General features: G+C 66.6%; 53 protein-coding genes (1 of these 53 cut by a window edge). 26 read left to right on the plus strand and 27 right to left on the minus strand.

The window, feature by feature from the left end:
• From LFT45_RS21510 to LFT45_RS21520, 3 genes are all read left to right on the plus strand, one after another.
• Window positions 1–842 carry the 3' portion of an ATP-binding protein gene (locus tag LFT45_RS21510; RefSeq protein WP_236805754.1) on the plus strand. It extends 475 nt beyond the left edge of the window, so 842 of the gene's 1,317 nt are visible here — the last part of the coding sequence; its start codon lies beyond the left edge, outside the window; it ends in the stop codon at window positions 840–842.
• Between the two features lie 109 nt (window positions 843–951).
• Window positions 952–1,569: a transmembrane-type terpene cyclase gene (locus tag LFT45_RS21515; protein ID WP_236805755.1), complete on the plus strand. Its 618-nt coding sequence runs from the start codon at window positions 952–954 to the stop codon at window positions 1,567–1,569.
• A gap of 3 nt (window positions 1,570–1,572) precedes the next feature.
• Entirely contained in the window at window positions 1,573–2,823 is a 1,251-nt protein-coding gene (locus LFT45_RS21520; protein WP_236805758.1) for a low temperature requirement protein A, read from the plus strand.
• A gap of 9 nt (window positions 2,824–2,832) precedes the next feature.
• Here the strand turns inward: LFT45_RS21520 and gluQRS are convergent, their stop codons facing one another.
• The gene (gene gluQRS, locus LFT45_RS21525) at window positions 2,833–3,714 is read right to left on the minus strand and encodes a tRNA glutamyl-Q(34) synthetase GluQRS (RefSeq protein WP_236805760.1); all 882 of its coding nucleotides are present in this window, start codon (window positions 3,712–3,714) and stop codon (window positions 2,833–2,835) included.
• A gap of 370 nt (window positions 3,715–4,084) precedes the next feature.
• On the opposite strand from gluQRS, the gene LFT45_RS21530 reads away from it, so the two are divergent.
• Together LFT45_RS21530 and LFT45_RS21535 are read left to right on the plus strand one after the other, a co-directional pair.
• Complete coding sequence (locus tag LFT45_RS21530) at window positions 4,085–4,543, plus strand: Lrp/AsnC family transcriptional regulator (protein WP_190243046.1); 459 nt, start codon at window positions 4,085–4,087, stop codon at window positions 4,541–4,543.
• 185 nt (window positions 4,544–4,728) lie between these two features.
• Complete coding sequence (locus tag LFT45_RS21535) at window positions 4,729–7,452, plus strand: FG-GAP-like repeat-containing protein (protein WP_236805761.1); 2,724 nt, start codon at window positions 4,729–4,731, stop codon at window positions 7,450–7,452.
• 109 nt (window positions 7,453–7,561) lie between these two features.
• Here the strand turns inward: LFT45_RS21535 and LFT45_RS21540 are convergent, their stop codons facing one another.
• A complete protein-coding gene (locus tag LFT45_RS21540) occupies window positions 7,562–8,017 on the minus strand; it encodes an Lrp/AsnC family transcriptional regulator (RefSeq protein ID WP_236805762.1) in 456 nt (151 codons plus the stop codon).
• Window positions 8,018–8,122: 105 nt separating this feature from the next.
• Here LFT45_RS21540 and LFT45_RS21545 point away from each other — a divergent pair, with 105 nt between their 5' ends.
• Window positions 8,123–8,770, plus strand: coding sequence for a LysE family translocator (locus LFT45_RS21545; RefSeq protein WP_236805763.1), 648 nt, complete (start codon window positions 8,123–8,125; stop codon window positions 8,768–8,770).
• 36 nt (window positions 8,771–8,806) lie between these two features.
• Here the strand turns inward: LFT45_RS21545 and LFT45_RS21550 are convergent, their stop codons facing one another.
• The 6 genes from LFT45_RS21550 to LFT45_RS21575 form a co-directional block, all read right to left on the minus strand.
• On the minus strand, window positions 8,807–9,166 hold the full coding sequence (locus tag LFT45_RS21550) for a YybH family protein (RefSeq protein ID WP_236805766.1): 360 nt from the start codon (window positions 9,164–9,166) through the stop codon (window positions 8,807–8,809).
• A gap of 61 nt (window positions 9,167–9,227) precedes the next feature.
• On the minus strand, window positions 9,228–10,190 hold the full coding sequence (locus LFT45_RS21555) for a hypothetical protein (RefSeq protein WP_236805767.1): 963 nt from the start codon (window positions 10,188–10,190) through the stop codon (window positions 9,228–9,230).
• Window positions 10,191–10,216: 26 nt separating this feature from the next.
• Window positions 10,217–10,720, minus strand: a complete 504-nt coding sequence (locus tag LFT45_RS21560) for a DUF456 domain-containing protein (RefSeq protein WP_190603043.1) — start codon at window positions 10,718–10,720, stop codon at window positions 10,217–10,219.
• A 150-nt stretch (window positions 10,721–10,870) separates the two neighbouring features.
• Complete coding sequence (locus LFT45_RS21565) at window positions 10,871–12,076, minus strand: NAD(P)-dependent malic enzyme (RefSeq protein WP_236805769.1); 1,206 nt, start codon at window positions 12,074–12,076, stop codon at window positions 10,871–10,873.
• A 291-nt stretch (window positions 12,077–12,367) separates the two neighbouring features.
• A complete protein-coding gene (locus tag LFT45_RS21570) occupies window positions 12,368–12,949 on the minus strand; it encodes a TetR/AcrR family transcriptional regulator (protein ID WP_236805773.1) in 582 nt (193 codons plus the stop codon).
• Window positions 12,950–13,087: 138 nt separating this feature from the next.
• Window positions 13,088–14,389, minus strand: coding sequence for an MFS transporter (locus LFT45_RS21575; protein WP_236805775.1), 1,302 nt, complete (start codon window positions 14,387–14,389; stop codon window positions 13,088–13,090).
• Between the two features lie 215 nt (window positions 14,390–14,604).
• Between LFT45_RS21575 and rraA the strand changes: the two genes are divergently transcribed.
• From rraA to LFT45_RS21590, 3 genes are all read left to right on the plus strand, one after another.
• Entirely contained in the window at window positions 14,605–15,093 is a 489-nt protein-coding gene (gene rraA / locus LFT45_RS21580) for a ribonuclease E activity regulator RraA (RefSeq protein ID WP_111903039.1), read from the plus strand.
• 211 nt (window positions 15,094–15,304) lie between these two features.
• Window positions 15,305–16,957, plus strand: a complete 1,653-nt coding sequence (locus LFT45_RS21585; RefSeq protein WP_236805776.1) for an MDR family MFS transporter — start codon at window positions 15,305–15,307, stop codon at window positions 16,955–16,957.
• A 269-nt stretch (window positions 16,958–17,226) separates the two neighbouring features.
• Window positions 17,227–18,663 (plus strand): sugar porter family MFS transporter, encoded by a 1,437-nt coding sequence (locus tag LFT45_RS21590; RefSeq protein WP_111903041.1) that lies wholly within the window; start codon window positions 17,227–17,229, stop codon window positions 18,661–18,663.
• A gap of 128 nt (window positions 18,664–18,791) precedes the next feature.
• Here LFT45_RS21590 and LFT45_RS21595 read toward each other — a convergent pair whose 3' ends face one another.
• The 3 genes from LFT45_RS21595 to LFT45_RS21605 are packed head-to-tail and all read right to left on the minus strand — an operon-like array spanning window position 18,792 to window position 21,568.
• Entirely contained in the window at window positions 18,792–20,018 is a 1,227-nt protein-coding gene (locus LFT45_RS21595) for an MFS transporter (protein WP_236805778.1), read from the minus strand.
• Window positions 20,019–20,062: 44 nt separating this feature from the next.
• Window positions 20,063–20,506, minus strand: coding sequence for a MarR family winged helix-turn-helix transcriptional regulator (locus LFT45_RS21600; RefSeq protein ID WP_236805781.1), 444 nt, complete (start codon window positions 20,504–20,506; stop codon window positions 20,063–20,065).
• A gap of 33 nt (window positions 20,507–20,539) precedes the next feature.
• The gene (locus tag LFT45_RS21605; RefSeq protein WP_236805782.1) at window positions 20,540–21,568 is read right to left on the minus strand and encodes a LacI family DNA-binding transcriptional regulator; all 1,029 of its coding nucleotides are present in this window, start codon (window positions 21,566–21,568) and stop codon (window positions 20,540–20,542) included.
• Between the two features lie 208 nt (window positions 21,569–21,776).
• Here LFT45_RS21605 and LFT45_RS21610 point away from each other — a divergent pair, with 208 nt between their 5' ends.
• The 4 genes from LFT45_RS21610 (at window position 21,777) to LFT45_RS21625 (ending at window position 27,573) form a co-directional block, all read left to right on the plus strand.
• Window positions 21,777–23,093, plus strand: coding sequence for an ABC transporter substrate-binding protein (locus LFT45_RS21610; protein WP_236805785.1), 1,317 nt, complete (start codon window positions 21,777–21,779; stop codon window positions 23,091–23,093).
• 59 nt (window positions 23,094–23,152) lie between these two features.
• On the plus strand, window positions 23,153–24,082 hold the full coding sequence (locus LFT45_RS21615; protein WP_236805787.1) for a carbohydrate ABC transporter permease: 930 nt from the start codon (window positions 23,153–23,155) through the stop codon (window positions 24,080–24,082).
• A complete protein-coding gene (locus LFT45_RS21620; protein WP_236805788.1) occupies window positions 24,079–24,909 on the plus strand; it encodes a carbohydrate ABC transporter permease in 831 nt (276 codons plus the stop codon). Before LFT45_RS21615 ends, LFT45_RS21620 begins: the two co-directional genes overlap by 4 nt.
• 81 nt (window positions 24,910–24,990) lie before the next feature.
• The gene (locus tag LFT45_RS21625) at window positions 24,991–27,573 is read left to right on the plus strand and encodes a glycoside hydrolase family 78 protein (RefSeq protein WP_236805789.1); all 2,583 of its coding nucleotides are present in this window, start codon (window positions 24,991–24,993) and stop codon (window positions 27,571–27,573) included.
• 25 nt (window positions 27,574–27,598) lie between these two features.
• Here LFT45_RS21625 and LFT45_RS21630 read toward each other — a convergent pair whose 3' ends face one another.
• Window positions 27,599–27,982: a winged helix-turn-helix transcriptional regulator gene (locus LFT45_RS21630; RefSeq protein ID WP_236805790.1), complete on the minus strand. Its 384-nt coding sequence runs from the start codon at window positions 27,980–27,982 to the stop codon at window positions 27,599–27,601.
• A 96-nt stretch (window positions 27,983–28,078) separates the two neighbouring features.
• Here LFT45_RS21630 and LFT45_RS21635 point away from each other — a divergent pair, with 96 nt between their 5' ends.
• Entirely contained in the window at window positions 28,079–28,954 is an 876-nt protein-coding gene (locus tag LFT45_RS21635; protein ID WP_236805791.1) for an SDR family oxidoreductase, read from the plus strand.
• Between the two features lie 346 nt (window positions 28,955–29,300).
• On the opposite strand, the gene LFT45_RS21640 is transcribed toward LFT45_RS21635, so the two are convergent.
• The 3 genes from LFT45_RS21640 to LFT45_RS21650 are packed head-to-tail and all read right to left on the minus strand — an operon-like array spanning window position 29,301 to window position 33,285.
• Window positions 29,301–30,464: a mannitol-1-phosphate 5-dehydrogenase gene (locus tag LFT45_RS21640; RefSeq protein WP_236805792.1), complete on the minus strand. Its 1,164-nt coding sequence runs from the start codon at window positions 30,462–30,464 to the stop codon at window positions 29,301–29,303.
• Window positions 30,464–32,503: a PTS mannitol transporter subunit IICBA gene (locus LFT45_RS21645; protein WP_236805793.1), complete on the minus strand. Its 2,040-nt coding sequence runs from the start codon at window positions 32,501–32,503 to the stop codon at window positions 30,464–30,466. Before LFT45_RS21645 ends, LFT45_RS21640 begins: the two co-directional genes overlap by 1 nt.
• Window positions 32,504–32,556: 53 nt before the next feature.
• The gene (locus LFT45_RS21650; RefSeq protein WP_236805794.1) at window positions 32,557–33,285 is read right to left on the minus strand and encodes a TetR/AcrR family transcriptional regulator; all 729 of its coding nucleotides are present in this window, start codon (window positions 33,283–33,285) and stop codon (window positions 32,557–32,559) included.
• Window positions 33,286–33,448: 163 nt separating this feature from the next.
• On the opposite strand from LFT45_RS21650, the gene ptsP reads away from it, so the two are divergent.
• Window positions 33,449–35,134, plus strand: a complete 1,686-nt coding sequence (gene ptsP / locus LFT45_RS21655) for a phosphoenolpyruvate--protein phosphotransferase (protein WP_236805796.1) — start codon at window positions 33,449–33,451, stop codon at window positions 35,132–35,134.
• A gap of 78 nt (window positions 35,135–35,212) precedes the next feature.
• Here ptsP and LFT45_RS21660 read toward each other — a convergent pair whose 3' ends face one another.
• The gene (locus LFT45_RS21660; RefSeq protein WP_236805797.1) at window positions 35,213–36,049 is read right to left on the minus strand and encodes an alpha/beta fold hydrolase; all 837 of its coding nucleotides are present in this window, start codon (window positions 36,047–36,049) and stop codon (window positions 35,213–35,215) included.
• Window positions 36,050–36,097: 48 nt separating this feature from the next.
• Between LFT45_RS21660 and LFT45_RS21665 the strand changes: the two genes are divergently transcribed.
• The 4 genes from LFT45_RS21665 to LFT45_RS21680 all read left to right on the plus strand — a co-directional run bounded on the left by LFT45_RS21665 (window position 36,098) and on the right by LFT45_RS21680 (window position 38,577).
• Window positions 36,098–36,538 (plus strand): helix-turn-helix domain-containing protein, encoded by a 441-nt coding sequence (locus LFT45_RS21665; RefSeq protein ID WP_236805798.1) that lies wholly within the window; start codon window positions 36,098–36,100, stop codon window positions 36,536–36,538.
• Between the two features lie 135 nt (window positions 36,539–36,673).
• On the plus strand, window positions 36,674–37,450 hold the full coding sequence (locus LFT45_RS21670; RefSeq protein ID WP_236805800.1) for a FadR/GntR family transcriptional regulator: 777 nt from the start codon (window positions 36,674–36,676) through the stop codon (window positions 37,448–37,450).
• A 1-nt stretch (window position 37,451) separates the two neighbouring features.
• On the plus strand, window positions 37,452–38,171 hold the full coding sequence (locus tag LFT45_RS21675; protein ID WP_236805801.1) for a PDC sensor domain-containing protein: 720 nt from the start codon (window positions 37,452–37,454) through the stop codon (window positions 38,169–38,171).
• Window positions 38,172–38,289: 118 nt separating this feature from the next.
• The gene (locus tag LFT45_RS21680) at window positions 38,290–38,577 is read left to right on the plus strand and encodes a hypothetical protein (RefSeq protein ID WP_236805802.1); all 288 of its coding nucleotides are present in this window, start codon (window positions 38,290–38,292) and stop codon (window positions 38,575–38,577) included.
• Here the strand turns inward: LFT45_RS21680 and LFT45_RS21685 are convergent.
• Window positions 38,574–39,791 carry a PucR family transcriptional regulator gene (locus LFT45_RS21685; protein ID WP_236805803.1) on the minus strand — a complete coding sequence of 406 codons (1,218 nt, stop codon included), beginning with the start codon at window positions 39,789–39,791 and terminating at the stop codon, window positions 38,574–38,576. The two genes, LFT45_RS21680 and LFT45_RS21685, sit on opposite strands and share 4 nt — an antisense overlap.
• A 234-nt stretch (window positions 39,792–40,025) precedes the next feature.
• Between LFT45_RS21685 and ald the strand changes: the two genes are divergently transcribed.
• Window positions 40,026–41,144 carry an alanine dehydrogenase gene (ald, locus tag LFT45_RS21690; protein ID WP_102972464.1) on the plus strand — a complete coding sequence of 373 codons (1,119 nt, stop codon included), beginning with the start codon at window positions 40,026–40,028 and terminating at the stop codon, window positions 41,142–41,144.
• Window positions 41,145–41,249: 105 nt separating this feature from the next.
• Here ald and LFT45_RS21695 read toward each other — a convergent pair whose 3' ends face one another.
• Together LFT45_RS21695 and LFT45_RS21700 are read right to left on the minus strand one after the other, a co-directional pair.
• Window positions 41,250–42,326, minus strand: coding sequence for a Gfo/Idh/MocA family protein (locus tag LFT45_RS21695; RefSeq protein WP_236805804.1), 1,077 nt, complete (start codon window positions 42,324–42,326; stop codon window positions 41,250–41,252).
• Window positions 42,327–42,358: 32 nt separating this feature from the next.
• A complete protein-coding gene (locus LFT45_RS21700; RefSeq protein ID WP_236805805.1) occupies window positions 42,359–43,003 on the minus strand; it encodes a TetR/AcrR family transcriptional regulator in 645 nt (214 codons plus the stop codon).
• A 123-nt stretch (window positions 43,004–43,126) separates the two neighbouring features.
• Between LFT45_RS21700 and LFT45_RS21705 the strand changes: the two genes are divergently transcribed.
• Complete coding sequence (locus LFT45_RS21705) at window positions 43,127–43,693, plus strand: NAD(P)H-dependent oxidoreductase (protein WP_236805806.1); 567 nt, start codon at window positions 43,127–43,129, stop codon at window positions 43,691–43,693.
• Window positions 43,694–43,905: 212 nt separating this feature from the next.
• Entirely contained in the window at window positions 43,906–44,856 is a 951-nt protein-coding gene (locus tag LFT45_RS21710) for a GerMN domain-containing protein (protein WP_236805808.1), read from the plus strand.
• Here LFT45_RS21710 and LFT45_RS21715 read toward each other — a convergent pair.
• Complete coding sequence (locus tag LFT45_RS21715; protein WP_236805810.1) at window positions 44,853–45,755, minus strand: isocitrate lyase/PEP mutase family protein; 903 nt, start codon at window positions 45,753–45,755, stop codon at window positions 44,853–44,855. The two genes, LFT45_RS21710 and LFT45_RS21715, sit on opposite strands and share 4 nt — an antisense overlap.
• Before the next feature lie 123 nt (window positions 45,756–45,878).
• Here LFT45_RS21715 and LFT45_RS21720 point away from each other — a divergent pair, with 123 nt between their 5' ends.
• From LFT45_RS21720 to LFT45_RS21730, 3 genes are all read left to right on the plus strand, one after another.
• Entirely contained in the window at window positions 45,879–47,174 is a 1,296-nt protein-coding gene (locus LFT45_RS21720; protein ID WP_236805814.1) for an aminotransferase-like domain-containing protein, read from the plus strand.
• A gap of 54 nt (window positions 47,175–47,228) precedes the next feature.
• The gene (locus LFT45_RS21725; protein WP_236805815.1) at window positions 47,229–47,660 is read left to right on the plus strand and encodes a universal stress protein; all 432 of its coding nucleotides are present in this window, start codon (window positions 47,229–47,231) and stop codon (window positions 47,658–47,660) included.
• 193 nt (window positions 47,661–47,853) lie between these two features.
• Window positions 47,854–48,195 carry a hypothetical protein gene (locus LFT45_RS21730; protein ID WP_236805816.1) on the plus strand — a complete coding sequence of 114 codons (342 nt, stop codon included), beginning with the start codon at window positions 47,854–47,856 and terminating at the stop codon, window positions 48,193–48,195.
• 14 nt (window positions 48,196–48,209) lie between these two features.
• Here the strand turns inward: LFT45_RS21730 and LFT45_RS21735 are convergent, their stop codons facing one another.
• The 5 genes from LFT45_RS21735 to LFT45_RS21755 form a co-directional block, all read right to left on the minus strand.
• Window positions 48,210–48,818 carry a phosphatase PAP2 family protein gene (locus LFT45_RS21735; RefSeq protein ID WP_236805818.1) on the minus strand — a complete coding sequence of 203 codons (609 nt, stop codon included), beginning with the start codon at window positions 48,816–48,818 and terminating at the stop codon, window positions 48,210–48,212.
• A 99-nt stretch (window positions 48,819–48,917) separates the two neighbouring features.
• A complete protein-coding gene (locus LFT45_RS21740; protein WP_236805819.1) occupies window positions 48,918–50,438 on the minus strand; it encodes a dihydrolipoamide acetyltransferase family protein in 1,521 nt (506 codons plus the stop codon).
• Between the two features lie 86 nt (window positions 50,439–50,524).
• Window positions 50,525–51,505 carry an alpha-ketoacid dehydrogenase subunit beta gene (locus LFT45_RS21745; protein WP_236805820.1) on the minus strand — a complete coding sequence of 327 codons (981 nt, stop codon included), beginning with the start codon at window positions 51,503–51,505 and terminating at the stop codon, window positions 50,525–50,527.
• Window positions 51,505–52,749 (minus strand): pyruvate dehydrogenase (acetyl-transferring) E1 component subunit alpha, encoded by a 1,245-nt coding sequence (gene pdhA, locus LFT45_RS21750; RefSeq protein ID WP_236805822.1) that lies wholly within the window; start codon window positions 52,747–52,749, stop codon window positions 51,505–51,507. Before pdhA ends, LFT45_RS21745 begins: the two co-directional genes overlap by 1 nt.
• Before the next feature lie 148 nt (window positions 52,750–52,897).
• Window positions 52,898–54,016, minus strand: a complete 1,119-nt coding sequence (locus LFT45_RS21755) for a histidinol-phosphate transaminase (protein ID WP_236805823.1) — start codon at window positions 54,014–54,016, stop codon at window positions 52,898–52,900.
• 59 nt (window positions 54,017–54,075) lie between these two features.
• On the opposite strand from LFT45_RS21755, the gene LFT45_RS21760 reads away from it, so the two are divergent.
• Complete coding sequence (locus tag LFT45_RS21760; protein ID WP_236805825.1) at window positions 54,076–54,504, plus strand: phage holin family protein; 429 nt, start codon at window positions 54,076–54,078, stop codon at window positions 54,502–54,504.
• Here LFT45_RS21760 and LFT45_RS21765 read toward each other — a convergent pair.
• The gene (locus LFT45_RS21765; RefSeq protein ID WP_236805827.1) at window positions 54,458–56,002 is read right to left on the minus strand and encodes a PE-PPE domain-containing protein; all 1,545 of its coding nucleotides are present in this window, start codon (window positions 56,000–56,002) and stop codon (window positions 54,458–54,460) included. The two genes, LFT45_RS21760 and LFT45_RS21765, sit on opposite strands and share 47 nt — an antisense overlap.
• The gene (locus LFT45_RS21770; protein ID WP_236805829.1) at window positions 56,002–56,325 is read right to left on the minus strand and encodes a hypothetical protein; all 324 of its coding nucleotides are present in this window, start codon (window positions 56,323–56,325) and stop codon (window positions 56,002–56,004) included. Before LFT45_RS21770 ends, LFT45_RS21765 begins: the two co-directional genes overlap by 1 nt.
• Window positions 56,326–56,512 lie beyond the last annotated feature (187 nt).

Below are 56,512 nucleotides of genomic sequence, written 5' to 3' on the forward strand. Positions count from 1 at the left end.
TGTGGGAGAACGTGGCCGGCATGCGCCGGGAAAAGGAACTCCTGGAGCGCCGCCTGGTCCTGCCGCTGGCGGAGGCGGACCTCGCCGACGAATTCGGTGTGGTGCCGCCGCGGGCAGTGGTGCTGTTCGGGCCCCCCGGTACCGGCAAGACCACCTTCGCCAAGGCGATCGCCTCCCGGCTGGAGTGGCCCTTTGTTGAAGTCTTTCCCTCCCGGCTGGCGTCCGACCCCAAGGGTCTGGCAGGCGCACTGCGGGAGACGTTCCTGGAGATCGCGGAACTCGAGCACGCCGTCGTGTTCATCGACGAGGTGGAGGAGATCGCCTCCCAGCGCGCCGGGGACCCGCCGTCTCCGCTGCAGGGCGTCACCAACGAACTGCTCAAGATCATCCCGGCCTTCCGCGAACAGCCCGGCCGCATCCTGGTCTGCGCCACCAACTTCATCCGCGCCCTCGACTCCGCCTTCCTGCGGCACGGCCGGTTCGACTACGTGATCCCCATCGGCCTCCCGGACCGGCAGGCTCGCGAAGCCATGTGGCAGCGCTTCATCCCCGCCGCCGTCGTGGACAACGTGGACGTGGAGCAGCTCGTGGACCGGACCAAGGGCTTCTCCCCCGCGGACATCGAGTTTGCCGCGCGTAGCGCCTCCCAGCGTGCGCTGGAAAAGGCAGTGTACGACGACGGCGGGCTGGCTTCCGGGGGCAGCGTGTCCGTCCGCGAGGCGGTCCGAAAAGGTCCGGCCACCCAGGACTACCTCGATGCCATCGCAGACACCCGCACCACCGTCAGCGACGAGGTGCACCAGGAGTTCCTGGAGGACATCGACGCCCTCGGCCGCGTGTAGCCTCTTCGCTGCAGCCAAAGCAACGCGGGGTCAGATAACGCCCATATGTGGGCCCGAATTGGGCGCTAAGTGACCCCGCGTTGCAGTCATTGCCGAGTCGAGGAGCAACGTGATCCTGTTTCTGACGATCGTCAGCGGAGTGGCCTGGACGGTTGTGTATGTCGAGGCGATCCGGCTGGGCGTCCGGGAACGCACCTACGCCATCCCGGCGGCGGCCTTGGCGCTCAACTTTGCCTGGGAGGCCATCTACGCCTCGCGGTCCCTGGCTACGGGCATATCGGCGCAGGGGATTTTCAACATCGTGTGGGGCCTGGCGGACGTCCTCATCGTCTACACCTTCCTGAGGTTCGGGCGGGCCGAGCTGCCGCCCTGGATCACGCGGCCGCTCTTCCTGGGCTGGGCCATACTGCTGGGCGTCACGTCATTCGCGGTGCAGCTTCTGTTCGTGGCTGAGTTCGGCTGGGACGACGCCACCAAGTACGCCGCCTTCCTGCAGAACCTGCTGATGTCCGGGCTCTTCATCGCCATGTTCGTCGCGCGCGGCGGCGGCCGCGGTCAGTCGCCCATCATCGCCGTGGCCAAGTGGATTGGCACGCTTGCACCCACCATTGTCTACGGCGGTTACGGAAACTCGGCCCTGATCCTTGGCTTGGGAGCGCTGTGCAGCGTGTTCGACGTGACATACATTGCCCTGCTCTGGCGGGCGCGCGGACGCGCTACTGTTTGATTCATGCCCTCTAATCCGCTTCGGCACGCCGTGGCCCGCATGGGCGGCCGGGATCCACACCAGCCGCACCGGACAGCCACCCCACTGGAACTCTTCTTCGACCTGACTTTCGTGATCGCCTTCGGGGTGACCGGCAGCCAGTTCGCCCACGAGATCGCGGAGGGACACTTCGGCGCCGGGCTGCTCGGCTTTTCCTTCGCGATGTTTGCCGTGATCTGGGCGTGGATCAATTTCACCTGGTTCGCCAGTGCCTACGACACCGACGACTGGGTGTTCCGGTTGGTCACCATGGTTCAGTTGCTCGGTGTCCTGATCCTGGCGATGGGCATCGAGCCCATGTTCCACTCCCTGGTGGAGGGGCGGCACGTGGAGAACACGGCCATCGTGGGCGGCTACGTCATGATGAGGCTTGCCCTGGTCTTCCAGTGGCTGCGCGCTGCCCGGCAGGATCCGGCCCGCAGGCAGACGTGCCTGCGCTACGCGGGATACTTGGCGGTGGTCCAGCTTGGGTGGATCGCTGTGCTGTTCATCCAGGCGGACGTCGCCACCACATTCCTGATGATTGCACCGCTCTATGTCCTGGAGTTGGCCACTCCGTACGCCGCCGAGCGGAACGCCACCACGCCCTGGCATGCCCACCACATCGCCGAACGCTACGGCCTGCTGGCCATCATCGCCCTCGGCGAATGCCTGATCGGCGCCGTAGAGACACTCCGGGCGATCGTGGCCAACCATGGCTGGTCGGTTGATGCAGCCCTGGTGGGTTTCGGCGGCACGGCACTGGCCTTCAGCATGTGGTGGATCTACTTCATCCTGCCCGCCGGCCGGGCGCTGCACCTGCAGCGGCACCGTTCCTACTTCTTCGGCTACGGCCACATCCCTGTCTTCGCCGCAATCGCCGCCACGGGCGCTGCCCTGCACGTCGCCGCGTACTACATCGACCATGCCGCCCACATCAGCGCCGCCGTCGCCGTCGCCAGCATCGCCGTTCCCGTGGCCCTGTTCAAGGTCTCGCTCACGGCACTCTTCAGCGTCATGACGTGCGTCGACCGCACGCTCATCGCCGTCACCACCGGAGTGGTGCTAGTGCTCGGGGGAAGCATGGCATTGGCGGCTGCGGGCGTCTCGGTTCCCGTCTGCCTGCTTGTCATTGTTGCGGCGCTCGGTGCGTCGATCGTCATCGATGAGCGCCGGAGCACGGATCTGCTTCACGCGGCGCTGGCGAAGCTGGAGCAGCGGTCCGAGACCGCCTGACGGGCTCCGCTACGCCCCGGGCCAGACCCAAGGGTCACGCGGCAGGCTGGCGGGCGAAAACTCTTTGAGGGCGTTCTCCAAGGAAGCGCCGGGGAGCCCCAGCGATTCCAAGATGATGCGCTGCACAGCTTCTGCGGGGATTCCGACGGCGGCCAGGTCGCCCAAGGTAACCGCGCCGTCCCGCTTTGCCAGACGGGCGCCGTCGGCGTTCACCACCAGCGGCACGTGGGCATATTCCGGAGCGGGCATATCTAGGAGAGATGCGAGATATGCCTGCCGGGGTGTGGACGGCAGAAGGTCATCGCCGCGGACCACCTGGTCTATGCCCTGCTCGGCATCATCCACGACGACGGCCAGGTTGTACGCGGTAACACCGTCGTTCCGGCGCAGGACAAAGTCGTCCACGACGCCCGTGAACGTCCCGTGCAGCACGTCCTCCACCGTCCACTCGGCCACAGAGGAACGCAACCGGATCGCGGCCGGACGGGTAGACCGCTTGAACTCGAGCTCCGCCGCTGACAACTGTCGGCATGTGCCGGGATAGGCTCCCTGAGGTGCGTGCGGCGCGGACGGTGCCTCCTGGATCTCACGGCGGGTACAGAAGCACTCATACGTCAGCCCGGCGGCGGCCAGCCGTCCGATGGCGGCCGTGTACAGCGGTTCGCGGTCCGTCTGGCGCACCACCGCGCCGTCCCACGTCATTCCGACGGCCGCCAGGTCCCGCAGCTGCACGGCCTCAGCCCCCGCCCGCGCGCGGTCGAGGTCCTCAACGCGCAGCAGAAACCGCCGTCCGGTGGAACGGGCAAAAAGCCAGGCAAGGATCGCCGTCCGGAGGTTTCCCACATGCAGCTCACCGGACGGGCTCGGTGCGAAGCGGCCAGCGCAAGTCATGCCATCCACCCTATGCCGAACACCACAAGAGCCCCTCAGCTACCGTGCTCCGGGGGTTGGCCGGGGATCGGTAACTCAGGGGCTCTTGCCGTGCCTGTCCTGAACGGAACTGCGTTCCGGAATTCGAGGCACTTCCTGCGGAAAGACGAATGCGTGAACAAGTGTCAATCAGCGGCTGCCTCCTTGCGGGAAGCGTGGTCCAGGGAGCCGGGTGGTATGCCGGGAGCCTGTAGCCTGCAGGCTGCGGGGGTAACCGTCGCCTGCGTTGCCACTATCTGAGCAGAACACTTACAGTAGGCGCAACGGGCACCGAGCCTACTGGTCAATCTGACCAGTTGCGCGGCCCGGAACAGGACAGGAAGTGATCAGATTGCAGGAGCTCGACGCCACCGACCGGAGAATCCTTTCGGCCCTGGACGAGGATCCGCGGCTGCCAATCATGGTCCTGTCCCAGCGGCTGGGCTTGGCCCGCGGAACAGTACAGTCGCGCCTGGAGCGGATGACGGCGTCGGGCGCTCTCCGGCCCAACAGCAGCCGTGTACTGCCCGCAGCGCTGGGCCGCGGCGTTGCCGCCGCGGTCAGCGCCGAACTGGACCAGAGCCACCTCAACGAGGCCATCGCTGCGCTGCGCGAAATCCCGGAAGTACTGGAGTGCCACGCCCCTGCCGGCGACACGGACCTGCTGATCCGGGTGGTGGCCACCAGCCCTGATGACCTTTACCGGGTTTCCGAGGAGATCCGGCTGTGCCCGGGAATCGTGCGGACGTCCACCAGCATGTTCCTGCGCGAGGTGATTCCCTACCGGACTACGGGCCTCCTAGAACACTGACAAAACTCCCTTGGATAGGCGCTCCGATACTGCGCAAATCATTGGGGAAAACTGCGGATTTTCCGGCGGCTGTCCTGCGGTGGCAGCTATAACCTGATTCAGCATCCGCCGCGGCGCTGGGCACGCAGCGGGTGCATTGTTCACTCAGGGTCTCCGCCGGGGGGTCGGTCTCAATAAGGAACTCAATGCGCTCTTTTTCACGTTCAATCGCGTCGGTCACCGGCTTGCTGGTTCTCGCCGCGGGCCTCGTCTCGCTTCCCGCCGCCGCTTCGGTGGCTGCCACAGATCCTGCCGCGGGCGGCACTACACTGCCGGTGGAGTCCCCGACGGAACAGGAGCACCACGGGTACGAATCCGCGCCCGGTGTGCCGATGGATGAGCCGCCTGCCGGACTGGCACTGCAGACCGAGGCGGGGGTGACTGCTCCCGTTCCAATCACGGTCAAACTTGTCGTGGCCACCCTGGTCGATAACAAGGCCCTCGTTCCGATGGCCCAGGCCGAGGCGGCCGTGACGGCCTCCAGCAACTACTGGAAGGCGATGTCCGGCGGCCGTATCTCCATGACCGTCACCGAACGGGCGACCTTGGCCTCCAAGACGGCGAGGTCGACGGACTCCTACTACGACATGATCAACAAGATCACGAGCGAGCTGAAGTGGACCTACAGCGCCAACAAGGCCCTGGTGATCTTTGTGCCAAGCGACACGCTCGCCGGCGGCGCCCTCGGCGCCGGTTACAGCAGCAACGGCAACAGCGGGCGCGTGCTGATGCCGAAAATCAGCGGCTTCACCAACAGCGTGATCGCTCACGAATTCGGGCACGTCCTGGGTTCCATGCACGCCGACGCCCTGCAGTGCGGCAGCGGCGTTTCGGACGTGGGCGTCACCAGCACCGGGCAGTTCACCGATTCCTCCTGCTATATCCGGGAATACGGCGACAGCACCGACCTGATGGGGCTGTCCAGCTACAACATGCCGGTGATCAGTTCGCCGTTTTGGGAAGCCAGGGGCCTGGGCAATGGCACTGACGTCCGCGACCTCGGTGTCGCTTCCGGCGTGAAGAGCTACACGCTGAAGCCGTGGGGTGACACCAAGCTGGCCTACCGCGCGGTGAAGTTCGCAGATCCGGCCAGCCGGGAGGTCTACTACCTGGAGCTCCGCCAGCCGGTCGGCTACGACACGTACCTGGCCAGCGGGTATGCGGGCAACCGGGGCGTCAAGGTGGTCCAGCGCGGCGGCGCCACCCCCTCGTCCTCGCTGGCACTGATGCCGTCCACCGTTCCATTCAGCGGCTACTACGCCACCAATCACACGTGGCAGGCCGGCAGCACGTTCACCACGAACGCGGGAACCCGGGTCACCATCAATTCCGTCACCGCCACCTCGGCCACCGTTACCATCGACGCCGACCCCGGACGCAAAGCCCGAATCCAGTTTTCGGCAGGCGACTTCGACGGAGACGGACGCCCGGACATGCTGTCGCGGGAGACCGACGGCTCCCTCATGCTGAACGCCGGCCAGCCCGGAAACAAGCTCGGCGCGCCGAAGCGCATCGCAGGCGGCTGGAACATCTTCAACACGGTCGTGGGGGATGCCGACTTCACCGGAGACGGACAGGCCGACCTCCTTGGACGTACTTCCGAAGGAGAGCTCTGGCTCTACCCAGGAAACGGCCAGGCCGGCTTCCTGCCCAGGATCCGCATCGGCGGGGGTTGGCAGATCTTCCAGCGCATCGTCACCCCGGGTGACCTGACGGGTGATGGCAAGCGCGACCTAGCCGGCATCAAGCCCGACGGCACGCTGTGGCTCTACCCCGGCGACGGCAGGAGCGGCTTCCTGGCCCCCACCCAGGCCGGAACCGGGTGGAACGGCTTCACCGCAGTTTCCCCGGCAAGCGGATTCGGCGGGCGCGTTGGCGGACTACTGGCCCGCAGCAGCGACGGCTCGCTCTCCTTCTACGCCGGAAACGGCGCCGGAGCGTTCCGCGAGCCGGTTCGGCTGGGAGCAGGCTGGGGCGCGTTCGAGACGATCATCGGCGGGCATGACTTCAGCGGGGACGGACAAACCGACGTTCTCGTGGGCACGTCCGCCGGCACCCTCGCGCTCTACCCGGGTACCGGTGGGAGCCGCCTGGCGCCGCGGGTATCACTCGCGACCGGATGGAACAAGTACAGCCAAGTGTGGGGTGCCGGCGACATGACGGGCGACGGACGCACCGACGTCCTGGCGCTCAGTCCGCAGGGCCAGCTGTTCCTGCACCCGGGCAACGGCTCGGGCGGGTTCACGGCCGCCCGCTTGCTCAATTCCGGCTGGCAGACCTATAGCCAGATCTTTTCCGCCGGAAACATCGACGGCAGCGGGGGTCCGGACATCGTGGCCCGGGCTGCGGACGGAAGGCTGTGGATCTATCCCTCTGACGGGAAGGGCACTCTCCTGGCCCGCAAGCTCATCGGTGCCGGTTGGCAGGGCTTCACGCGGATCCTGTCCCCGGGAGACTTCACCGGGGACGGCAAGAGCGACCTCATGGCCCAGACACCTGACAGCAGGCTGTGGGTGTACCCGGGCAACGGCAGGGGCGGCCTGCTCGCGCGGCGGGCGCTGGGTTCCAACTGGAACGTGTTCAGCCAGCTCATCCCTGCGGGCGACATCACCGCGGACGGCAAGCAGGACATCCTGGCCCGCACCGCAGCCGGGGACCTGTGGCTCTACCCGGGCAACGGAACCGGCGGCGCCCTGCCGCGCCGGCAGCTGTCCGGCGGCTGGGCCGCATACAAGCCGCTCGTAGCGGCCGGCCGGTTCACGGGCACCAACTCCACCAGCCTGCTGGCTCCGTCAGCAGACGGAACCCTGTGGCTGTATAGCCTGTCGAGCTGGGGCACGTTCCAGAACGTCGTGCTGAACCCCCGCTGAGCACGGGAGACAGTTAAGCGCGAGCGGACACTTGGGCCCCTGATCCACACGGATCGGGGGCCCCAAGTGCTCGTTCGCGCTTTTGGAATGCCCGGCGTTGGAAGGAAAGTCACACCGGCGGGCCTGCGTTGGACTTCAGGTTCTTCATCACCAGCGTCGAGGTCAGCCGTTCGACGCCCGGAAGTGCCGTCAGCTCACTGTCGTAGAAGCGCTGGTAGGAGGGCAGGTCCGCCGCGATCACCTTGAGCAGGTAGTCCGGGGAACCGAACAGCCGCTGCGCCTCCACGATGTTCGGGTTCTCCGCGACCCGGCTCTCGAAGATCTCCATGGTGGGGCGGTCCACCTGCCGGAGCGTCACGAACACAATCGCCTCAAATCCAAGCCCGACGGCGGCCGGGTCAATGTCCGCTTTATAGCCGCGGATCACGCCGGACTGCTCGAGGTCGCGGAGCCTGCGGTGGCAGGGGGCAACGGTGAGTCCCACCTTGGCGGCCAGCGCCGTGGCAGTTATTCTGCCGTCCTCTTTGAGGTGGCGCAAAATACTTCTGTCGATATGGTCAATCACGCAAGAATCTTACTCGCAAGGCCGCGATCCGGGCGAAATCGGAGAGCACTTCTGGCTGCGTTTTGCCTAGGCTTTTCTTACAGCCCAACACGCAGGAGCCCGCCCATGAATCCCCAGCTATTCCTCGCCTTTATTGTGGTCGCGGCCGCTCTCGCCTGCACCCCCGGGGTGGACTGGGCCTACTCCATCACCGCGGGCCTGGGCCGCCGCAGTTTCGTGCCCGCCGTGGCGGGGTTGTGCAGCGGTTACGTGCTGCACACCGTTCTCATGGTCGCCGGGCTTGCCGCAGTCCTGGCAAGCATGCCGGGCCTGCTGGGCTGGATCACGGTGGCCGGTGCCGTATACCTGCTGTGGCTGGGGACCGTCACTATCAGGTCATGGCGGGGTGCGAGCTTCACGGCCGCGTCCGCCGTCGGGAATCCGGGGCAGAACCAGCTCCGGTCCTTCCTCCAGGGCATGGGGACCAGCGGCATCAACCCCAAGGGCCTGCTGTTCTTCCTGGCCCTCGTGCCGCAGTTCGTCAGCGCCGACGCGCCGCTGCCCGTGCCGGTACAGTCCGGACTGCTGGGCCTGACGTTCGTGCTGCTCGCGGCCCTCGTGTACACCTGCGTGGCCCTGCTGTCGCGGAAACTCCTGCAGTCCCGGCCTAATGCGGCCCGCCGCGTGACGCTGACCAGCGGCATCATCATGGTGCTCCTGGGCGCCGCGCTGCTCTCGGAGCAGCTGCTGCCAGCCCTGGGCCGGTTGGCGTAGGAGCCGGTCCGCCCGGAAGCCGGCCCGGCGGCAGGCTCAGACCTTTTGCTCCATGAACCACTCGGTGAAGCCCGAGGCCCGCCCCTCGGGATCGAGCCGGATCACCCAGAGGTTCTCGTAGTTCGGGCGGTCATCAAGGTACGTGGTGCGGCCTTGGACGAACGCGAGGTCGCCGTCGGACCCCAGCAGCGACCATTCGAACGTCCAGTCCTCAGGCTGGTCCGCCGACCCGATCCAGCGCTCCACGATCTGTTCGCGCCCGCGCCACGGGTCAGGGTCGTAGGGCCGCGTGGCATAGACGGCATCCTCGGTGAAGAGGGCGGCGATGTCTTCGGGGTCGTTCGTGGTCCACGCCGCTACGTACTTGTCCATCCACTGCCTGATTGCGTCAGTCATGGGTCCGTTGTATCGCGGCCCTGCACTGCCCACAAGAGCCTGCCGCCCACAGGAGCCAGCCTCAGTCCCCGCCGAACTGCTTCCACTTCTGTTCCCACGCCCGGCGCGCTTCGATGTCCTTGCGTATGACCTCGAAGGTTTCGAGCTCCGCCTGCTTGCTTCGCTGCCAGTCCCGAGGGTTGAGGGATTTCCGGCCGTTGTCCAGCAGTATCAGGGCGCGGTCGGTCAGGGCGTCGTTGCGCAGGGACAGGCTGGTCTTCTGCCGCCGCAGGACTTCCTTGAGTGCCTGCTGGGCCTGACTGTGGGCGCCTAGCCGGCGGAGCGAACGGGCCCGGATCAGAAGCAGCGCCGCGGACAGATCATCCGCATTCATCAGGCCCTCAGTCCAGACCACCACCTCCTGGTCCCGGCCCAAGGCGGCGGCGAGGGCGCACCTCGCCAGCGCGGTGGGCAAGGACGGCGGCAGCCTGACCAGCGTTTCAAGGGCCGCCTCGGTCTGTCCCGCTTCCCGGAGCGAATGGGAGAGCGCAAGGAAAACCGACTCCTCACTGAACAGCACCGGCACCACGACGCGTTCGGCGACTTCCACCCGGGTGACCACGTGCGTGAGGTAACTGGCGGCGAACTGGTTCGCCTCGTCGTCGTTCCTGATGGACAGCCCGCGCTGCAGGAGCTCCGCGGCCCGCAGGTAACCGCCCTGCTTGTAGGCGAGCAGGCCAGCCATCACGCAGCAGAGTCCTGCCCAGCCGGGATAGGCGCGGCCAGCCGCAATGAGCCGGTTCGGGTCGGCGTTCGAGAAGATGGCGTCGTATACGGTCCTGGCAGCTTTTCCGGGCAGCAGCTTGAGCCGCGGAACACTGCCGTCCACGCTGATCCGGGAGTCCCCTCCCCCGAGGACGCCGTGGATCAGCCCACCCATGCCCTCGGCTATTTCGCGCACCGGCGTGCGGACCTTGCCGCCGCCGAAGGGTGTCAGGTCGCGAGTGTCGCGGTAGATCGGTCCTGGAAACTCCCCCGAGGTCATTCCACCATGCTAATAGCGGGACGGAACTAAGCCGAAGCGGCGCCCACCCAGACGCCCACCACCCAGGTGCTGGCCGCGAGGCAGGCCAGGCCGAACTCAGCGAGCATTCCCAGGCCCGTGGCTTTCAGGGCGGCCCAGCTGGAGGTCAGGGCAGCCCGGAAGTTGCGCGTGCGCAGGACTTCGCTGAGCAGCAGCCCGGCGGCAAAGCCCACGAACAGGCCCACCACGGGAATGACGAACATGCCGGCAATGCCCAGCACAACCCCGACGGCGACGCTCCGGTTGGGAATCCGGTGTTCCTTCAGCTTGCGGCCGGCGAGGACGGCGCTGGCCGCCATGCCTGCCAGCACAAAGACCATGCCCACGGCGAAAACCACCCAGCCGGTCACGCCCTCGCCGCCCCAGATTGCCCACGCCAACAGGCTCAGGCCGATCAGGAAACTGCCGGGGAGGACGGGGATGACGGTGCCGGCGACGCCAACCAGGATGGCCAGGCCGCACAGGACGGTCACGAGGGTTTGGGCGTTCATGCCCCCAGTCTAGGGCGGAGCAGCCGGGCGCTTGGTCCGCGGAGCGCGGACTTTGCCGGACTTGGCCGGGAACGACGACGGCGGCGCCTCCCCAGCACGGGAGGCACCGCCGTCGGGCTTCAGTCAGCCCTTTTCAGTCAGCTTTCGGTCTCAGACTGCGTCCGCTTCGACCGCGGCGGCAACAGCGGCTGTGACGGCCGGCGCAACCCGCGGGTCCAGCGGGCTGGGCACAATGTAGGACGCGGACAGCTTGTCATCGGCCAGTTCGGCGATAGCGCGGGCCGCGGCAACCTTCATCGCAGGCGTGATGCGGCGCGCGCCGGCGTCCAGGGCGCCGCGGAAAATGCCGGGGAACGCCAGGACGTTGTTGATCTGGTTCGGGAAGTCGCTGCGGCCGGTGGCCACCACTGCCGCGTACTTGGAAGCGACCTCGGGCAGGACCTCGGGGTCCGGGTTGGACAGTGCGAACACGATGGAGCTGTGGTTCATCAGCTTCAGGTGCTCCTCGTCCAGCTTGGAGGAGGAAACGCCCACGAAGACGTCAGCGCCCAGCAGGGCTTCCCCGGGGCCGCCTGAAATGCCGCGCGGGTTGCTGCGCTGCGCCATCTGGGCCTTCTTGCTGGCGGGATCGGCGGCGATGTCGGCACGCCCGGAGTTGATCACGCCGCGGGAGTCCAGCAGCACCACATCCTCGATGCCCGCGGTGAGCAGGATTTCGGCGATGGCGATGCCAGCAGCGCCTGCACCGGAGATCACCACGCGGAGTTCCTCGAGCCCGCGGCCGGTCACCTTGGCGGCGCCGGTCAGCGCGGCGAGGACCACGACGGCGGTGCCGTGCTGGTCATCGTGCATGACGGGGCAGTCCAGGGCTTCGATGAGCTTTTCTTCCAGCTCGAAGCAGCGCGGGGCGGCGATGTCCTCGAGGTTGACGGCACCGAAGCTGGGGCGCAGCCGGACAAGGGTTTCCACGATCTCGTCCACGTCGGTGGTGTTGAGGACCAGCGGGATGGAGTCCAGCTCGCCGAAGGCCTTGAACAGGGCCGACTTGCCTTCCATGACGGGCAGCGAGGCGCTGGGGCCGATGTTTCCCAGGCCGAGGACAGCCGTGCCGTCGCTGACGACGGCCACGAGGCGCTGGGCCCAGGTGTGGCTCTTGGCGAGTTCCGGGTCAGCGTGGATGGCGCGGCTGACCTGGGCGACGCCCGGCGTGTAGGCGATGGAAAGGTCCCGCTTGTTGCTGAGGGGAACGGTGCTGGCAATGGAAAGCTTGCCGCCCTCGTGGGCAGCGAAAATCTCCTGGTCAGTCAGCTCGGCGGCTGCGCTGGTGTCATTGGTAGCAATAGTTTCAGTGGACACGTCGTTGTCTCCTGTAGCTAGCCGTGGGCGCACGGCACAGTATGGCTCAAGCAATCGAGGCTCAAGATGGTCAGATACACGCTTTCGCTGACGGCCCAAAGGTGGCGGGTCCCGTCAGAAAGCCAGTGGAGCTGGTGGGTGCTGGCCACTCCGCTACTGACATGTTAGACAGGACAAAGGCCCACCCTTAGCCATTTCGGACCTGCTGGGCCGAACGCAAAGCATTTAAAGCTGATTTGTGGTCCATTTCACCGCTTTTCGGCCCTTTTATGACTCGCCGGTCTAGACCGGTTACGCGGTATTCCGCGCCAGCCGCGGCGCCGGCACCAGCAGGGTGCACGCCTTCTTCAGGTCTTCCTCCGCCTCAAACAGGGATAGCCTGCGGCAGCGCACCGACTGGACTAGACCGGTAATGGCTGGCAGCACGACCCGCGCGACGGCAGGGTCGCCGCTCACTGAGGCAACGGCGCGTTCGGCCAGGGAATCGATGTCGCGCAGCAGGCCGGTGGTGTCCCGGTCCTTGACGTACACGCCTTGGCTCAGGCACTGTTCGACGGCGGGCTGCATGACGCGCATGTGGAAGATTTCCATGGCTACACCGGAGAGCGCATGGATGCGGACGGCGCCCGGCCCTGCTCCCGTCTTGAGCTCGCCGAGCTGATGCCGGTACAGGGCCAGCATCAGGTGGGTGGCGGAGGGGAAGTAGCGGTACAGGGTGCCGAGGGGGACGTTGGCCTGGGCGGCAACCTCGGACAGGGTCACGGACTGGAGGCCCTTCCGCGAGAACCCGGCGGCCGTCTCGAGAATCCGGTTGTAGCGGCGCTGCTGCCGGGGAAGGGAGGGCGGGGCGGCCATGGGCGGAAGATCAGGCATAGCGTCAAGCATCATCAGTCCGGGGGTTGGGATTCCTGGTGCAGTCAGGGAGAGCCCCATTCCCTGTCCTGCCACGATTCGCGCTCCACTATACGGCACAGGCTTCAGGGTTCCCTGGGAGCCGGGCGTGTCCCGACGCTAGGCAACGCCCTTGATCTTGACCACGAAGACGGCCCCTAGCAGGCCGATGACGGCGGCGGCTATGTAAAGGGACACGTAGCCGCCCCACAGGGTGACGAACGGCCATGCAAGTGCCGGAGCGATGACCTGTGGCAGGGAGTTGGCGATGTTGATGACGCCAAGGTCCTTGCCCTTGTCGGCAGCGTTGGGCAGCACCTGGGTGATGAGCGCGAAGTCCACGGCGAGGTAGGCGCCGAACCCGATCCCCAGCACACTCGCACCGATGATGCCGCCCACCCAGGTGGGGGCGAAGGCCAGGATCAGCGATGCCAGCGCAATGATCACTGATGATGCGATCACCAGCGGCTTGCGCTTGCCCATCCTGTCACTGAGCCGGCCGCCGATCACGCTGGTGATGATCACGAATACGGCGTACAGCCCGGTCAGCACCAGCAGACCGAAAGCTGGTTCGAGTCCCGTGGTCTCCTTCAGGTGTACGGCGTCCGCCAGGAAGAACAGCAGGTACAGGGTCACCATGTGGTTGCCGATGTTGACCAGAAGCCGGGTGATCCAGGCCCAGGCAAAGTCGGGGTGCCGCAGGGGCCGGATGAACCCCAGCAGGAAGCCGCGCCAGTTCAGTGGTTGGCCAGCCGCGGCCGGGAGCGGGGCGTCGTCGCTCTTGACCATGTACATCACCACGCCTGCCACGAGGGCCGCCGCACAGACGATGTAGCCGAGCACGAAGTTTCCGCTGACGACGGCGCCAATCACCGCTCCGACCAGGATCCCGGCAGTTTGTCCCATCGCCGCCAGGCCGCCGACCGTCGCGCGCTGCGGGACGGGGACACGGTCGGGAACTGCGGCGGTGATTGCGGCATAGGCGCCGTTGCAGCCGGCCTGCACCAGGCACCAAAGCAGCGTCATCACCGCCACGTTCGGCGCCCCGGCCAGCCCCACGAGCCCGACTGCACCAAGGACGGCGCCGGCCAGCACCCATGGCACGCGCCGGCCGAACCGGGACGCCGTGCGGTCGCTGAACGCGCCGAAGAGCGGATTGGCCACCAGCGACACCGCCGCGCCGGCACCGGTGACGAGGGCGAGGATGGCTTCCTTCTGACCCGGATCGAAATGTTCCGCCTGCTGCGCGAGGAGCACCTGGATCGGGCCGAAAAATGCCGCGTTGATGCCGAGGTTGACCAGCACCACGCCCGTGACCCAGAGGGACCTGACCCGTGCCGTCGGTTCAGCGAGCGCGGCGGAGCGTCGGGTGCCCACCAGGCCGGGGTCGGGTACCGCACCGGGTATGTCGGACAGGCTCATGGCGGTCTCCCCCTGGAACATGGTGATGATGGAATCAGACTATCGTGGGCATCAACAGCAACGCGGGTGGGCCCACGACCGCAGGGTTCCCTGGCCGAGCTTGCGAGGCTAGGGTGCGGGCGGGGTCACTTACGGCCCAATCCGGGCATGACATTGGGCGCTAAGTGACCCCGCGTTGCTTTAGACCGGGACCAACAACCGTCTGAGGAGAACCAATGACCGCTTCGCCTGCCAATGCCGCCGTCAACACCGCCGATCTCTACGATGAGCGCGGCGACGAGCTGGACTCCATCTCCCTGCAGTTCCAGTCCCTGGGCAGCCACTCGCATTTCAGTGGCCCCGTCCGGACCGTGCGCTGCTTCGAGGACAACGCCCTCGTCAAGTCCGTCCTCGCCACACCCGGGAACGGCGCCGTGCTCGTCGTCGACGGCGCCGGTTCCCTGCGGACCGCGCTCATGGGGGACCTGATCGCGGCGAGCGCCGTGGCGAACGGCTGGGCCGGCGTCGTAATCAACGGCGCCATCCGGGACCGTGAGGCCATCGCGGAACTGCCACTCGGAGTCAAAGCCCTGGGAAGCAATCCGCGCAAGAGTGCCAAGGCAGGAGCGGGAGAGACGGACGTGGACCTGGTGATCGACGGCGTGACCATCCGAACCGGCGCCACCATCTGGTGCGATCCGGACGGCATCCTCATTGAGCGCTGAGGAATACACGGTGATAGGTGAGATCTCGACGCTTAGGAGCACCCCAAGCGTCGAGATCTCACCTCTCGGCGGGCGCTGACCGGCGGAGCCAACCGCCGAAGAAGAGCCCACGGGAAATTTCGGTTGCTCCGGGGAACAAAGCAGGAAGTAACATAGTTACTGAAAGCAACTATCAAATGCGATCCCCCTTTCTCTTGACCCTGGAGCAGCCATGTCCAAAACCACCGCCGGACCCGCGCCCGGAGAGGCCCTGACGCAGCGGCAGACCATCACCGTCATGGTGGGGCTGATGCTCGGCATGTTTCTGTCCTCGCTGGACCAGACCATCGTGTCCACCTCCATCTACACCATTGCCAACGACCTCGACGGGCTCTCCCTCCAGGCGTGGGCCACCACGGCATACCTGATCACCTCCACGGTCACCACACCGCTGTACGGCAAGCTCAGCGACATCTTCGGCCGCCGCCCGCTGTACCTCGCGGCGATCATCATCTTCCTGGCCGGCTCGCTGTATGCCGGCTCGGTGCACTCCATGACCGAACTGGCCATCGCCCGCGGCATCCAGGGCATGGGCGCCGGCGGCCTGCTGGCCCTGGCGCTGACCATCATCGGCGACATCGTCCCGCTCAAGGACCGGGCCAAGTTCCAGGGCTACTTCATGTCCGTGTTCGGCATCTCCTCGGTCCTCGGCCCCGTGGTGGGCGGCGCCTTCGCCGGATCCGAGAGCATCCTGGGCTTCGACGGCTGGCGCTGGGTCTTCTTCATCAACCTGCCCATCGGCCTGGCCGCGCTGGCCGTGGTGTTCCTCTACCTGCACCTGCCCGCGAAGCACGTCAAGCAGAAGATCGACTACTGGGGCGCCGCAGCCATCACGCTGGCCATCGTCCCGCTGCTCCTCGTCGCCGAACAGGGCCGCAGCTGGGGCTGGACCTCGGCCAACTCCTTCATCTGCTACGGCCTGGGCGTCTTGGGCATCGTTGCCTTCCTGCTGGCCGAGCGCCGCGCCGGCGACTATGCGCTCATCCCGCTGCGTCTCTTCCGGAACGTCACCTTCGGACTGTCCTCGCTGCTGAACTTCATCATCGGCATCGGCATGTTCGGCGCCATCGCGATGCTGCCCATGTACCTGCAGCTGGTCAAGGGCCTCACGCCCACCGAAGCCGGCCTAATGATGATCACCTTCACCATCGGCATCCTGACCGGCTCTATCACCGCCGGGCGTACCATCTCGGCCTCGGGCACCTTCCGGATCTTCCCCATCCTGGGCACCGCCATCCTGACCACCGCCGCCATCGTCATGGGGCTGTCCCTTGGCGCTGACACCGAGCTCTGGGTCCCCGGACTGATCGCCGTCTTCTTCGGCCTGGGCCTGGGCTTCTGCATGCAGCCGCTCACGCTCGCGATGCAGGTTTCGGTGCCCTCGAAGGACATGGGCGTTGGCACCTCCACCGCCGCGTTCTTCCGCTCCATGGGCGGTGCCGTCGGCACGGCCGTGTTCATCTCCATGCTCTTCAGCCTGGCCGCGGACAAGATCGCCAGCGGCATGAAGGACGCCGCGCAGAACGCCGACTACCTCAAGGTCCTGAAGGACCCCGCCGTCGCCGCCGACCCCGCGAACGCCAAGCTCTACGACTTCTTCAAGAACGGCGCCAGCAACGATTCCCTCAACGACACGAGCTGGCTGCACTCGGCAAACCCCGTGCTCACCCGGCCCATCACCGAGGGCTTTGCCCAGTCGATCGACACCGTCATGCTCACCGCCGCCGCCCTCACCGGCATTGCCTTCCTCATCAGTTTCGCGCTGCCGAAGAAGAAGCTCACGGATCCGAAAGCCGTGATGAAGGAACCCGCGGCCGCCCACTAGGCGCCGCTTACGCCAATTCCGCAGCTGCGTTATGGCAGGCGCCCTCCGGGGTGCCTGCCGTTTCATTTTTCCGCGGAAATCTGCCGGATGCGGCACCAAACGGACGACGACGGCGGGACCTCCCACCGTCGTCGTCATCCGTCCCGGAGTGGATCAGCGCCCGGTGACGTGGCACACTGTTAGGCGCGTGTGCGCCGGCCGACAGGGCCGGTTTCCGCAGCCGACGACGTTTGCACCGCAGCCACCCACCCCCGAACCAAGGGAGAACCATGTCCACCGACAAGCAGACAACCGCCAAGATCCCCAAGCGGGTGATTTGGCTGGCGCTTGCCGGCGCCGTGGGCGGCTTCCTGTTCGGCTTTGACTCCTCGGTGGTCAACGGCGCCGTGGACGCTATGAAGGACGAATTCGCCCTCGGCGAGGCAGTCACCGGTTTCGCCGTGGCCGTGGCACTGTTGGGCTGCGCGGCCGGCGCGTACATGGCCGGCAAGGTGGCGGACCGCTACGGCCGCATCCCTGCCATGAAGCTGGGGGCACTGCTGTTCCTCATCAGCGCCATCGGCACCGGCTTCTGCTTCAGCGTCTGGGACCTCATCTTCTGGCGCCTGGTGGGCGGGCTGGGCATCGGCCTGGCCTCGGTAATCGCACCGGCGTACATCTCCGAAATTTCGCCCCGGCACGTCCGCGGCCGGCTAGCGTCGCTGCAGCAGCTGGCCATCACCACGGGTATCTTCGCCGCCCTGCTGTCCGACGCCCTGTTCGCTACGTCCGCCGGAGGTGCGCACCAGGCATTCTGGCTGGGCATCGAGGCCTGGCGCTGGATGTTCCTGGCCGCCGCTGTTCCGGCCGTGCTCTACGGCGTGGTCGCGTACACGCTCCCCGAGTCCCCGCGCTTCCTCGTGGTCCAGGGCAAGGAGGACCTGGCCCGGAAGGTCTTCGACTCCATCGCCCCGGACGAAGACACCGACCGCCACCTGCGGGAAATCCGGGAGGCGATCGAAGAGGACCAGCTCGCGGGCAGGAAGGGCTCGCTGCGCGGCAAGGCGTTCGGCCTGCAGGCAGTGGTCTGGATCGGCATCACCCTGTCCGTCCTGCAGCAGTTCGTGGGCATCAACGTGATCTTCTACTACTCCACCACTCTCTGGAAGGCCGTCGGCTTCCAGGAGAAGGACTCGCTGACCATCTCGGTGGCCACGTCCATCACCAACATCCTGGTCACGCTCGTGGCCATCGCCCTCGTGGACAGGATCGGACGCCGCCCCATCCTGCTGGCCGGCTCCATCGGCATGGCCGTATCCCTCGGCGCCATGGCCCTGGCCTTCGCCTCGGCCACGGGCACAGGTTCCGACATCACGCTCCCCGGCGCCTGGGGTCCCGTTGCCCTGGTGGCCGCGAACGTGTTCGTGATCAGCTTCGGCGCATCCTGGGGACCGCTGGTCTGGGTGCTGCTGGGCGAGATCTTCCCCGCCCGGATCCGCGCCCGCGCCCTGGGCCTGGCCGCCGCCGCCCAGTGGATCGCCAACTTCGCCATCACGCTGAGCTTCCCCGTGATGGCCGCAGGCTCGCTGCCGCTGACGTACGCCATGTACGCACTCTTCGCGGCAGCTTCATTCTTCTTCGTCATGTACAAGGTGCCGGAGACGAACGGCATGTCGCTGGAACAGGCTGAGACCCTGTTTGTTCCGAAGGGGTCCGTCAAGGTCTAATACCCGCGACTGAGTACGGACGCTCTTTCACTTCCTGCATGAAAAACCCGAACGCACTATCACCCGCCGAACCGGGGTGAGAGGGCGTTCGGGTTTAACCGGCAGAAACAGAGAGGGCGTTGGTCCGGTCAGACCACGTGCGGTTCGTGGGCGGCGAGGTAACGCCGTCCGCCGGCCACCACGGCCATGGCAACAATCATTGCCACCGCGCCGGCGAAGAACGGCACCTGCGGCCCGAAGTGCTCGCCGAGTTGCGCCGCTGCAAAGGGCGCCAGGGCGCCCCCCAACCAGCGGACGAAGTTGTACCCCGCCGAGGCGACCGGACGCGGCGAGTCAGAGACGCCCATGGCCAGCTCGGTGTAGATGGTGTTGTTGACGCCCAGCAGCGCGCCGGAGACCACCACGAGCGCAACAACGGCCGGTACGGAGTGGCCCGCGGCCAGGCCAAGACCTGCCAGGTCCAGCATCAGCAGGAACAGCGTGCCGAGGAGCACCTTCGTGGCGCCGAAGCGGTTCTGCAGCGCCGGAGCCACAAAGACCGAAAAGACGGCGACCGCGACGCCCCAGCCAAAGAACACCCCGCCGATGCCGTAGGCGTCCATGCCCAGGATGAACGGGGTAAAGGCGAGCACAGTGAAAAAGCCGTAGTTGTAGAACAGGCCGCTGGCCGCCGTCGTACGCAGCCCCTTGTGGCCGAGGGCCCGCAGCGGATCGGCCAGGCTTATCTTGCGGGCTGGCAACGGGGTCTTCGGAAGTAACACGGTGAGCGCAATGAAGGCCGCCGCCATCAGACCTGCGGTGCCGAAGAACGGGGCGCGCCACTGCCATCCCCCGAGGAGGGCGCCGAGGAGCGGTCCCAGTGAGATGCCCAGGCCAAGGGCGGCCTCATAGAGGATGATCGCCGTGCCCGCGCCACCGCTGGCCACGCCAACAATGACGGCTAGCGCCGTGGCTACGAAGAGTGCGTTGCCGAGCCCCCATCCGGCCCGGAAACCGACCAGTTCGCCGACGCTGCCGGACATGCCGGAGAGCGAGGAGAACACCACGATCACTGCCAGGCCGACCAGCAGGGTGCGTTTTCCCCCGATGCGCGAGGAGATGAAACCGGTGAGGAGCATGGCCACCGCGGTGATCAGGAAGTAGCTGGTGAAGAGCAGCGAGACCTGGCTGGGGCTGGCGTCCAGGTTCTCGGCGATGGCCGGCAGGATGGGGTCCACCAGGCCGATGCCCATGAACGCGAAGACGGCTGCGAGCGCGGTTGCCCAGACCGCCTTGGGCTGCTTGAGGAATGAGGCCTTCTCAGCCTCGAGGGTGGATTGTGGTGCCGGCAGGGTGTCTGCGAGCTGGCCGTCCATGGAGGGAACTCCTAAGTGTCGCTGGATCAGTTCTGAGCTGCTTGTCAGTTTTGGAGAGTGCTGTTGATCTTTTCGATGATGGGAAGGGCAGCCGCGAGGGCGCGCCTGTCGTCATCGGTAAGGGTTTCGAGAATGTTTGCCATCACGGCATTCCGGCGCCGGTTTGCGGATTCGACGGCGTCGCGGCCTTCCGCAGTCAGCACAACGCGGACCGCGCGGGAGTCTTCCGGGTCCGCTTCCCGGCGGGCCAGTCCTGCCCGTTCGAGCTTGATGATCTGTTCGGTGGCGCTGGGCACTTTGACGCCGAGGTTCCTGGCGATCTCACCCACCCGGACGCCGTCGTCGAGCAGCATTTTGAGCGTGCTCAGCTGGGCCGCGCTCAGGTCACCGTCCGCATCGAGGCGGCGGACCAGGTACACGCTGTGCCGCAACGCCTCGCGGAAGTCCTGCGCGAGCTCCTGCAGTTCCGGGGCTTTCTCGGTTTCCATACTTAGGCATCCTAATAGTTAGGATGCCTAATATCAACCGATGCGGGCGGGACCAGTAGTTCTGCGGACGACGAGGCTCGGCGCCACGAGCCTCGTTACCGCCACCCGTCGGCCTTGGATGCGCTCCACCAGCAGCCTGGCCGCCAGCGAGCCCATTTCGACGCCGGACTGGTCCACGCTGGTGAGGGCAACCTGCGGAAGCGAGGCAGAGAAGACGTTGTCGTAGCCCACCACAGAGAACTCCTCGGGCACCTTCACACCCGCCTCATAAAGTCCGGCCAGGACTCCGAGGGCAGCCATGTCCGCCCCGGCATGCACGGCCGTCGGCGGGTGTGGCTGCTTCAGCATCAGCTCCGCGGCAGAGTGGCCTCCAGCCTGGTGCCACCGGCCTTCGATCACGTCGATCTCGTTTTCCAGTCCGTTGCGGACCATTGCATCTACGTATCCCTGGGCGCGGACCACCTGCGGCATGCCGTCCTGGTTGCTCTCGCGGCCGACGTGCTTCAGGTGCGCAATGTGGCGGTGGCCGAGTGCAGCGAGATGATCCACGATCAGCGCGCTGCCCGCCATGTCATCACTGGCCACTGTGTCGTAGGACATCCCGGGACCATGCCGGCCGAGTACGACGGTGGGCGTCGTGCGGCCTATCTCTTCGAGATCCTCTGCCGTTCCGAAGGGTGCGATTAGCAGGAGGCCGTCCATTTTCCGGTCGAGCATGGCCTCGATCATCTGCCGCTGCTGGGCGAGGCCGCGGCTCGCCTCGCCAATGAACACCTGGTACCCGCTGATTTCAGCTTCGGCCCGTATGCCCTCGATGAGCACCGACATAAAGGTGTTCTGCAGATCCACAACGAAGACGCCCAGCGTGAAACTGCTGCCGCGCATGCCCCGGGCCAGCGCAGACGGCCGGTAGCCCAGGGCCGACATCGAAGCCTCCACCCGCACTTTCATGGTTTCACTGACACCGTATGCGCCACGCAGCACCTTCGAGACCGCCGCCCTGGAGACGCCGGCATGCAGGGCAACATCACTGATAGTGGCCCGCTTGACCTGCTCGGACATTCATCCCCCTCCGGTACGCACAAGGCGCCTTTAGGGGAAATTGTAGACTGATCTACGGAAATCTCTTGCCCCTTCCTGTGACATGACTTACAGTGGTTGGAACGTAGACCGATCTACACAAACCACCACCCCGCTGGCCGCGCCCACCGAGAACATTTCTTGAAACGTTCCACACCAGGCAGGCCGGGGGCTTTACGAGGAGGTAAAGATGACCACATCGAACAGGCGGCCCTGGGTGTCCCTGGCCGTAGGCGTGACGGCACTGGCAGTGGCACTGACAGGCTGCGCCGGGGGAAGCGCCAGTGGCGGCGGCGAATCCAAGACCATCACGTGGCTGGTCGACAACACCGAAAACACCGTCACCTACGCGGAGCAGCTCGCCAAGGACTTCAACGCTGCCAACCCGAACATCAAGGTCGAAGTCGAGACCCGCCCCCAGGGCGGAGAAGGCGACAACATCGTCAAGACTCGACTGTCCACCGGCGACATGGCCGACGTGTTCTCCTACAACTCGGGTTCGCTGTTCCACCAAATCAGCCCGGAACAGAACCTGGTGCCCGTGACCAGCGAGCCCTACATGGCCAACGTCTCCGACTCCTTCAAGCCTGTGGTGACCGCCGGCAAGGAGATCTACGGGGTACCGGTCGGGACCGGCAATGCCGGGGCCGTGCTGTACAACAAGAAGGTCTACGAGAAGCTTGGCCTGTCAGTGCCCAAGACCTGGTCCGAGTTCATGGCCAACAGCCGGAAGATCAAGGACGCCGGCGTCGCGCCGATCATCCAGACCTACCAGACCACCTGGACCTCCCAGCTGTTCGTCCTGGGTGACTTCGCCAACGTTGCCAAGGCCAACCCGAATTTCGCAGCGAACTACACGGCCAACAAAGCCAAGTACGCCACCGATGCCGCAGCCCTCAAGGGCTTCGAGCACCAGGAAGAGGCGGCGAAGGCCGGCCTGTTCAATGACGACTTCGCGTCCGCCACCTACGCCCAGGGCCTGGAAAAACTGGCCAACGGCGAGGGCGCGCAGTATCCGGTCCTGAGCTTCGCCCTGCCTGAGCTCAAGGTGACCTTCCCCGACAAGCTCAACGACATCGGCCTCTTCCCGCTTCCCGGTGACGACGCATCCAAGAATGCCCTCACCGTCTGGCTTCCGGGCGGCGTCTACATCCCGAAGTCCACGAAAAACCTTGAGGAGGCCAAGAAGTTCCAGGCCTTCATCGCAAGCAAGGCCGGCTGTGACTCCCAGACGAAGGCTGTCGGGGCCAACGGCCCGTACCTCGTCAAGGGCTGCGACCTGCCTGCGGACGTACCAGCCGCCGTGAAGGACATGCTTCCCTACTTCGAGGACGAGTCCAAGAACAGCCCGGCCTTGGAGTACCTCTCCCCGGTCAAGGGCCCTGCCCTTGAGCAGATCACCGTTGAAGTGGGGTCCGGCATCCGCTCCGCGAAGGACGCGGCCGCACTCTACGACGAGGACGTCAAGAAGCAGGCCAAGCAGCTCAACCTGCCCGGCTGGAACTAACCTCAAACCCACTCCGCCGTCCGGGCCGCCCCGGCCCGGACGGCACCGACGGAGACACCATGACAATCAAGACAGCAGCCCCTGCGCCTGCCGCCGTTGCGCGGCGGGCAGAGCACCAGCCCCGCCGCCGCAAGGCAAGGAGCCCGTACCCCTACTGGTTCTATCTGCCGGCCGCCGTGGTCTACACCGCCCTGTTCCTGGTCCCGACCTTCGCGTCCTTCTTCTTCAGCTTCACCCGCTGGACCCTCACCGACTTCACCTTCATCGGCCTGGACAACTTCGTTCAGTTCTTCCAGGAGCCAGCACTCCTGAAGGGCCTGACCAACACGTTCATCTACGGCGCGGTGACCTCCACCCTCAAAGTGGTCCTGGGCATGCTCCTGGCTGTACTGCTGACCTCGCAGATCATTGCCCGCGGCTACCTCAGGTCGGTCATCTTCTTCCCGGTCCTGCTGAGCAGCATCGGCGTGGGTATCGTCTTCACAGTGCTGATGGATCCCAGCAAGGGCATGATCAATGAAGCACTGGCCGCCGTCGGGATCGAGGGGCCGGCCTGGCTTGTTGACCCCGCCTGGGCGCTGCTGTCCGTAGCCCTGGTCGATGTCTGGAAGGGCGTGGGCCTGGCCACCGTCATCTATATCGCCGGCATCGTCTCCATCCCGCAGGAGTATTTCGAGGCCGCCAAGATGGACGGCGCCAGCTCCGCCAAGAGCTTTTTCAACATCACTCTTCCGCTGGCACGCCCGGCAACGGCAACCGTGATCATCCTCTCCCTGATCGGCGGGCTCCGGTCCTTCGACCTCATCTGGGCCATGACCAAGGGCGGGCCGGGCTTCACGTCCGACGTGATCGCCTCGGTCATCTTCAAGCAGTACCAGGCCGGCTTCTACGGTCTCTCCACAGCCGGCAACGTTGTGCTGTTCCTGATCGTCACCGCGATCATCCTGCCACTGTCCATGTTCCTGAACCGCAAGGAGGTCGAACAGTGACCACTGCACTCAAACGCTACGGCCTGGGCGTCCTGGCCATCGCCGTCACCGTCGTCCTCTTCATCGTTCCGCTGGCGTTCATGGCGCTCACCGCTGTGAAGGACCGCCGGGAGGCGGCCAAGCTGGACTTTTCCTGGCCCACCACCTTCAACTTCGTCGAGAACTTCCAGGACGTCCTGTCCGCGCGCAAGTTCATGCTGGTCACCGCCTTCATCAACAGCACCATCCTGACGGTGGCAAGCGTCACCATCCTGGTGATCCTGGCCGCCATGGTCGCCTGGATCCTGCAGCGCCGCCGGTCACGCTGGAACGGCGTTGCCAACTTCCTCATCCTTTCCGGCCTGATCATCCCGCCGGCCGTCGTCCCCACCATCTGGGTCCTGCAGAGCATGGGATTGTTCAAGACCCTCCCGGGCCTGATCCTGATCGAGGTGGCCTTCGGCCTCTCCTTCTGCGTGATGCTCTTCCGCGCCTTCATCGCCAGCATCCCGAAGGAACTGGACGAGGCCGCTGTCATCGACGGCTGCGGACCGGTCCGGCTGTTCTTCCGGGTCATCTTCCCGCTGCTGCGCTCCGTCATCGTCACGGTGATCGTGGTCCAGTCCGTCCACATCTTCAACGACTTCCAGAACCCGCTCTACTTCCTGCCCGGCGACGCCAATGCCACCGTGCAGCTGACGCTCTTCAACTTCCAGAGCCAGTTCACCACCAGCTACAACCTGCTGTTCATGAACATCCTCCTCATCACCATCCCGCCGTTCGTGATGTACCTGTTCTTCAACCGCCAGATCGTCGCCGGTATGACCGCCGGAGCGGTCAAGGGCTGACCGGCAGCCCGCCGCCTGAGGCGCCACCACCGGAACAAACACCAGCATTCGCCGTCAAAGGCATCAAAGGAGAGCATGCGCATGTCCACCACCGTCCGTCCGGTGACCTTCGAACACCTTCCAACAGCCCACGGGATCGGCACGGGCACCCCGCGCGTATCGTGGAAAACGAACGCAGCGCCCGGCTGGAGGCAGGCCGCATATCAGCTCGCTGTCACCACCGCCGAGGGCAGCTGGCTGAGCGAACGGCTGGACTCCGCAGAGTCGGTGCTGCTGCCATGGCCTGCCGCCCCGCTTGGCTCCGGCGAGCGCGCGGAGGTGAGTGTTCGGGTCTGGGGCGAAGCGGACCAGGAGCCCAGCGACTGGAGCCCGGCCGCCGCCGTCGAGCCCGGACTGCTGTCCGCCAAGGACTGGACCGCCCAGCCTGTCGCCGCGGCCTGGCCCGAGGATCCGGATTCGGACCGGCGGCCGCCGCTGCTGCGGAAGTCCTTCGCGCTGCACCGTCCGGTGGTTTCCGCACGGCTCTACGCCACAGCCCACGGACTGTATGAGATGGAGATCAACGGGGAGCGGGTGGGCACCGACGCGTTCGCGCCGGGCTGGACCGTCTACGGGCAGCGGCTGCGGTACTACACCTATGACGTGACGGACCATCTGCAGCAGGGCGACAACGCCCTGGGTGCCTGGCTGGCCGACGGCTGGTACCGCGGCCGGATCGGCTTCAACGGCGGTCACCGCAACCTGTACGGCGACAAGGTCGCCGTACTCGCCCAGCTCCACGTGACGCACGACGACGGTTCCGTCACCGTGCTGGGCACGGACAGTGAGTGGAAGGCCTCCTTTGGTCCCATTCAGTTCACTGGCCTCTATGAGGGTGAAGCGTACGACGCCCGCGAGCTGCCGGAAGGATGGAGCCGCCCTGCCTTCGACGACGCGGACTGGCAGCCCGTCGTCGTCGTTCCCCGAGACCCGGCCACCCTCGTGGCTCCGGAGGGACCTCCCGTGCGATGCACCGGCGAAATCCGCCCGGTAAGTGTCACCGAATCGCCGTCGGGGAAGCTGGTGCTGGACTTCGGGCAGAACCTCGTGGGCCGGCTCCGCATTACCGTGCGCGGTGAGGCCGGAACAACTGTCACGCTGCGGCACGCCGAGGTCCTTCAGGACGGCGAAATCTATACCCGCCCGCTGCGGCTCGCCGATGCCACTGACCGCTACACGCTGGCGGGAGGTGCCGAGGAGGCCTGGGAGCCGCGCTTCACCCTGCACGGCTTCCGCTACGCCGAGATCAGCGGCTGGACCGGCGGGAACGCCGCCGAGAACATTGTGGCCAGGGTGTATCACACGGACATGGAGCGGACCGGCTGGTTCGAGAGCTCGGACCCCGAGCTGAACCGGCTGCATGAAAACGTGCTGTGGAGCATGAAGGGCAACTTCGTGGACATCCCCACCGACTGCCCGCAGCGGGACGAGCGGCTGGGATGGACCGGGGACATCCAGGTCTTTACGCCCACCGCGGCCTTCCTCTACGACTGCTCCGGAATGCTGTCCTCCTGGCTGAAGGACGTGGCGGCCGAGCAGCTGCCCGACGGCACCGTCCCCTGGTATGTTCCAGTGATTCCGGGCGGCAATTACTGGACACCGATCCGGCCGGGCGCCGTATGGGGCGACGTCGCCGTCCTCACCCCCTGGAGCCTGTACGAACGGTTCAATGACCCGAAGATCCTCGCGGACCAGTATGCGAGCGCCAAGGCCTGGGTGGATCTCCTGGACAGCCTGGCCGGGGACAAGCACCTGTGGAACAACAGCTTCCAGCTCGGTGACTGGCTCGACCCGAGCGCGCCGCCGGAGGATCCCACGCAGGCGATGACGGATCCGAACATCGTGGCGACGGCCTACTTCGCGTGGTCCGCCTTGCACCTTGCCAAAGCAGCCGGAGTGCTGGGCAAGGCCGACGACGAACTGCGTTACCTCGAACTGTCGCGCGCCGTGGCCGACGCCTTCGCCAACGAGTACATCGGATCCGACGGCCGGATGACCAGCGACGCCCAGACGGCCTACGCGCTGGCCATCGTCTTCGGGCTGTTTCCCGACGACGAGCTGCAGCGGGCCGCCGGGCAGCGGCTGGCCGATCTGGTCCGGGAGGCGGGCAACCGCATCGCCACCGGCTTTGCCGGAACGCCCGTGATCACCGATGCACTCACCGTCTCCGGCGGGCTGGACGCGGCCTATGACCTGCTGCTGGAGAAGGAATGCCCGTCGTGGCTGTACGCCGTCACCCAGGGCGGCACCACCATCTGGGAGCGCTGGGATTCCATGCTCCCGGACGGCACGGTCAACCCCGGGGAGATGACGTCCTTCAACCACTACGCGCTGGGTGCGGTGGCGGACTGGATGCACCGCACGGTGGCGGGCCTAGCACCGCTGGAGCCGGGCTACCGCCGCATCCTGTTCCGCCCCCAGCCGGGCGGCGGCCTCACCTCCGCAACGGCCCGCCACGAGACGCCCTATGGGCGGGCGTCGATTGCATGGGAACGCAACGACGGCGGCTACAACGTGACGGTCGAAGTCCCCACCGGCTCCACCGCACGAGTTGAGCTGCCGGGCCAGGAACCGCACGACGTCGACTCCGGGAGGTTCGAATACACGGTGGCCCGCACCGTCTAAGGCCCCGGCTTTAAGGAGCCCGGCTTTAGGAGCTCACCGGACGGTTCACGATCGCTTCGGCGTGCTCGGCAACCCAGGCGACGAGGGGCAGCATCAGGGCACTCAGTTCCTCCCCGCGGCCGGTCAGGCTGTAGTCCACGCGGGGAGGAATGACGGGCTGGGCGTCGCGGCGGACGAACCCGTCGGCTTCGAGGGTCTTCAGTGTCTGGGCGAGCATTTTCTCACTGATGCCCTCGGCCCGGCGGCGGAGTTCGCTCCAGCGCTGGGGACCCTCGGACAGTGCAACCAGGAGCAGCACGCCCCACTTGCTGGTGACGTGGTCAAGCACGGTCCGGCTGGGGCATCCCGCCGGAAAGATCCCGTCCACGAAGGGAAGTGCAGCGGCCTTGGCTGGGGTACTTACCGTCATGCCAGTACCTTACCTGAAAGTGCGTACTCTCTTTTGGGAAGCATTCGGGAATGAACCGGGTTGGCACCACTGACAGTCACCTCAGAAAGGACCATCATGACCATCGTCATCACCGGAGCCACCGGCCAGCTCGGCCGCCTCGTCGTCGAAGCGCTGCTTGAAAGCGGCCTGCCCGCGGAGCAAATCGTTGCCGCAGGCCGGACCGTGGACAGGATCGCCGACCTCGGCGAGCGCGGCGTCCAGGTCCGCACCATCGACTACAGCCAGCCGGAGTCCCTTCGGCAGGCGTTTGCCGGCGCGGACAAGGTCCTGCTGGTTTCAGGCAGTGAGGTGGGCCAGCGCGTCGAGCAGCACCGGAACGCGATCCATGCGGCCAAGGAGGCCGGCGTCGGCCTGATTGGCTACACGAGCATTGCCAATGCGGACACCACCGCCATGCAGCTGGCCGCCGAACACATCGCTACTGAAGACATTCTCCGGGACTCGGGCGTGCCGTTCGTCCTGCTCCGCAACGGCTGGTACCTGGAAAACTACACGGGCCAGTTCCCGGTTCAGGTCCAGCACGGCGCCGTGTTCGGCAGCGCTGGCGACGGCCGCGTAAGCGCCGCGTCCCGGGCCGACTACGCGGCAGCGGCTGCGGCTGTGCTGCTGCGGGATGACCAGGGCGGCAAGGTTTACGAGCTGGGCGGCGACAATGCCTTCACCCTCAGTGAGCTGGCGGGGGAAGTCAGTGCGGCATCCGGAAAGCCTGTGGCGTACAGGGACCTGCCTGCAGAGCAGTACACCGAGGTCCTGGTGGGTGCCGGACTGCCGGAGCCATATGCGGCCATCCTGGCTGACAGCGATCTCGGCATCGCCCGCGGTGATCTCCTGGTCACCAGCGGGGATCTCAGCGCCCTACTCGGCCGCCCGACCACGCCGCTGCGCGAGGCCGTCCAGGCCGCCGCTGCAGTGAGCCCCCAGGCCAGCTAACCCCAAGCCAAACGCTCGATCACTTCCTGCAGGCTTTCACCGCACCCTTCCTCACGACCTGCAGGTTTCCGACGAACGCTTCCTCACTTGGGGTCAGGAGCTCTGGCCAGGCCCGGTCTCAAGTGAGGACGCGTCGGGAGAAAAGCCGCAGGACCTGAGGACGCGTCGGGAGAAAAGCCACAGGACCTGAGGACGCGTCGGGAGAAAAGTCGCAGGATCTGATAGAGCGTCCTTTGGGGCACGAATTAAACGCACGACGCCGGAACCCGCTTTGAGTTCCGGCGTCTTGAGTTCCGGCGTCGTGTTGTCGCGTTATTCAGCTCAGAGACAGAGCCTGCGGGCCAGGCTAGGCCGGGGCGGCGACGTCCTCTGCCTTGCGTTCCTCGACGAGGCCGCAGACCGCCGCGAAGAGCGGGTGGTCCTGCGCCAGTCCGGTGATGCGCTCCGTGGCCGCGGCCGGTTCGGACGAGGCCAGGATCTGCCCGAGCTCAACGGCCTCGGTGTCGGCGGGGTCGTTGAAGCGCAGGGCAGCAGCGATGGCCCCGAGCAGGGCCTCCGGGACGATCCCGCGTTCGGCCAGTTCCGCCGCCGGACCGATGAACCGCTCGTGCCGGCTGAGCTTCCGCAGCGGCGCGCGCCCCACGCGGTTCACGGTGTCCGGCAGGTGCGGGTTGGTAAAGCGGCCCAGGATCTTCTGGACGTAGGCTTCCTGCTCGTCGTAGCTGAAGCCGTGCTTGGACACGAGCAGCTGCTTGGTTTCGTCCAGCACGGCGCGCACGTCCGCAGCAACGTCCTCGTCCGCCATGGCGTCGGAAATCTTTTCCAGCCCGGCTTCAAACCCGAAGTAGGCCGCGGAGGCGTGGCCCGTGTTCACCGTGAACAGCTTGCGCTCGATGTAGGGCCCGAGCTCGTCCACGAAGGTGGCACCCGGAATCACAGGGGCGGCACCCCCGAACGGCGTGCGGTCGATGACCCATTCGTAGAACGTCTCCACCGTGACGTCCAGGCCCTGCCCGGGTTCCTGGTTGGGCACGATCCGGTCCACGGCCGTGTTGGCGAACACCGCCGAGTCCGCCAGGGATCCGGCGGCCTCGTCCCAGGACGAGACGATCGACTCGCGCAAAAGGTCCGTGGCGTTGATGGCGTTCTCACACGCCATCACCTGCAGCGGCGGCAGCCCAGCGGCCCGGGCGGCGATTCCCTTGGCGATCGCGGGGGCCACGAACTTCAGGATGTGCGGCCCCACAGCCGTGGTGACGATGTCCGCCGTCGCGATTTCCTCGATGAGCTGCGCCTCCTGGGTGCCGGAGTTCACCGCCCGGAAATTGTCCACCGTGCGCACGGCGGGGTTCTCCCCCACCTCGTGCACGCTGTAGCTGTCCGTCCCGGCGAGCTGGGAGATCAGGGCATCCGCAACGTCAGCGAACACCACCTCATACCCGGCTTCGTGCAGCAGCAGGCCAACAAACCCCCGGCCGATGTTGCCGGCCCCAAAATGTACAGCCTTCACTATGCGTTGACCTTTCCAAACAGTTCCAGGACTTCGTCCACGGATGTCGCCGCCTCAAGCTGCGCCACCTGCGCCTTGTTCGTGAAGACCTTGGCGATCGAGGACAGGATGTGCAGGTGCTCGTTGTTGACACCGGCCACGCCCACCACGAACTTGACCTGCTTGCCGTTCCAGTCGATGCCCTCGGGATAGCGGATCACCGAGACAGCCGACTTCCGGATGTGGTCCTTGGCGGCGTTGGTGCCGTGCGGAATGGCGAGAAAGCTACCCATGTACGTGGAGACTGACTCCTCGCGCTCGTGCATCGCGCGGATGTAGTCCTCATCCACGGCGCCGCGCGCCAGGAGCAGCTGGCCTGCCTCGTCGATCGCGGCGTCCCGGGTGGAGGCTGAGCCGGTCAGGACCACGCTCTCCGGTACCAGGATGTCCGACGGCGCCGCGACAGTTTCGGGGGAAGCGTCAGTTGCGGCGCCGGTTCCGGCCGCTGCACCGGCGGCCGCCGATGCGCTCGCTCCGGCACTGGTACCGGCTTCGCCCGGAGCCTCCGCCCCTTCCGCATTGCTGCGCTGGACCATTTCCACGATCTCGTCATAGCGCGGGCTGTTCATGAAGTTGTCCACGGAAACATGGACTGCGCTGGCCGTGGCCGGCTTGGCCCGTTCCGTGAGGTCCTGGTGCGTGACCACCACGTCGTAGGTGTCCCTGAGGTTGGCGATGGACGCATTGGTGACCTTGACGTCCGGGAACCCGGCCGCCTTGATCTTGTTGCGCAGCACGGAGGCGCCCATGGCGCTGGAGCCCATTCCGGCGTCGCACGCGAACACGATGTTGCTGATCGGACCGGTCAGAACGCCCACGCCGCCACCGGCGCCCGCGCCGGTGAGCACGGAGGAAACCGAGCTCTTCTTGCCCTTCATGGCTTCCATCTTCGCGGTGGCATCTCCGAGGTCAGCTTCGTCGCTGTGGCGGGTTGTGCGCAGGATCAGCGAGGCCACGAGGAAGGAAACCGTGGCGGCAAGGAGCACGGAGAGGATCACGCCGAGGTAGCTGTCGCGGGACGTCTGGGCGATGACGGCGATAATGGAGCCCGGGGCCGCCGGGGCCACGAGGCCGGAGTTGGTGACCGCCAGCGTGGCGATGCCGGTCATGCCGCCGGCAATCGCCGCCAGGATCAGCAGCGGGCGCATGAGGACGTACGGGAAGTAGATCTCGTGGATGCCGCCGAAGAAGTGGATGAGGGCCGCGCCGGGAGCAGAGGCCTTGGCGGCGCCACGGCCGAAGAACATGTAGGCGAGCAGGATGCCCAGGCCGGGGCCGGGGTTCGCCTCCAGCAGGAACAGGATGGACTTGCCCTGGTCCAGCGACTGCTGGATGCCCAGCGGGGTCAGTACTCCGTGGTTGATGGCGTTGTTGAGGAAGAGAACCTTGGCCGGTTCGATGAAGATGCTGGTCAGGGGCAGCAGGCCGTTGTTCACGAGGAACTGGACCACGTTGCCGGCGGCGGTGCTGAACGCCTGGACCAGCGGGGAGATGCCGTAGAAGCCGAGCATGGCGAGCAGGGCGCCCCAGATGCCGGCGGAGAAGTTGTTCACCAGCATCTCGAAGCCGGGACGGATCTTGCCGTCCCAAATGGCGTCGATCTTCTTCATGGTCCAGCCGCCGAGGGGGCCCATAATCATGGCGCCGATGAACATCGGGATGCCGGCACCGACGATCACGCCCATGGTGCCGATGGCACCAACGACGCCGCCACGGACGTCATAGACCATCTTGCCGCCGGTGTAGGCGATCAGGAGAGGCAGCAGGTAGGTGATCATGGGACCCACAAGGCCCGTGTTCGGAACTCCTTCGGCGTTCGTGCCGAATCCGCCGAGCTGCGGTACCGGGATCCATCCCTTTTCGATGAACAGTGCCGTGATGATGCCCCAGGCGATGAACGCACCGATGTTGGGCATGATCATGCCGGAAAGGAACGTCCCGAACCTCTGGACGTGCACCCGCGCACTGGTTTTGGGTTTTGCAACTGTCTCTGTTGCCATGTGATTTCCTAACGTGGTCCCTGCGGCACCGCAGGATGGTCCGATAGTTTCGTCTAGCTGGTGGAACTGGTGGAGATCCGGTGGAGCCATTCGAGAAAAAGCTTGAGTTCCGAACTGGTGAGCTGGTCCGAGTGGGATGCCTGCAGCGCCGCGTTCAGCGCGATGGCAGCCACCACCACTGATGACTTTCCGGAGTCCTCCGGTCCCGCATCCCGCCCCTGGTCCCTGGACACCGCAAAGATCATGGCGTCCCGGGTCATGGTGGACAGCTCCAGGTTCCGCTCGGCGGCCGGTTCTGCGATCAGCATGAGTGTCACGCCCACGTTGGCTGCCAGGATGCTCCTGGCCGCCTCCCGTGGCTGGACGTTCAGCTGGCCGGCCGCAGCAGCCTTGTTCAGCATTTCCTCCAGGAGTCCCTCCGCATCGGCAACGATGGCGGGGCGGCTCTCGGGGCGGATGTTACCGAACATGACCAGATAAAGTTCGGGCTGCTTGAGCCCGAACTGCACGTGGTTGTCCCACATCCGCCGGATATCCACCAGCGGCTGTCCGGACGGGGCGAAATCCCTCTCGCCCGCCACGTACTCTTCGAAACCCGCGGCGACAACTGCGTCAAACAGGCCCTCCTTGTCACCGAAGTGGTGATAGAGGGTGGGCGCCGTGACACCCGCCAGCTGCGTGATCTGGCGGGTGGAGACAGCGGCTCCCGCGGAGTTGGCCAGCAATTCGGCTGCCGCACGCAACAGCCTCATTTTGGGCGGAAGCTGGCCATCGAAACTCATAACCGCTACCCTAGCACCTATAGCAACGCTATATGAACTGAATCACATACAATTTTTTTCAGGCACCGCAACGCAGCATCGGACGTAGCCGTTCCGAGCTTCCGGGCTCCCGCCCGGGCAGATACCGGCGGGCCTGGCTACCGGCAGAGAACGAGGACCTTCAGTGCAGAACTTCCCAGGAGTAGGCGTCAGCCCCGGACGCATCATCGGCACGATCCGCCAGATGCCCAAGCCCATCAGCGAACCTCCGGCCGGCGAACAGCTGGCTGCCGGGACTACCCCCGAGGAGGCGACGGCAGCACTGAAGGCCGCAGCGGGTGCCGTCCATGATGAGCTGAAGGCCCGCGCGGACCACGCCACCGGTGATGGCAAGGCGGTCCTGGAAGCCACGGCCCTGATGGCCAAGGACACCATGCTGATCAAGGGCGCAGCTAAGCTGATCGCCCGCGGCACCTCGCCGCAGCGGGCCATCTGGGAATCGGGCTCCTCGGTTTCCGAAATGCTGCACAACCTCGGCGGCTACATGGCCGAGCGCGCCACCGACGTCCTGGATGTCCGCGCCCGCATCGTGGCCGAACTCCGTGGCGTATCCGCACCGGGCATCCCGTCGTCGAACGAACCGTTCATCCTGGTGGCCGAGGACCTGGCCCCTGCCGACACCGCCACCCTCGATCCCAACAAGGTCCTCGCCCTGGTCACCGCCGGCGGCGGTCCGCAGTCCCACACCGCGATCATCGCCCGCTCACTCGGCCTGCCGGCGGTTGTGGCCGCCGTCGGCGTGGACGAGCTTCCGGACGGCACCGAGGTTTACGTTGACGGCGCCGCCGGTTCCATCACGGCCAGCCCGGACGATTCGCTGCGCGCAGCGGCCGAGGCTTGGGCCGCCACGGCCTCCCTCCTTGCCGAGTTCAGCGGTACGGGTTCGACGGCGGACGGCCACCTCGTGCCCCTCCTCGCCAACGTGGGCGGGGCCAAGGACGCCCAGGCCGCGGCCAAGCTCGGCGCCCAGGGCGTTGGCCTGTTCCGCACGGAGTTCTGCTTCCTCGAACGTGACACCGAGCCCACCGTTGAGGAACAGGCCGCGGCATACAAGGGCGTGTTCGATGCCTTCCCGGGCAAGAAGGTGGTGCTCCGCACCCTGGACGCCGGCGCAGACAAGCCACTCCCCTTCCTCACCGACTCCACCGAACCCAACCCGGCCCTGGGCGTGCGCGGCTACCGCACCGATTTCACCACTCCGGGGGTCCTGGATCGGCAGCTGGAGGCAATCGCGCAGGCCGAAAAGGAGTCGGAGGCTGACGTCTGGGTCATGGCTCCGATGATTTCGACGGCGGAGGAAGCCGCCCGTTTCGCCACGATGTGCGCCGAAGCCGGCATTAAGACGCCGGGCGTGATGGTGGAGGTTCCGTCCGCCGCCCTCACCGCCGACACCATCCTGCGCGAAGTGGCCTTTGCCAGCCTGGGAACCAACGACCTCACCCAGTACGCCATGGCCGCCGACCGCCAGCTGGGCCCGCTCGCCGGGCTGAACACGCCGTGGCAGCCTGCCGTATTGCGCCTCGTGGGCCTGACCGTTGAGGGTTCACGGGCAGAAGGACACAACAAGCCGGTGGGCGTCTGCGGCGAGGCCGCCGCGGACCCGGCCCTCGCCGTCGTGCTGACCGGCCTGGGCGTGACCACCCTGTCCATGACGGCCCGCTCGCTCGCGGCGGTGGCCGCCGTGCTGAAGACCGTCACCTTGGCGGAGGCCCAGGAGCTGGCCAAGCTGGCCCTGTCCGCGCCGAGCGCCGTGGAAGCCCGCGCCTGGGTCCGGGAAAAGCTGCCCATCCTGGAAGAACTCGGACTGTAGTTCAGCTGCTCGGGGAAGGCAGGCGCTCGGAAATCCGGGCGCCTGCCTTCCTTGGCGTTCACGCCGTCAGAATGGGGGTCAGGCCGTGGAGCCTTCGGCTGCCGCTGTGCCCTCGGCCGCGGCGCCGGCCCAGCGCCGGATGGTCCGGGCAACATCTTCGGTTGCGGTGTCCTGAACGACGTGCCCGCGCCCGGGCACCTCGGCAAACGCACCGTCCGGCGCCTGCGCGGCGAGGAGTTCGCACCACGGCCTGCGGGCGATCGGATCCCTTCCGCCACGGAGGACGAGCACCGGCTGGGCCACGCCCCGGATCCGGGAGTCGAGCGGGTACTCCATCATCACGGGCAGTTCTGTCAGATACCACCGAAACCCGGTCCGGAAGTAGTCGGTAAACACCACGGCGTTGGTCAGCGGCGGCTCGCTGAAAAGCGAATCCCGTGTCAGTGCGAGCGCGTGCCACGCCGCGCTCCGCCGCGCAGAGTCCACCACCGGACCCATGAGCACTGTCCGGGTCACCAGCCCGGGCGCCTGGAGCGCCAGTTCCACTGCGAACTGGACCCCCATGGAATGGCCCACCACAATGCAGGACTCCACGCCATGCTCCGCCAGGACCGCCGCGACGAAAGCCGCGTACTCACCCACCGTGACCTGCCGCCCCGGACGCGGCGTGCCGCCGAAGCCCGGCAGGTCGAAGGAGTAGACGGCAGCGACGCGTTCGGCGCCCTCCGCCTGCAGGTTCTGTTCTTTCGGGCCCCGGGCCAGTTCGACGTGCAGCCGGGCGAGGTAACGGTGCGAAACGCCGATGCCGTGGAGCAGCACATAGGCCGGCTGCCCCGCGGCCGACGCCTCGTTCGAGGTGTACAGGCGCCCCGTCAGGCCGTTCGCCGTCACTGCTTTCCCGCCGCTCAGTCTCATCCGCCGAGCATATCCAACTCACCGTTCCGCAACGGTTAGGCTTCTGCCATGGCTCTGATTGCTCCCCGGGTGGCGCCCGCCCTTCCTGCCGACGATGCGCTGGCGCTGCAGCGCGCGCTCGACGGCGGCACTGACATCACCGTCTTCGTGGACGGTACTGTCCACCGCCTCCCGCCTCAGGCGAGGGACGCCGTCGTCGACCTCCTGGCACGGTTCAGCCGCGGCGAAGCGGTGACCGTCAGTAGCGTGGAGGAAATGCTCACCACCTCAAAGGCGGCAGAACTGGCCGGCATCTCCCACACCTACCTGCGCAACATGACGGACCGGGGCGAGATCCCCGTGGAATACCGCGGCACACACCGCCGCATCCGGCTGGCCGCCATCATGGCATGGCTGGAAGGGCAGAAAAAGAAGAAGCAGGCGGCAACGGCCGCCGCGGCCGGTGAAGCCTCCGACGCCGGGACTTCCAACGGCGGGAGCGCACAGTAGCGTCTCGCGCGGTTTGGCGGTGGCTGGAGACGTTTAACGTGCAAAGATTGAAGGTAATCGGAAAAGCGCCGGCGCCCGAAGGCTCGGGCATGGGCACCGGTGACATCGGAACCACGGACTGCAGGAGGCCTGGGAATGGAAAGTGCGGCAATTTCCACCTCCGCGCTTGACTTGCTGCTGCTCCTGCGGGGAAGTGAACCGGAGGGGCTGGGCCGCGCGGACCAGGTCTCCTACCAGATCGAGACGGCCATTCTGATGGGCATCCTCACCGAAGGCGACAGGCTGCCCACGGAGTCCGTGCTCGCCGGTGAACTCGGCATCTCCCCGATCACCCTGCGGCAGTCCCTGGCCGCCCTGCGGACCAAGGGGTTGATCGAAACCAGCCGTGGACGCAGCGGCGGCAGTGTGATTCGCCGGCAGATCGAATTCACGAATTCCCAGCTGCAGGACAAGCTTCGCGAAACGAGCACAGAGGCGCTCAGGGACCTTGGCGACCTCGGTGCGGCCATCGCTTCAATGTCGGCCCGGCTTGCGGCCGGGCGGGCGGATCCCAAGAACGTGGAGCACCTTGAGGATCTGGCGAGGCGCCACCGGGACTCGGCCGATGACCGGGCGCGGCGCCGCATGGACAGCCGGTTCCATGTTGCCGTCAGCATCGCCGCACAGTCCAGCAGGCTGACCTCGGCCGCCCTTCAGCTTGAAGCCGAGCTGATGACCCTGTGGTGGGGGCGCTCCGGCCAGGCCGGCAGTGACGGCAAGTCCGTGGAAGAACACGCCGCAATCGTTGATGCCATCAGGGCCCGGGACGCTGACGCTGCCGCCAGCGCGGCAGAACGGCACAGCCGCAACGAGACCGAATACTTGATAGAGCAGCATCTCAGATTGACGATGCGGCCCGAAGAAGGTGCGTGACGTGGAGACCGTAGAAGAAGCCCTTGAGCGGACGGCCGCCGCGCTCTCCTCGAGCATTAGCCGCGTTTTCGTTGATCTGGAGAAGATTGCAAGCACCGTTACGGCGGCGGCAGCAGCCGTGTCAGGCGTAGCGCGCCGCAGCGAATTCCTGTTCCTGAAGCAGGAACTCGCCAATTTCATCAAGCTGCACTCGGACATCATCGTCGGAGCCGGCATCGCCTACGCCCCGGGAAGTCTCCGGGAAGCAACGCACTGGCTGGAATGGTGGCGGACGCAGCGGACGGGCGAACCCCGTTTTGTCACCCATGACCTCAACCCGGACTCGCTGAACTACTACGACTACACAACCCGCGACTGGTTCACCATCCCGTCCGCCAGCGGGCAGCCCGTGGCGGTTGGACCCTACGTCGATTTCGGCGGCATCAACGTCAACATCATCACCCTCTGCGTTCCGGCGCCCACCGCCCAGGGGATTCAGATCCTGGGGTGCGACCTGACCCTGGCGAACCTTGAGGGTATCTTCCTGCGGGCCCTTCAGCTCCGCGAGCCCGTGGTGGTCCTCGTGGGCCCCAACGGCCGGGTCATCGCGTCCAACAACGCACGCATCGCCACGGGAACTCTGTTCCTGGAAGAGGACATGGCGCGGGCTGACATCTCGGTGGACGTTTCGCCGGCCAACCCCGCGCGGCTGCCCTGGAAGCTGATCACCCTCCGGGATTAGGCTCCTTCGCGGACTGTAGATGTCCCGGCCTGCAAGCAAAATGACGGGGTGATAAGGATCAAGCAACGATCCTCCCTATCCAGGGTTTCCGGCTGGCCCGCGGGGTTACTCTTTATTCGTGGTGAGATTCAGGGGGTTGCACATCGTGGCGGGCATCGTCGCCATGGGTGTGGCGGCTGCCTTGGGAACCATCATGGGCCTGAACAATACCGCCGTTTTTACTTCCAGCTGCGTGGTCTACGTGGCTGTATCGCTGTTCGTCCAGAGCCGCCTCGCAAAGTTCCGCACCCCGCTTCAGGGGCTTCCGCAGCATCTGCCCGACGGCGTTCCGCTGGAACGGACCGCAGAGCGGACTTCAGAATGTCCTGCCGAGCAGCTGCCCAGCGGCGAGGGCAACGCCGCCTAGATCCTTGGCCTTGAAGCCCAGCGCCGCGCCTTCAGGGCGGCGTGCAGCTCCAGCCGCACCATCCCCTTGAGCGGGTCCACGCCCAGCAGCTGACGGATGCGGCCCAGCCGGTTGTAGATGCTGCTGCGGTGCAGGTGCAGCTTCTCGGCGACATCCTGGACAGAACCGTCATTGTCGTAGAGCAGTTCCAGCACCGGCAGGAGCTCGCCGTTCCGGTCGTGGTCCTCCAGAGCCCGGAAGTTCACCGAACTTGCATCGCTCCAGACCCCGGCCCCGCCGCCGGCCGAGGCCAGGAGCTGGTAGACGCCCGAGGCCCGGCAATCCACCAGCTCGCCGAGTCGTGGATCAACCGCGGCCGCCAGGGCGGCAACCTTCGACTGCCGGTAAGCCTCGGCCAGGTCCTTGACACGGCCGAATCCCTCACTGGTTCCCAGGATGATCCGCTCCACGGACCTGCCGGAACGCTTGGCGAGCTCCAGCTGATAGTGCACCAGGACCTGAGCGTGGCTCGCGCGCCCCGTGGACTCCCGGAAAAGGACCACCGAATGTGTCTCGGCACCGGCGCTGAACAGGGCAGCGTCCACGCCGATGGTGGCCTGCAACGCGGCTGCGCGGTGAATCAGCGCCGAGGCGATCGGGTCTGGCCCGGCCATCCAGCCGTCGGCGTCGAGGACCGTCACCAGCTGCCACGGCCCGCGGTCCTGGACTTCCTTCCAGCCCGCCACGGCAGCAACCGCATTCGCTTCCCCGGCGCAGGCTGCCAGGAACTCCCGTTCGCGGCTGCGCCGGAATTCTGATTCGGCGGTGTTGGAGTCGAGCAGCATTCCGGACAGCAGGTCCAGCTCGTCCCGGACGCCGGGCAGTTCGGCGAGGATCGCCGTCGCACTTTGCTCCTCCAGATCCTGCTGCACCCACAGGTAACCCACGCGGAATCCCCGGACCAGCAGCGGGACGCAGACGCGCCCCAGCATTCCCAGGTCCTCGTTGGCGGGCACCACCACCGGCCGCACCGCGGTGGCGATGCCGTGCGAGAGCTGCCAGTTTTTGACGTCCAGCGGCACGCGCTTGCTGAGCAGGAAGTTAACCCGGACCCGGTCCGCGTGCGACTGGTTGGAGCTGTAGGCGAGCAGCAAACCGTCCAGGTCTTCCAGGGAAAGCCCGCGGCCAAGTTTCAGGGCTACCCGCTCCACGAGCTGCTCCACATCCTGCTGCATGGTGAAAGACTACGTCCCGGAGGGGGCCTCGGGCCAACGGACATCAGGCGACACCTGACGCCCCACCGGTCGACATTAGTCGAACACCGGACTTCGAAAACCGCGGAATCACGCGGTCCGGCTACGGGCGGGGCAGCCAATTCCTGTAGTGCGCCTCACAGCCGGATCTATTCTGGAATCACAACATTCCCCACACATTCCGGCCTTGCAGCCATCGAATCTGGAGCCCAAAAAATGATCATCGGTGTCCCCAAAGAGATCAAGAACAACGAATTCCGCGTCGCCATCACGGCTGCCGGCGTTCACGAATTCCGCACCCACGGCCACACGGTCCTGGTGGAGCGCGGTGCGGGCCTGGGTTCCGGCATCACCGATGAGGAGTACGCCATTGCTGGCGCGGAAATCGTCGCCGATGCCGACGAGGTCTGGTCCCGCGCGGACATGGTGATGAAGGTCAAGGAGCCCATCAAGGCCGAGTACCACCGCTTCCGCAAGGGCCTGATCCTCTTCACCTACCTGCATTTGGCCGCCGAGCCCGAGCTGACCCAGGAGCTCATCAACGCCGGCGTCACCGCCATCGCGTACGAGACCGTCCAGGAAGGCCGCACGCTGCCCCTGCTCGCGCCCATGTCCGAGGTGGCCGGCCGGCTCTCCGTCCAGGTGGGCGCGACCTCCCTGATGGCGCCCGCGGGCGGGAAGGGCGTGCTGCTCGGCGGCGTCCCGGGCGTCCGCCCGGCCAAGGTCGTGGTCCTGGGCGCTGGCGTCGCAGGCACCAACGCTGCCGCCATGGCCCTGGGCCTCGGCGCCGACGTCACCATCCTGGACATCAACATCAACCGGCTGCGCGAACTCGACGCCCAGTACCAGGGCCGGCTCAAGACCGTGGCGTCCAACAAGTACGAGATCGAGAAGTCCGTGGTGGACGCCGACCTCGTGATCGGCTCCGTGCTCATTCCCGGCGCGAAGGCCCCCAAGCTGGTGACCAACGAACTCGTGGCGCGCATGAAGCCCGGCTCGGTGCTCGTGGACATCGCCGTAGACCAGGGCGGCTGCTTCGAGGACACGCACCCCACGACGCACCAGGAACCCACGTACAAGGTCCACAACACGATCTTCTACTGCGTGGCCAACATGCCCGGTGCCGTCCCGAACACCTCCACCTACGCGCTGACCAACGTCACGCTCCGCTACGGCGTGGCCCTGGCAAACCTCGGCGTCAAGGCAGCCTTCGAGAAGGATCCCGCACTCGCGGCCGGCCTGAACATCGCCGCAGGCCACGTTGCGCACCACTCCGTCTCCGAGGCACACAACCTGCCCCTCGTTGCGGACTGGCACGAGCTGGTCTCCGCGTAAGTCTTTGTTCGTCCTGCTGCGCTGGACGACAGACATCCGCCGCGTGCTGCTCCTTCGTCGCTTTGACGCACGCTTCCGGATGCCTGTCGTCCAGCGTTGCCTGCGTTAAGCCTGCACCCTCGCCAGCTCACGTGCTTTTTCTATTAATTTGAGGACCTCAACGGGGCCGGCTGGGTCTACCGGCACCGGCAATGACGAGGCGGTGCCGCCGGCGGAGATCTTGGCAGCGAGGAGGCGGTAGAACTCCGGGTAGTTCCCGCGCTCGGTCGGCAGCCGGTCCAGGTGCCCGTCGCGCCCCAGCTGTCCGGCCCATTCGGCGGCCTCCACGCCGTACTCCGCATCCAGCGGGCTCCCGCCGGCGACGATGTACGGCTCCTGCGGGTCCACGCCGTGCTTGGTGTAGCCGCCATCGGTGCCGAGGACACGGTAGCGCGGGCCCTGCTGCGCGCAGAGCATGTTCATCCAGTGGTGGCTGAGCACGCCGCTCTCATGCCGCACGATCACGAAGCAGTCATCATCGGTCTTTTCGCCGGGGCGGCGGGCCTGGAGCTCGGCATGGACCACCTCGCCCGGGCCGAAGAGCTGCAGCGCCTGGTCCAGGAGGTGGGTGCCGAGGTCGAACAGGACACCGCCGCCGTCCGCCGCGGTGGCCTCCGCTTTCCAGGCCTTGGCAACCTCGGGCGACCACCGTTCAAACCGTGATTCAAACCGCGTGACCTCCCCCAGCACACCTCGCTCCAGCAGGGCTTTGACCGTTAGGTAGTCCCCGTCCCAGCGGCGGTTTTGGAACACCGTCAGCACCCGCCCCAGCCGCTCAGCGAGCGCAATCAGCTCCTGCCCCTGATCGCTCGTAACGGCGAACGGCTTGTCAACGACGACGTCGAGCCCGGCCTCGAGCGCGGCCTTCGCCAGCGGATAGTGGGTGGCCGGCGGAGTCCCCAGCACCACAAGGTCAAGGTCAGCGGCCACCGCAAGGACAGCATCGCCGTCGGGCACCGTTCTGACGTCGGGGTATTGCTCGACGGCGGCTGCCTGCCGGCCCGGGTCAGAGGTGGCGATGATATCCAGCGAGTAGCCGGGGTCCGCCGCGACCAGCGGCGCATGGAAGACCCGGCCGGACAGGCCAAAGCCCACCACGGCAGTGCGGATGGGAGCGGAGGGGATGGGGGAATCGGTGCTCATGGTGCCACGCTACTCCCTGGGCCGGTCCAGCTTCAGCCGCCGGCACCTCCGACGACGCGGGTGACCAGCTCACGCCAGGACTCCTCCAGCCGCTCCGGCGAAAGGTGCTGCTCGCGGACGGCGTGCAGCAGCCGTTCGGGTTCGAGGGTTGCGCTGAGGGACATGGCCATGAGCCACGGGTCCGCGTCGAAGCCCGCCGAGCGCAGCAGATGCTCGATGTGGCGGTGCCACAGCACCGCGGCGGGGGCCTCGAACCTGTTGTGCAGCGACGCTTCGGCGGCCCGCGCGAGCTCACCGTATTCCATGACATACCGGATGCGTTCGGCGCCGAAGGCGATCAGCCGTTCCAGCGCCGGCGCCCCGGGACCAAGCGGCGGCGGCCCGAACATAAAGCGGCCCTGGAACTCGGCCTCGGCGTCGCTGAGCAGGGTCATCATCAGGCCGGCCCGGCTGCCGAATCGGCGGAACACGGTTCCCTTGCCCACGCCCGCGCGCTCCGCCAGTTTGTCCATGGTCACGCCATCGGCGCCGCATTCCTCCACGAGCTGCCGGGCAGCGCACAGGAGCAGCTCCCGGTTCCGGGCAGCATCGCTGCGTTCCGCTCCGGCCCCGGACGTGGACGCGGCGCCGGACGACGATCCGGGAGCGGACCCGGATCGGATTGGGATGAGGCTCACACCAAGCATTCTAGACCCGGGAATAATATCCGGACCGCAGTCCGTTTAGTCTGGATGAAGGCACAAAACGCCTCCAAGAACCATTCGCCCCGGAGCGTTCCGGGCAAGACCTAAGGAGTTCACATGTCCAAGAGCACCGTACTCGCCCTGGTGGGAAGCCTGCGCGCCGACTCCCACAACCGCAAGCTCGCCGAAGCCATCCAGCTGAACGCCCCTGAGGGCCTCGAGATCGTGATCCACGAGAGCCTGGGCAACATCCCCTTCTACAACGAGGACATCGACGTCGAGGGCCAGGTCCCGGCCGCCGCCACCGCCCTGCGCGAGGCAGCCGGCCAGGCTGATGCCCTGCTGCTGGTCACCCCCGAGCACAACGGCACGATGCCCGCTTCGCTGAAGAACGCCATCGACTGGCTGTCCCGCCCCTACGGCGCCGGCGCCCTCACCGGAAAGCCCACCGCCGTCGTCGGCACCGCGTTCGGCCAGTTCGGCGGCGTCTGGGCCCAGGACGAGGCCCGCAAGGCCGTTGGCATCGCCGGCGCCCGCGTCCTGGAGGATGCCAAGCTCGCGGTCCCCGGCTCCATGGTCCGCTTCGCGGAAACCCACCCGAAGGACGACGCCGAGGTCGTTGAGCAGATCAAGGAACTCTTCGTCGCCCTGTCCGCCGTCGAGCCCGCCGGCGCAGCCGCCTAAGCGACTCCGCTCCCTCACACGCCCCCGGCCCTCCAGCGGCCGGGGGCGTGCGCGATTCCCGGCCTCGGCCCGCTGACCGGCGGCCCGGGCGGCTGCAATCAATCCGTGACTGAGCTGCCGCCAAACTGACACCCGGGCACCGTTCCCCGGCCCGCCGCCCCGCCGTAACGTTGATGTACGGGACGTGCCGGGGCAGGGAGTGCGGTGCAGTCATGAAGTCGAGCTGGGGAGTCAGACCGCTGACGACGGCGGTTGCCGCCTTCTGCCTGACGTTGCCCTTGTGGCTCGGCGCCTGCGTCCCGCTCGAACAAAATGCTTTCGACGCCGGGCCCTCCCCCGCCGTTGCACCCGAACCGCGCCCGGCTCCTCCGGTGAGCCCGCCAGAGGAAGCCGGGGCGCCCACCGCCACCGGATCCAGCGTGGAACCCGGGCGTGGAGCCTCGGGCCAGGGTGCCCCTGGTGCCGGCGCAACAGGTCAGGGAACAGCTGGCGGACTTTCCGAACCCGTTCCTTCAGCGGGTTCAGCTGCTCCGTCCGGAGACCCTAACCCTGGCGGATCAGGGCCTGCCGGGGTTCCGTCCGCCGGCGTGGCCGGCCCGGACGCCGGTCCTGACACCCAGACACAGCTGCCGGGCTCCGGACAGCAGCCCGCGCCTGCTTCGGGGGCCGCGGCCGGCCCGGCTGCCGCTGTCCCCACAACCGGTTCCACCCCAACAGCTTCCACGGCGCCCGGTTCGCCTGGAACTGGGACCGGTGAAGCCGGCGCCGGCACTGCGGTTTACTACGTCGCCCTCGACGACGGCGGCAGGTCCGGCGTGCGCTTCGGCTGCAACGACAGCCTGGTGGCCGTCCACCAGGCCGACTCATCCACCAGCGAGCCACTGCAGGCCGCCATGGGCAGGCTGCTGTCCGGCCCGGGCGCGCCGCCTGCGACCGGCCTGTACAACGCCCTGTCAGCCTCCTCGCTCCAGTACGTGTCCGGCTACCTGGACGGCACCACCGTGGTGGTGAACCTGACCGGTGCAGTGCAGCCGGGCGGCGTCTGCGATCTTCCGCGGATCGAAGCACAGCTCACCCATACTGCCGTCACGGCCGTGGGTGCCGTCCGGGCGGAAATCTATGTCAGCGGCGTGCCGCTGGCCGAAGTTCTCGGCCTCCGCTAGCCCTCATGGTCCCGTGAGAACAGGGCATCCATGTCAGCATGGGTCGGCGAGCCGGCGAGTTCGGACCAGTTGCCGTCGCCCAGGATTTCGGCGGCCACTCGGGAGACCGTTGCGTAAGCCGCCTTCGCAGCATTGCCGCCGATACTGACCCGCCGCACGCCGGCGTCGTGCAGTTCGCCCACCGACGCCGATCCGACGCCGGCAAGGGCATTCACAGGTGCCGAAATTCGCCTGCTGAGCTCATGCAGGATGTGAAGGTCTGTCACGCCGGGAACGAAGATTCCGTCGGCCCCTGCGGCAAGCCAGCGCTCGGCCCGCTCCAGCGTTTCCTCGAACGCCGAGTCCCCGAACTGCCCGGAAAGGTACGTGTCCGTCCGGGCATTGATGAAGAGGTTCACTCCGGACTCTGCCGCGATGCTGCGGACCAGACTGATCCGGTGGGCCTGCTCGTCGGCGTCAGTAAGACGTATCCCGCCCGAGTCTTCGATGTTCACGCCCACGGCGCCGGCCTCCAGCACCGCCGCGACGGTCTGCCGGAGCAGCCCGTCGTCGAAAGCGCCGTCCGCACCCGCATACCCTGCCTCGATATCCGCCGTGACCGGGAGACTCGTCGCCGCGGTGATCCTGCGGAGCGCGTCGAACGCCAGACCCGGCGGCACATGGCTGCCGTCGGGGTACCCCAAGCTCCAGGAAATGGCCGAACTCGAGGTGGCAATGGCCTGCGCCCCTGCCTTCTCCACGAGCCGGGCCGACGCCGCGTCCCACACGTTCACGAGCACCAGCGGAACAGCACCGCCCGCGTGCATCTGACGGAAGGCGTCAGCCTTGGCGGATTGGGAGAGTGCAGATCTGGACACTACGGATTGGGACCGTTCGTGCTGGGGCTCGAGTGACGTCATGGCTCCATTCCATGCCTTGGTCCGCCCGACGTAAAGGTGCCCGGCGGTCCTGGTTCCTAAGGTTCCAGAACATAAGTCAACAGCTGTTGCCTAACCAGCAACCTATGGCTGTACTCTGGGACTGTGACCCACGAGACACTCGACGCCGCCGCAGCCGTCCTCCCCGCCGAAGCCATCGACGCCATCGAGCGGGCCGCGACATCAGCCCACCGCCACGATGAACTCTTCTCCGAGCGAGCCGCGAACATCAAGCAGTCGGCGGTCCGGGATGTTTTCGACATTTCCATGCGGCCAGGCCTGGTCTCCCTGGCAGGGGGCAGCCCCTACCTACAGTCCCTGCCCCTCGAAAAACTTGCCCAGACGGCCGCGCGGATCATCGCCGAGGACGGCCTGACGGCGCTGCAATACGGCGGAGGCCAGGGCACTGAGGAACTGCGCACCCAGATCTGCGAAGTCATGGCCGCCGAAGGCATCCTGGACGCGCGGCCCGAGAACGTGGTGATCACCGCCGGCTCGCAATCCGCCCAGGACGTGGCCACCAAGGTGTTCTGCGATCCTGGCGACGTGGCCCTTGTGGAGGAACCTACCTATGTTGGGGCGCTCAACACGTTCGAGGCATACCAGGTCCAGGTGGAGGCCGTGCCCATGGACGACGACGGCCTGGTGCCTGATCTTCTCGAGGCCAGGATCGCGGCGCTCCAGACCGCCGGGAAAAACATCAAGTTCCTCTACACCATCCCCAACTTCAACAACCCGTCGGGCATCACGCTGGCGCAGGAGCGCCGGCAGCAAATCGTGGAAATCTGCCGCCGCGCCAACATTTTGGTGCTGGAGGACAACCCGTACGGGCTGCTGCGGTTCGACGGCGAGCCGCTGGCCCCGCTGCGCGCAGACAACCCTGACGACGTCATTTACATGGGATCGTTCTCGAAAATCTTTGCCCCGGGATTGCGCATCGGCTGGGCCCTGGTTCCGGCCCACCTGCAGCGCCGTTACTACCTGGCCTCCGAGGCAGTCACGCTCTGCCCACCTACACTAAACCAGATGCTGGTCTCGGCCTACCTTCGCGACTACGACTGGAAGGGCCAGATCGAGACGTACCGCGGGCTGTATGCCGAGCGGTGCCACGCGATGCTGGCGGCACTGGAGAAGCACATGCCTGAAGGGCTCAGCTGGACCCGGCCGCAGGGCGGATTCTTCGTCTGGGTGACGCTGCCGGAGGGCGTGGACACGTACCCCCTGCTCCACAAGGCAATCGATGCCGGCGTCGTCTTCATTCCCGGCGCAGCCTTCACGCACTCCGACGAACCGTCGAACAAGCTGCGCCTGGCTTTCAGTGCCGTTCCGCCGGAAGCCATCGCAGAAGGGGTGCGGCGCCTGGCTCCGGTGCTGCAGGAAGCCATAGACGCCCTGGCCTGAGCTGCGGGCGGCTAGGACATCAGATCATCCGGAACAAGCAAAGGAGATAAGGCCATGGCGGAAACCATTGTTGTGGGTGTGGACGGAAGCGGTACCGCGCGCAAGGCAGCGGAGGTGGCGCGGGACTTGGCCGGCGCGCTGGGCGCCCGGCTCCACGTCGTGTCCGCGTTCGATACCGACCGGACCGAGGTCTTCGGCAGCGGCAGTGACCGCTGGATCGTGTCCGACGCCGGTGAAGCTGAAAGGGTGGCCCGTGAGGTGGCGGCCGCCTTGGCGGGAGGCGAACTCAAGATCACCTATTCCGCCGCACGGGGCAAGCCCGCCGAGGCGCTGGTCAGGGAGGCGGACCGCCTTGAGGCGAAGATGATCGTGGTGGGAAACCGCCGCATGCAGGGCCTCGGGCGCGTGCTGGGCAGCGTGGCCAACAGTGTGGCCCACAGTGCGTCCTGCGACGTCTACATCGCGAATACCTACGGAGCGGACTAGCCCCGGCGCCGCCCTGACTCGGGCAGGCCTGCGCACTGCGGGCCTGCCCAGCGCAAGCCTCACTTGACGCGGATCACCCTGGCTGGTGGGCAGTCTCACCACGTTTTCCGGCAATCCGGCGAGGCCTGAAAGATAAAATTGGAGGTGCCCCGATGGTGCGGACAAACCCAAATCTACCTTTCAGGGGAACACTGTGCTTACACTCCAGCGTCGCCACCTCGTCGGCCACGACATCCTCCTCGCCCGCCACGGCAACCACATCAGCGCCATGCGCGTGGACCGCTCCGCGGACCGTGTGATCGCCCTCCTCGATGACGGCTCCGTGGACAGCGCCCCGAACCTCATCTCCCCCGACCTGCAGCTGCCTGACACGCTGAAGAGCGTACTGCGCGAGGACTGGAAGTTCCTCACGCTCGTGAGCGCCGGCATCGCCGCCGTATCCGGCGTCATGCTGGCCGCCGCGGTAAGCATGGCAGGCATGTCCGCCGATCCGGCCATGGCCCAGCTGCTGGCCAGCTCCTACACCGCCTACTAGACCGGTGCCCGGCGTCAGCCGATCCGCACCAGCACCTCTCGGAGTACCCACCACAATCCTGCGGTGACGCCGCCGCCCACCAGGGCGCCCGCAACAACCTGCGCCACTGTATGGGCGCGCAGCACCACCCGGGACCAGCCCACAGCGGGAATCAGCAGCAGCAGCGGAAGCCACGGGGCGCCCAGGATCAGCACCGCGATGACGGTGGTCAGGGCGATCGCCCCCGCATGGCCGCTGATTTTCCAGAACAGGCTGATGACGGCGAGCACCACCACGCCGCCCACTATGGCCAGCACCACCACAATGACGCTGTACGGCGCGTTAATGGCCAGGAGCACTGCCAGCCCCGCGAGCAGTGACACCACCGTCATGGCAAGCACCGGCGCCCGTTGCTCGCGGTTGCTGACGTGGTGGTCCGTCACCTTGCCCAGACGGACCAGAAGGACGACGGCGGCCAGGGGCAGCACGCACACAAACAGCACCGCCACGGCGCCGAACCACACGGTGCCCGGAAAGCCGGGTTCCAGGGCCGGGCTAAGGAGCAACAGCAAAGCCACGGTGATCGGCGGCTGAAGCGCCTCCGTAATGACCCGGGCCACGCGGTTTTTCACGCGGATGCTCATCCCGCGATCCTCACCCATGAAAACCCCGTCCCTGACTGTCCGTCCCCCCTTTCCCGGAGGGTACCGCTCCGCGGACCGCCAGTCGAGCAGCAGTGCCGGTCAGTCGAGCAGCAGTGCCGGCTCTTCCAGGATGGCGGCGACGTCGGCCATGAAGCGCGCTGAAAGGTCACCGTCCACCACGCGGTGGTCGAAGGATCCGCCAAGGGTGGTGATCCAGCGCGGAATGACCTCGCCGTCCAGGACCCACGGCTTTTGCTTGATGGTGCCAAACGCCACGATGGCCACTTCGCCGGGGTTGATGATGGGAGTTCCGGTGTCGATGCCGAGGGCGCCGATGTTGGTGACCGTCAGCGTGCCGCCCTGCATCTGCGCCGGCTGGGTCTTGCCGGCACGCGCGGTGGTGGCGAGCTCGTTGAGGGCCAGCGCCAGTTCCTTCAGGGACAGGTCCTGGGCGTTCTTGATGTTCGGGACCATGAGCCCCCGGGGCGTGGCCGCGGCAATGCCCAGGTTCATGAAGTGCTTGACGTGGATCTCCGCGGAGTCGCTGCCGTCCGCGTTGTCCACCCAAGTGGCGTTCACGCTCGGGTTCCGCGCTGCGGCCCAGATGACAGCCTTCGCGAGGATCAGCAGCGGGGAGACCTTGATGCCCTCGAAGTCGCGTGAAGCCTTGAGCCGCTTGACGAATTCCATGGTGCGGCTGGCATCCACGTCCACGAAGATGCTCACGTGCGGCGCGGAGAACGCCGATTCCACCATGGCCTTCGCGGTGGCCTTGCGGACGCCCTTGACCGGGACCCGTTCGATCCGCTGCTCCTGGGGACGGCCTGACGTGCCCCAGAAGCTGTCCGCCTTGTCCACTTCCGCGTCGCGCTGCGCCTGGTAGCTGACCAGGTCCTCGCGGGTCACCTCGCCGCGCGCGCCGGTGGCCACGACGTCGGCCAGGTCAATGCCGAGGTCGCGGGCGATCTTCCGCACCGGGGGCTTGGCCAGAACCCTGTTCATGAGCCCGGAAATAGCTCCGCCCAGCGTTGGCTTGTCAGTTTCAAGAGCGGGCGTCCATTCGGGCCGCCTCGTCACGGCAGGCGCGGCCACCGGACCGGCGCTGGGCGGACCGTCCAAGAGCGCATCCTTCGCGGACCGCGGCTGGACAGGCTCCACCTCCGGCGCGCCGTGGACTGCATCTGCCGGGATCGCCGGCCTGGTCTTGCGCGGGCGCCGCTTCACGGCGTCAGCCTTGGGGCCTGAACCCACCAGCGGACCGGCGGCCAGGCCGCCGTCGGCAGCTTCATCGTCGGCTGGCAGCTTTCCGTACATCAGCGCCGGCTCGGTGGCCTCGACGGCGGGCACCGGCGCGTCGGCCGGTGTGGGGTCGCCGTGCATGGTGTCAGAGACGCTGATGATGGCGGTCCCGACGTCCACCGTCTCTCCTTCCGGGACCAGCAGTTCGGTGACGGTGCCGGCGAACGGCGACGGGAGTTCGACGAGGGACTTGGCCGTCTCGATCTCGCACAGGACGTCGTTGATGGCCACTTCATCGCCGGGCTTGACCTTCCACGAAACGATTTCTGCCTCGGTCAGGCCCTCACCGACGTCGGGGAGGTTGAACTTGTTAAGCGTCATGGGATCCTCGGGTTCGAATGCTCGGCCGCTCCGGGAGGTGCGGAGCCGGTAGGCGAAGGGTCAGCAGGTGCTGGTGCGCGACGGCGTCAGTACGCGAAGGCGCGGTCCAGCGCCTCAAGGATGCGGTCGATGTCCGGAAGGTAGTCCTCTTCGACCTTGGCCACGGGGTACGGCATGTGGAAGCCGCCCACCCGGATGACCGGCGCCTCCAGCGAGTGGAAGGCCCGTTCGCTGATCCGCGCGGCGATTTCACCGCCGATGCCGCCGAAGGTGGGAGCCTCGTGCGCCACGACCAGCCGGCCCGTCTTCTTGACGGAGGCCTCGATGGCGTCGAAGTCGATCGGCGAGATGGAGCGCAGGTCGATCACCTCGATGCTGCGCCCGTCCTCCGCCGCGGCGTTGGCGGCAGCGAGGGCCACGGGGACGAGCGGGCCGTAGACCACCACCGTGGCGTCGGTCCCTTCCCGGACCACATGGGCCTTGAACGGATCCTCGGCCGGGCCGGCTGATTCCCTGTCGACCTCGCCCTTGAGCCAGTAGCGGCGCTTCGGTTCGAAGAAGATCACCGGGTCCTGGCAGTTCACGGCCTGCTGGATCATCCAGTAAGCGTCGTGGGGGTTTGACGGAGTGATGATGCGCAGCCCGGGGGTGTGCGCGAACAGCGCCTCCGGCGACTCGGAGTGGTGCTCGATGGAGCCGATGCCGCCGCCGTAGGGGATGCGGATGACCACGGGCACAGTGAGGTTGCCGTTGCTGCGCGAATGCATTTTGGCCAGCTGAGTGGTGATCTGGTTGAAGCCGGGGAAGACGAAGCCGTCGAATTGGATCTCGGCAACCGGAAGGTAGCCGCGCAGCGCCAGGCCGATCGCCGTGCCGATGATGCCGGATTCTGCGAGCGGGGTGTCCACCACCCGGTCCGCTCCGAATTCACCGATCAGACCGTCGGTGACGCGGTAGACGCCGCCGAGCGGGCCGATGTCCTCGCCCATGAGGAGGGACTTGGGGTTGTTGCTCAGCGTGGCACGCAGGCCTTCGTTGATGGCCTTGGCAATGGTCATGGTGGTCATCAGCGGCTTGCCCCTTCTCCCTCATCGCCGCCGGCAAAGCCCGCGCTGTACTCTTCGAACCACGCCAGTTCCTCTGCCACGAGCGGGTGAGCCTCGACGTAGGTGTTGGCAAAGGCGGTCCTGATGTCCGGTGCGTCCGACTCATACGTGGACTTGCGGATGTAGGCGGCGAGTTCGTCGCCGTCTGCGGCAACCTGCGCGAAGAAGGCGTCGTCGGCCATGCCCTCAGCGCGGAGGTACTTCTCCAGCCGGTCCAGCGGATCCTTCTCCCGCCAGAGGGCCTCTTCCGAGGACTCGCGGTATTTCGTGGGGTCATCGGCCGTGGTGTGGGCGCCCACGCGGTAGGTGAAGGCCTCAATGAGCACCGGGCCGTTGCCCTGGCGCGCGTGCTCGAGCGCCCATTCGGTGACGGCGTGTACCGCCACGACGTCGTTGCCGTCCACGCGGATGCCCGGGAAGCCGTAGCCCTTGGCGCGGTTGGAGAGCGGGATCCGGGTCTGCACAGCGGTAGGCACGGAGATGGCCCAGTGGTTGTTCTGGCAGAAGAAGACCACCGGGGCGTTGTACGAGGACGCGAACACCATGGACTCGTGGACGTCGCCCTCGGAGCTGGCACCGTCGCCGAAGTAGACCATGACGGCCGCCTTCGGCCCGGCCGGACCGTCGATGCCCTGGGCGCTCTCCACTCCTTGAGCCTCTGCCAGGCGCTGGTCGCGCTGGATGCCCATGGCGTACCCGACGGCGTGGGGCGTCTGCGCAGCCAGCACCAACGTGTACAGGTGGAAGTTGGTGTCCTTGGGGTTCCAGCCGCCGTTGGAGACGCCGCGGAACTGCTTCAGCAGTTCGGCCAGGTCCACGTTGCGGGTCAGGGCGACGCCGTGCTCCCGGTAGGTGGGGAAGATGTAGTCCTGCGGCTGGCTGGCACGCCCGGACCCGATCTGGGCTGCTTCCTGGCCCGTCAGCGGAACCCACAGCGCCAACTGGCCCTGGCGCTGCAATGCCGTGGCTTCCTGGTCGAACCGGCGAATGGCCGCCATGTCCGCGTAGAAACCCCGGAGTTTTTCGGCGTCGAGACGCGCGGCATACTCCGAGAACACTGAGTCGGTACCCAGCGTGCCATCGGGGCCCAGAAGCTGGACCATTTCACTCGAAGGCACACCCAGGGCCGCCTCGGCCTGCGCCTCGAGCAGGTCGTCCAGTTCCGTGCCATCGAACTCGGTGGAGGGCAGATGTGTTGCGCCCATACCGTCTCCTTGCCTGCCGCATCCGGATGCGTTGCAATGTCGCTGGGATATATGCCTTGCTGGGAATGCATTCCCGGTGAGGCATATATATTTGGCTTACTGTTCCTTACTTTATCCGGCGTAGGTAGTGCCGGCTGTTTGTTAAGCGCTAGGAACGGCGTGGCGGTTTTGTGTAAACCGCACAGAGTTCCAGGAATCGCGTGTTCGCTTCCACTTCGCCGATGCTGACCCGGACACCTTCATTTCCGAAGGCACGCACGGACAGCGCCCGTTCCCCGGCGAGCTGGGCGAACTCCGCACTGTTCTCGCCAAGATCGAGCCACACAAAGTTGCCCTGGGCGTCCGGAACGAACCAACCGAGGTCCCGGAGGCCTGCCGTTACCCGGTCCCGCTCAGCCACCAGGCTTTGTACCCTTTCTACAACCTGGCCAAAATTCTGCAACGACACGACGGCGGCCTGTTCGGCGATCTGCGAGACCGCGAACGGGGTGGCGGCTACGCGCAGATGCTGGGTGAGCTGGGGCTGGGAAACGCTGTAGCCGACCCGGAGGCCGGCGAGGCCGTGTGCCTTGGAGAACGTCCTGAGCACCGCCACATTGGGGTACTTGCGGTACATCCGGATGCCGTCCACCGCGTCTTCCGCCCTGACAAACTCCTGGTAAGCCTCATCGATGACCACTACAACGTCCGACGGCACCGCCCTGATGAAGCGCTCGGTTTCCTCGGCGGTCAGGATGGGGCCGGTGGGGTTGTTGGGAGTGCACAGCAGGATCACCCTGGTTCGCGCGGTCACGGCCGCGGCCATGGCGTCGAGGTCATGGCGGCCGTCAGCCGTCACGGGGATACGCACGCTCTCTGCCCCGGCCAGCCCCACGCAGATGGGATAGGCCTCGAACGACCGCCAGGCGTAGATCACTTCGTCGGGCTTGCCGTCGTCATTCTGGCCGGCGAACGTGGTCAGCAACTGGGTGAGGGCGCCGAGGCTGCCGGCACCGGTGACGATGTCCTCGGCCGGGACGTCGAGGAATCCGGCGAGCGCGGTACGCAGCTTGGTGCTGAGCGGATCCGGATATCGGTTGAAGTCGGTCTGGGCGGCAATGGCCTCCACCACGGCCGGGATGGGCGGCAGCGGGTTCTCGTTGGACGACAGTTTGTAGCTGGCAAGGCCGTCGACGGCGACGGGCGGCTTGCCGGCAGCGTAGCGGGGCAGCCGGTCAACCACCGGTCGCGGCCTCAGGCCCCCCGCCATAGTCTCTGATGAAGTCATGCCACCTAGCCTATGCCCCGGACTGCCTGCCCGACCTTGCGGTGTGACAGCATGGGCGCATGCGGTCTTTCATCATGCGCGTGATCATTAATGGACTGGCGCTGTGGATTGCCAGCTGGCTTCTGCCCGGCCTGGATATCTCCACCACAGCCACCACGGAAGCTGTAGCCAAGACCGGGGTGAACCAGGGAACTGACGCCGCCGGCATTGTCCTCGCGTACCTGTTCATCGGACTGATTTTCGGCCTGGTCAACGCCTTCGTGCGGCCGATCGTCAGCTTCCTCTCCCTGCCCATCACCATCCTGACGCTGGGCCTGTTCACTGTTGTGATCAACGCCGCGATGCTCTATCTCACCTCCTGGATCAGCGGCTACACGCCCGTGCACTTCACTATCGATTCGTTCTTCTGGACCGCCCTGCTGGCCGCCATCATCATCACCGTCATTTCGCTGGTGGCAGACCGGGTCCCCGGCGCCCGCCACCGCTGAAACCCCCGCCGGCGCCGGCACTTCCGCCACCACTGACACCCCCGCCGATGGATAGGATCGTCCTGCCCAGGGCGGGCAGTGGCGGCAGCCCCGCGGGCGTGGGCGGTTTTGGCGCACGGACCAGCTGGAACCGGGTGGCCCTAGCCGTCCCTCCCGCGCCCACCACCCCGGCAAGCGCGGCAGTGGACGCCGCCAGGGAAGGATCTGGGCTCGCCGAGACTGCCCGGGCCCCCGCCTCATAGTTGGTGAGCCTGTGCCCGGGACCGAGGCCGGCGTCCACACCGGGCGGCGTCCTGACGAGACCGTTGAGCGTGACTGTCACCCGTTCCTTGGTGTCCGGGTTGGGGAGGCCCTCACTGCCGGGAACCCAGTCCTGCCGGTGCTCCAGATGCAGGCTGCTGATGCCCGGCTCCGGGGTTATGGCGCCCACCGGCGATCCCGCGGTCAGCACGTACTTGAGGTTGTACTCGGTCAGGAAGGCCTTGTCCTGGCTGAGGTTCATGGCATGGATGCCGCCCTGGCTGTAGCCCACGGCCACCACCTGGTCCCCGGCCTCCGCACCGGCCTGGCGCAGGGCCGCCCGGATGCCTGCGGCCGTGTACTCGGACCCGTACCCCAGTGATTCGCCGACACCGGCCTCGTCGAAGGGGTTGGGGCCACCCATGTTGCCGGGCTGGGTTCCGGGGATGACGACGATGAACGCGCCCCGACCCCCGGTGGTTGTCCGGATGATCTCGATTCGGCCGGGGCCGGCGTCGTCCACCTCCCCTGCCCGGGCAAGAAGACCTGCCGGAGAGGCGTCCAGGGCAATCTCGCCGGAGCTTTCCTGCAGCGCCTTCACCGGCCGCGGCTTGAGGTCGGGCCTTACCCGGTCCAGCAGCATGCGGACAAGGGCCGGCGCACTGGAGCCCCCGCCGGAGGCAAGCGCCATTTCCGTGGCGGCATCCATCTCACCGGACCGCATTCCCAGAAGCGCGGCCAGGAAGCCAGCGGCCACCACCGGATCGCTCGAGGCGATCGCCTCGGTACTTGCCGTGTTGGGCCGCCAGTCCCGCCAGTCCCCAACCAGGGCGAGGTCAACTGCCTGCCGCCCCCACAACCATGGTGCGTCCCAATGGAGATGTGTGATGAGCAGGTTCGCCGTCTCGGCGGCGCTGTACTCGAGCTGGCAGGCGCGCACACCCCCTGCAAGGCGCTCCACCTCCTCCCGCACCGCCGCTACGGAACGCTGCCCTTCCCAGACGGCAGTGAGGGCCCCGGCACCGCTGGCCGGATCGTCCCGCTGGTAGCTTCCCAGCGATTCCCAGACCCTGTACATGCCCAGTTCGACAGCCGCCAGATCCCGGGCGAGCACATCCAGCTCACGCGCCCCCGAATCCAGTTCCTCCAGCTGGAAGGAGATTCCGCCTACTCCGCCGCGCACGGAAAGGACAGCGTTGGAGGCCGGTTCGAGGGGGCGCAGCTGCCCGCCGCCACCGCCCGGCGCGGCCTCGGCCATCAGTAGCCACCGGCGGTGGGAAGGGCGGCCCCGGCGACACGGACGGAGTGCCGCCGCAGGGCAAGGGCGGCGGCAAGCACTCCTTCCCGGGCCCGGCAAAGGGCAACGGCCTGTAAGCGGAGACTGGATCTGTACGCCAGCCCGGCAGGGGACTGCCAGTCCATCAGCTGGAGCTGCGTCAGCCTTGCCTGTACAGCATCGACCTGTTCCGCGCAGGCCTCCACCCGCCCGGCCAGCAGCTGGACCTCAAAACTCCGCGACGAACATGCCGCGGCGTCGGCCGCTGTCACGCTGGCGCTCATCACTGTTACGCTGGCGCTCATCCGGATACCCCCATCCACTGCGGGCCAACGCTCCGGCGTCAGCCCTTCTCTCGCTTCCTGCCCACGACGCTAAGGCGCCGTCCGCCGCCGACGGAACGGCCGGCGTCGTCCATGTGGAGAAGTGCGCGGGTCAGGGGCTGTGGAGGAGAAGTCACACGGAATCCGGTGCTTCAGCGGGCACAGAACT

The organism is Arthrobacter sp. FW305-BF8, assembly GCF_021789315.1.
GTDB lineage: Bacteria > Actinomycetota > Actinomycetes > Actinomycetales > Micrococcaceae > Arthrobacter.

Coding starts and splice junctions, on each gene's coding strand:
- LFT45_RS21520 (WP_236805758.1), top strand. CDS start 1,573: ATGCCCTCTAATCCGCTTCGGCACGCCGTGGCCCGCATGGGCGGCCGG.
- gluQRS (WP_236805760.1), bottom strand. CDS start 3,714: ATGACTTGCGCTGGCCGCTTCGCACCGAGCCCGTCCGGTGAGCTGCAT.
- LFT45_RS21535 (WP_236805761.1), top strand. CDS start 4,729: ATGCGCTCTTTTTCACGTTCAATCGCGTCGGTCACCGGCTTGCTGGTT.
- LFT45_RS21545 (WP_236805763.1), top strand. CDS start 8,123: ATGAATCCCCAGCTATTCCTCGCCTTTATTGTGGTCGCGGCCGCTCTC.
- LFT45_RS21550 (WP_236805766.1), bottom strand. CDS start 9,166: ATGACTGACGCAATCAGGCAGTGGATGGACAAGTACGTAGCGGCGTGG.
- LFT45_RS21555 (WP_236805767.1), bottom strand. CDS start 10,190: ATGACCTCGGGGGAGTTTCCAGGACCGATCTACCGCGACACTCGCGAC.
- LFT45_RS21560 (WP_190603043.1), bottom strand. CDS start 10,720: ATGAACGCCCAAACCCTCGTGACCGTCCTGTGCGGCCTGGCCATCCTG.
- LFT45_RS21570 (WP_236805773.1), bottom strand. CDS start 12,949: ATGCCTGATCTTCCGCCCATGGCCGCCCCGCCCTCCCTTCCCCGGCAG.
- LFT45_RS21575 (WP_236805775.1), bottom strand. CDS start 14,389: ATGAGCCTGTCCGACATACCCGGTGCGGTACCCGACCCCGGCCTGGTG.
- rraA (WP_111903039.1), top strand. CDS start 14,605: ATGACCGCTTCGCCTGCCAATGCCGCCGTCAACACCGCCGATCTCTAC.
- LFT45_RS21585 (WP_236805776.1), top strand. CDS start 15,305: ATGTCCAAAACCACCGCCGGACCCGCGCCCGGAGAGGCCCTGACGCAG.
- LFT45_RS21590 (WP_111903041.1), top strand. CDS start 17,227: ATGTCCACCGACAAGCAGACAACCGCCAAGATCCCCAAGCGGGTGATT.
- LFT45_RS21595 (WP_236805778.1), bottom strand. CDS start 20,018: ATGGACGGCCAGCTCGCAGACACCCTGCCGGCACCACAATCCACCCTC.
- LFT45_RS21600 (WP_236805781.1), bottom strand. CDS start 20,506: ATGGAAACCGAGAAAGCCCCGGAACTGCAGGAGCTCGCGCAGGACTTC.
- LFT45_RS21605 (WP_236805782.1), bottom strand. CDS start 21,568: ATGTCCGAGCAGGTCAAGCGGGCCACTATCAGTGATGTTGCCCTGCAT.
- LFT45_RS21610 (WP_236805785.1), top strand. CDS start 21,777: ATGACCACATCGAACAGGCGGCCCTGGGTGTCCCTGGCCGTAGGCGTG.
- LFT45_RS21615 (WP_236805787.1), top strand. CDS start 23,153: ATGACAATCAAGACAGCAGCCCCTGCGCCTGCCGCCGTTGCGCGGCGG.
- LFT45_RS21625 (WP_236805789.1), top strand. CDS start 24,991: ATGTCCACCACCGTCCGTCCGGTGACCTTCGAACACCTTCCAACAGCC.
- LFT45_RS21630 (WP_236805790.1), bottom strand. CDS start 27,982: ATGACGGTAAGTACCCCAGCCAAGGCCGCTGCACTTCCCTTCGTGGAC.
- LFT45_RS21635 (WP_236805791.1), top strand. CDS start 28,079: ATGACCATCGTCATCACCGGAGCCACCGGCCAGCTCGGCCGCCTCGTC.
- LFT45_RS21645 (WP_236805793.1), bottom strand. CDS start 32,503: ATGGCAACAGAGACAGTTGCAAAACCCAAAACCAGTGCGCGGGTGCAC.
- LFT45_RS21650 (WP_236805794.1), bottom strand. CDS start 33,285: ATGAGTTTCGATGGCCAGCTTCCGCCCAAAATGAGGCTGTTGCGTGCG.
- LFT45_RS21660 (WP_236805797.1), bottom strand. CDS start 36,049: ATGAGACTGAGCGGCGGGAAAGCAGTGACGGCGAACGGCCTGACGGGG.
- LFT45_RS21665 (WP_236805798.1), top strand. CDS start 36,098: ATGGCTCTGATTGCTCCCCGGGTGGCGCCCGCCCTTCCTGCCGACGAT.
- LFT45_RS21670 (WP_236805800.1), top strand. CDS start 36,674: ATGGAAAGTGCGGCAATTTCCACCTCCGCGCTTGACTTGCTGCTGCTC.
- LFT45_RS21685 (WP_236805803.1), bottom strand. CDS start 39,791: ATGCAGCAGGATGTGGAGCAGCTCGTGGAGCGGGTAGCCCTGAAACTT.
- ald (WP_102972464.1), top strand. CDS start 40,026: ATGATCATCGGTGTCCCCAAAGAGATCAAGAACAACGAATTCCGCGTC.
- LFT45_RS21695 (WP_236805804.1), bottom strand. CDS start 42,326: ATGAGCACCGATTCCCCCATCCCCTCCGCTCCCATCCGCACTGCCGTG.
- LFT45_RS21705 (WP_236805806.1), top strand. CDS start 43,127: ATGTCCAAGAGCACCGTACTCGCCCTGGTGGGAAGCCTGCGCGCCGAC.
- LFT45_RS21710 (WP_236805808.1), top strand. CDS start 43,906: ATGAAGTCGAGCTGGGGAGTCAGACCGCTGACGACGGCGGTTGCCGCC.
- LFT45_RS21715 (WP_236805810.1), bottom strand. CDS start 45,755: ATGACGTCACTCGAGCCCCAGCACGAACGGTCCCAATCCGTAGTGTCC.
- LFT45_RS21725 (WP_236805815.1), top strand. CDS start 47,229: ATGGCGGAAACCATTGTTGTGGGTGTGGACGGAAGCGGTACCGCGCGC.
- LFT45_RS21735 (WP_236805818.1), bottom strand. CDS start 48,818: ATGAGCATCCGCGTGAAAAACCGCGTGGCCCGGGTCATTACGGAGGCG.
- LFT45_RS21740 (WP_236805819.1), bottom strand. CDS start 50,438: ATGACGCTTAACAAGTTCAACCTCCCCGACGTCGGTGAGGGCCTGACC.
- LFT45_RS21745 (WP_236805820.1), bottom strand. CDS start 51,505: ATGACCACCATGACCATTGCCAAGGCCATCAACGAAGGCCTGCGTGCC.
- pdhA (WP_236805822.1), bottom strand. CDS start 52,749: ATGGGCGCAACACATCTGCCCTCCACCGAGTTCGATGGCACGGAACTG.
- LFT45_RS21755 (WP_236805823.1), bottom strand. CDS start 54,016: ATGACTTCATCAGAGACTATGGCGGGGGGCCTGAGGCCGCGACCGGTG.
- LFT45_RS21760 (WP_236805825.1), top strand. CDS start 54,076: ATGCGGTCTTTCATCATGCGCGTGATCATTAATGGACTGGCGCTGTGG.
- LFT45_RS21765 (WP_236805827.1), bottom strand. CDS start 56,002: ATGGCCGAGGCCGCGCCGGGCGGTGGCGGCGGGCAGCTGCGCCCCCTC.
- LFT45_RS21770 (WP_236805829.1), bottom strand. CDS start 56,325: ATGAGCGCCAGCGTAACAGTGATGAGCGCCAGCGTGACAGCGGCCGAC.